Consider the following 51198-nt stretch of genomic DNA (forward strand, 5'->3'; position numbering starts at 1 on the left):
ATCTCGCAGCGGACGGGGCTCGAACCCGCGACCCCCGGCGTGACAGGCCGGTATTCTAACCAACTGAACTACCGCTGCATCGCAAAGGTACTATTTCAAACGTAATGTGCTAAACATAAATGGCGCAGCGGACGGGGCTCGAACCCGCGACCCCCGGCGTGACAGGCCGGTATTCTAACCAACTGAACTACCGCTGCACTTAGGTTTCGCATTAAAGCGTTTGAATCAATACTATGGTGGGCGCTGACGGGATCGATCCGCCGACATTCTGCTTGTAAGGCAGACGCTCTACCAACTGAGCTAAGCGCCCTAAGTGTTTGACTTAGTGAGGTGCATTATAGAGATTCTAGTGAGGGTGTCAAACGCTTTTCATGATTTTTTTAGAATTTGCGTTTGATTGTTTAAAAATAAAACTTATCGGCGAAAATAACGCTTATACCTTGATTTTAAACTTGATCTTTTGCTGATTCGACCATTCATTCAACTGTTGTGCTTTCATTTTTAGGTTCTGGACGAAGCCAAAGCCAAATCGCAACGATAAGCATCGTGAGGTCAGTAAACACTTTTACTGCAAGCGGTGCGTTGGTGAATAACATCAGGACTGCACTGATCGACATCATGATTGTTGCAATCCATTTGGCTTTTCGAGGTACTGTACCGTGTTCTCGCCACGCTCGAAGAGTCGCGCCATATTTTGGATGATTCAACAATCGCTCATACATACTTGGCCAACCTTTTGAAGATGCCCAAAGTGCAAGAATCAAAAAAACTGTGGTTGGCATACCAGGAAGCGCTGCGCCAATCATACCAAGTGCAATAAAAATAATGACTAAACTTCGCCAAAAAAGGATGCGCATACCTATCTATTCTTACAATTCAGTGTTCACGAAAAGTATTATACGCTCGATCAAGTCTTTTGCTGTTGAAATTTATACCGTTGATTAAAACAAGGTTTCTTAAATTGCACGAATCGTAGTTTGTGATTTGCCATGTGCTTTAGACTCATACATCAGCCGATCTGCATAGCGAGTGGCATCATCTAGCTTTTCAGGTAAATTATTGGTATCGAATAAGGTAATACCCATACTGTAATCAATACCAAAATCATTTTTTAATGGACTATTCTGAAAAACCTTTCTCAAGCGCTTATCATATTCCTGTACACCAGATTGATCCGTTTCTAGCAAAATCACTGCAAACTCATCGCCGCCCATTCGTGCAACGATATCATTGCTTCGTGTCGCATCTGTCAGTATCTGAGCAAATTGAACCAAGACCTCATCGCCTTTGCTGTGTCCAAAATTATCATTAACCGCTTTAAACCCATCCAAGTCTACAATACCAACTGCACATTGGGTTTTTTTCTTAAAGCGCATCGCACGGAGTAGCTGATATTTTAGGTCAAATGCACGCGTATTGTTTAATGATGTGAGCGAATCTTTCATTGCCATATTGGTCATTTCTTTGAGGTGTGAACGCACCCTAAACAGTAGAAATGCAACAATACTAAAGAAACCAATACGAACGCAGGCATTCCATAGTGGAATCCAATCACTCGAATAGTTATGTCCTGCAATAAAATCTGCAAAAATCCATGTCACTGCTGAAGCAATAATCATCACAATCGTGAGAAAACGACTTGCATACCACGCTGCCAAAGATACTGGAATCAGATAAAAGACCGAAAATGAGTATTCGTAGCCCGTACTATAATCAATAAAGCCCAATATCAATACGGTCAGAAACAACACAATACAGCGTATGACCTGATTCCTCATAAATATCCGCTCAATACTTGCGATCATCTCGACAACCATCACTTTAATGTACAAAGACACTACTAGACTGGATATAAGCTTCTAGATTGACACAACTGTTCAATCAGTTCCTATATAAAGCATCATACCTTGCAATACTGTCTTCTCATATAACATATCGACTAAAATTTGATATGCTTATTGTCAATTCTCGAAGCCTTACCCTAGCCAGAAAAACAACAATGCACCCACCTCATTTTCAATCATCTGACCATTTCGAAACGCACTATCTTGAACCGCACTATTTCGAACCGTGGTATGGCTACAGCGATCCATTAGTACGTCAACTGTCTTTTGCGATTGCCAGTTTTAACCTTTTAAAAAATTTTCCAACCGAATTAACGCAACGCACAGATATTCAATTCCATAATGATGCTTTTTGGCGAAAAATGTATAACTGCTACCAACCTCGTTTAAAAACGCTCGATGAAAACCCTACCCCGCTTTACACTTTTCTTCAGCAGATTAAAAGCACTCGACTTGGTTTACGCTTTGAGGCATTGATTTGGTTTTGGCTTGCCGATCCACACAATCAATATTTTGAATTATTAGGACATAGCATTCAGCACCATCATGGTGGCAAAACATTGGGAGAAATGGATTTTGTCGTACGTAATCGAGCAGATCAAGCGATTGAACACTGGGAAGTATCTTTAAAATTTTATCTTGCCGAAGCCAATCTGAATATCTATACGTGGATCGGCTTAAATCCTGAAGATACATTTGCACAGAAATTGACGCATTTTGCAGAAAAGCAATTTCAGTTCGATCATGCACTCGGCTTTCGCATAGAGCGACGCATAGCCGTGATGAAAGGACAATTATTCTTACCAACATCCATTGATAATCCGATACAAGACTTACCCGAATGGCTCAATAGGTGTAGACGTTTAGGCATTTGGCAAAGTACAGCCCCAAAGCATCATGGTGAGAATGCTCCAAACTGGAGAAGGCTTGAGCGTGAAGAATGGCTCAGCCCTGCACTCAGAAATAATCAAAAAACACCCCAATATCCAATCAGATTTTGGACGAATGGCATGTATTACTTAGCGTCAACCAATCAATATTTCATGATGCGTTTTAATAAACTTTCGATGCTGAACAATTGTTCTCGTTAACGTTCGCAATGCAGCCTGCTCAAAACTTACACTTAACTCACAATTACTTACGCATTATTAACTGTATTTAAAATCATTTATTTATAAATTAATTATTAGTCGAATGACTAGTTTTTAAAGCATAACAATTTTACTCGGAGAGGAACTATGAAGACTTTGTTAACTACTTTGGCAATCGCTTCAGTTATTGTATTTACTGGATGTAATACCGTCAAAGGTATGGGTAAAGATGTCTCTTCAGCAGGTAATGCTGTATCAAATACCGCTGAAAAAACCCAAGATAAAATCCGCAAGTAGTTAATATTTGCGTCAAAACCTTATCCATTGATAAGGTTTTTTTATTGCTAAGTTTCGCATTCCAGAGATTAATCGCCTATTATAGTGCGGACTGTTTTTTTGACTTTGAAATGCGCATGACCTCTTCTGCTACTCTCGATTTAAGCCTCCAACTTTTACGTCAGCCATCGGTTACCCCCGTGGACCACAACTGTCAAAACATTATGGCTGAACGCTTAGAAAAAATTGGTTTCAACATTGAATCTATGCGCTTTGATGATGTTGATAATCTATGGGCACGTAAAGGGACAGAAGCACCACTATTTTGCTTTGCTGGTCATACTGATGTCGTCCCGACAGGTGATCAAAGCGCATGGGACTCTGCACCATTTGCTCCTGAAATCCGTGACGGCAAACTCTATGGTCGTGGCAGTGCTGACATGAAAACAGCGATTGCAGCAATGGTTGTTGCCACAGAACGCTTTGTAAAGAAATATCCAAATCACAAAGGCTCAATTGCTTTTCTCATCACCTCAGATGAAGAAGGGCCGTCAATTAATGGCACAGTTAAAGTCATCGAAACTTTAGAAGCACGTGAGGAGAAAATTGATTGGTGCTTAGTGGGTGAACCTTCTAGCACAGCAAAGCTTGGCGATATCATCAAAAATGGTCGTCGTGGCTCACTTAATGGTGTGCTAAAAGTACAAGGCAAACAAGGTCACGTTGCTTATCCGCATCTTGCTCAAAACCCAATTCATCTTGCCACACAAGCCATTGATCAATTGTGCAAAACGATTTGGGATCAAGGTAATGAATATTTCCCTGCGACCAGTTTTCAGATTTCGAATATTCAAGCAGGTACAGGTGCGACCAATGTCATTCCTGATATTTTGACAGTGACTTTTAATTTCCGCTTTTCCACAGAAGTCACGGCTGAAGAGTTAAAACAGCGTGTGCAGGCAATTTTAGACCATGAAAATCTAAACTACACAATTGATTGGACGCTGTCGGGTTTACCGTTCTTGACGCCTGTTGGCGAGCTCGTCAATGCCGCAAAAAACAGTATCAAGAAAGTGACAGGTGATGACACAACACTTTCGACCAGTGGTGGCACATCTGATGGTCGTTTCATTGCACCAACTGGTGCTCAGGTGATCGAGCTTGGTGTACTCAATGCAACAATTCACCAAATTAATGAGCATGTGAACGTTGATGATCTTGAGCCACTTGCTGAGATTTATGAGCAAATGCTGATTGAGTTGCTTGCTTAATTCTTCTAGAAGTTTTATGCGATAAACTAAAAACGAGAGCCATAGCTCTCGTTTTTTATAGATCAAAATCTGTTTTTACTTAAAAACTTGCTGTTGAATCGCACGTAAGTTTGGGACTTGATAATCTACACCATTGACTCGCACATATTGATAGGTACGAGCTGGTGTCTTTTTCTCAACATCGACAACTTCTGAAATACGCAAACGCAAGCTTTTTGGCATACTATCGCATAGCAATGCGAAATGTGTAGCTTCCTGCTCACCTTCAACAACCAAAGCCGTCACTTCCGAAAGGTCAGGCTGATGCACGACATAAGTCGGCAGTTGCTTGTCATGCCATTCCACTTGCTTTTCATTGGCTTTGACACTCATCGCTGACAAAATCATATTTTGTGGAATCAGAATCGGCACATCACCATGTACAGGGATTTCATAAACATCTAAAAACCCTGTTGACGTCGTGATTAGACTTTGTATCTGCTCTTGTGACAGATCAATTGTGCTATTTTGTGTGTTATTAGCCATGATTTATTTCCGTCATATATTTACGATTTCGCATTGGCTTTAGTTTTTGCCAACACTTTTTGAATATTCGACACAAGGTCAGCTTCTTGGAATGGTTTACCCATATATTCATTCACACCGAGGCTAAAGGCATGTTCACGATGCTTTTCACCTGTCCGTGAAGTAATCATGATAATCGGTAGTGCTTTGAAGTTTGAGTCATGACGAACATACGTTGCCACCTCAAAACCATCCATACGAGGCATCTCGATATCAAGTAACATCAAGTCAGGTATGCCTTGCGCAAGCTTTTCAATCGCATCCACACCATCATTAGCAGTAATCACTTCATAGCCATGACGCTCAAGCAAACGTGTAGTGACTTTACGTACTGTGACTGAGTCATCTACCACCATGACCGTTTTACGTGCCGTACGCTGTGTACTTGAGGATGTCGCTTTTTCTACCTGGTGTGCGCGTGCCGTCGTCAATACTCGACGTGCAATGGTCTGACCATCAAGAATCAAACTCACTTTACCATTTGCCAAAATCGTGGCACCACCGACATAACCTACCGATGATAGCTGTTGACCGATTGATTTAATCACAACCTGAGCACGAGAACCGATTAGCTGATCGACCTGTAATGCGACCGAACGACCTGAGCTATTAAAAATAATCACAGGAACGGATGAACCCATATTGCTAAACATCGGTTTTGCTTGCCCAGTCACAAACTCACCCACATAGCGCAGGCGGATCTGCTGACGATCAAGTTCAAAGGTTTCCTTCTTGCTATCGTAATACTCAGACAATGCCACAGGCGATATACGAACAATACGTTCGATCTGTGCAAGTGGTAATGCAAACTGTTGATCGCCCACACGTACCATCAAGGCATCACTCACCGCCACAGAGGTTGGTACACGAATCGTAAACTCCGTGCCCTGACCAAGTGTCGATTTCACACTGACGTGACCACCTAGAGATTTAATCTCATTTTGTACAACATCGAGTCCAACTCCACGCCCAGAAATCTGCGTGACTTTTTGCGCTGTACTCAAGCCTGGATGGAAGATGTATTGCATCACATCTTCATCACTGACCTGCATTTCCGCAGTAATCAGACCATTATTCGTTGCTTTTGCTTTTACGGCATCGACATCAATCCCTTTACCATCGTCAGAGAAGATCACAAGAATGTCGTTCCCCTCACGAGCAATATTCAGATTGATACGACCTGTTGCAGATTTACCCGCTTGCGCACGTTGCTCTTGATCTTCAATACCGTGGTCAATCGCATTACGTAACATATGCTCAAGTGGTGAAACTAAACGCTCTAGAATATTACGATCGAGCTCACCCTCAGTATTCTCAATATTAAAATCTACTGGGCGATTTAACTGTGTCGATACCTGACGAACCAAACGCTGAAGACGTGGCACTAGACGAGTGAACGGTACTAGGCGAGTACCCATCAAGTTCTGTTGTAATTCGTTTTGCAAGCGAGATTGTTGAAGTAGCAAACTTTCTGTATCGCGAATCTTATCTGCCAACGTGGTTTTAAAATCAATTAAATCCGATGCAGATTCAGCAAGCGATTTTGACAATTGGTTCAGTGATGAATATTGATCCATCTCCAATGGGTCAAAGTCCGCATAGCGCTGCCCTTCTACTTCATGCTTTGCAATAATCTGTGATTCAAGCTCGCCATCCATACGACGAAGCTGATCGGCAAGACGTAATATCGCCAATTCCATCTCTGAAAGCGTATTGGTCATCTGCCCTAAATCAAGCTCGATACGTGAACGGTTAATTGCACTCTCACCTGACAGGTCAATCATCTTCTCAACAAGATCAGCAGACACCCTTATTTGCTCTTGAGCTGATTGCTCTTGCGTAGTTAAACTCTCGGCATACATTTCAGGTGGTATAGAACCATCACCCTGAACAATTTTACTTTCTTGATATTCCGCAAAATCAATAACTTCCGTTGTACTAGCTTCATCGTCAGACACAGCGCTATCATAGTAGACAACTTTCTGTAGACGAGCATGGAGCTTATCTAATCCAGCAACCTCATTATCATATATCGCCGTGCGTAACCATTGATGCGACTGAATAATTAAATCGTCATAACGATCTGAGGTAAATTGATGGAATGCGAATTGCTCAAATATAACTTCTAACTGGTATGCAATCTTGCCAACTTCTTGCTGATTTACAATACGAGAGTTACCTTTTAAGGTATGGTAAGTACGCTGTAAGCTTAATAACAAGCTTCGGTTACCACGATCACCTTTCCAATGTTCTAACACTTTTTCAGCTTGCTCTAGTAGCTCTTCAGCTTCTTCTAAATATGTTTCAACGATTACAACTTGTGACTCGTCACCAGAAGCAATCGCTTGCGTGAGAAAAGCCGGCTGAACACTACTATCTCTTACTTTTGCTTTAACTAGCTCAGGTTCAGGCGATGTGTGCTTCGCTGTAGTTTTTTGCTCCTCAGAAACAACTTCCGATTCTTCCTGAACTAAGTCTTGAGTATCCTCTGCTGTTGGCTCAAAGGAGATTTCATCAGCTATAGCGGATTCTTCAACTTCGACATCAGAACTTTCAATCTCTACCGTTGAGTCTTCAACAATTACAGATACATTTTGTGTCGAAACAGTACTGCCCTGACCTGTAAGTGATTGCAGTTCCGCAATTAGACTTGGGTTGTGCTCATCGACACCTTGATCACGTAATTTCTGCAATCTTGTTGCAATATCATCCTGCGCATAACGAATTAACTGTAATGCTTGAGTATTCGGAGCAAATGTACCCTTTACAACTCGTTCATAAATTGACTCTAGTTCATGTGCGATTTCACCAAGATGAGTCGCTTGAACCATATTTGCACCACCTTTCAAGGTATGCAAATAACGGAATAAATTATTTAATACTTTCGTATTCTTTAAATCCTTTTCCCAAACCGTAAAGTCTTCATCCATTCCGGCCACAAGCTCATCAGACTCATCCAAGAAAATACTTAATAGATCTGGATCAAAGTCTTGATTTGGACTCTCAACGGTCAAACCACTATTTGCGCTAAACGAATACGTTGCCTCTGTGGAGATTGATGGTTGTTCAATGGCTTCCTCAATATCACGATCAGTACTCTGACTAGCTACACTACTTGTTAGCTCAGCTACATTTTCAACAGCTTCCCCTGAAAGCACTTGCTGCAACTCTGCAATCAGTTGTGGATTTGCCTCATCTATGCCTTCATCACGCAACTTTTGGATTCTGACTGCGATCTCATCTTGAGCATATCGAATGCGCTGCATTGTCTGCGCAGTTGGCGTAAGTTGTCCTGAAACTACACGCTGATAAATACTTTCCAATTCATGTGCAATATCACCCAAATGCGTCGCTTGAACCATATTCGCACCACCTTTCAAAGTGTGCAAATAACGAAATAAATTATTGAGAACTTTGGTATTCTCTGGACTCTTCTCCCAGACATTAAAGTCTTGATCCATGCCAGCCACCAACTCATCAGACTCTTCCAAGAAGATATTTAATAAATCAGGGTCAAAGTCGCAATTTACATTTGAAGTGTGTGTCGTTAAAGGCTCATCAACAGGAGAACTTGCCTGAGATTCTAGATTAGCTAGAGATTCTGCCGCTTGTAATTCAACCGTATTGATCGCTTCGATTGCTTCTTCAAACTCTTCTTCGATCAAATTGGTCAAAGCCATATTTTGACCAGAAGCCAAACCATCGAATGCATCGATTAAATATTGATGTAGCGATTGGATTTGCTCAATTACATTGCTATTTGCAGTTGCCTGCGTGTTATCTAATAACGCTTTGTAAATCCGTTGAAGATATTGAGCAATTTTGCACAATTCATCCGTTTGTTTTACATGACAGTTATCTATTAGGATTGCAGACTGCTGATTAAGTAGACTTAGATATGCTGTCCTAGATTGTTTCACTTGATCTACAAATGAAAACTCTGCATCCAACATATCATTGATATCTAACTCCAGTAACTGCGCAACTAGACCCTGACTTCGTGCCTCTGATGTGACATGTCCATTATTTGCTTTATAAGTTTGCCATGTTAAATCAAACTGAGCGGTAAGCTTGGATAAAAAGTCCTTGTCTTGCTTCGACACTAAAGCAGCAAAATATGCACGAATATATTCATAATAATCCGCCAAAAGTTGCTCTTCTGCTATATGCTCTAAGTAATCTTCAGAGTTTAATATTTTATACTCGTTTTCGACATTACTGCTTGCCGTAAATATTTCGTCAAAGCCCACCATTCCTGAGCTGCCACGTATCGTATGCACCGCACGAATGAGCTGATTAAACTCATCAACTGTAGGCTCTTGATCTAAATGTAAGAAACTTGAAATCGTTTCAAGATGCTCAGTACTTTCTTCAATGAAAATTTCTAAAGTCTGATTTTCTATACTTTGCTCTGTCGATTTATCTAGACTAACTTTGGTATCAATTGCATCTGCTTGGGTATCAGCTTCAGAAACTTGAGACGCAACTTCATCCGTAAATAATTGAGCTTCTTCTGGAATTGTCTTACTTTGGTGATAATCAATGGTATAGCGCAGTTCTGGTTCAACTTCTTGACCATCTCTAAGTCGCTGTGCAGTTGCAATCCAAGTTCTAAGCTCAGTTTGATGTGCCGCTAATTTTTTAAAATCTTCAACCAAAGTATGATATAGCGTTGAAACAGAATAAACCAACTCTTGAATATCTCTTGTCAATACCACTGTACCTGACATTACACGATTCAGCATTTCTTCAATCGACCAAGCCAACTCCCCCGACTGTACAGCACCAGCCATACGACCAGAACCTTTTAAGGTGTGGAATGAGCGACGGATATCGGTTAAAACTTCTTGATCTGATGGATTCTCCAACCAGCTCGGAATTGCCTGCTGTTGGAACTCTAAAATCTCTTCAACTTCTTCAATAAAAATATCACGAATATCAGGATCTTGATCTTTTAAATGATCCTCTGGAAGCTCAATATGACTAATTAATTGTTTTAAAACTTCGTTCATAAGCTTTGCTTCTTTACATTCCAAAGATGCTTGAATTCAACTTTAAATATTTGAGCTTCCAATATTGCTCAACATTTGTCCATATATAAGCTGTATTCTTCAAGCATTTAAGTGTTAGAAAAATATCATCACCAATAGATGCAATCCGAAGATTGCATCCTGTTTTCTTTTATACGTTTTCAGGCAACTTAAAGTCAGTTACAGATTCACGCAAGGCTTCAGCCATATGCGACAACTCGGTCACCGAACGCGCCGCATCCATCGTTGTCGTCGATGTCTGATGGGTAATATCCTGTACGACATTCATCGTTTGCGAGATATTACCTGCAGTAGTTGACTGTTCACGTGCTGCTTCCGAGATACTTTGAATCAATGTTGCCAAGTCACCCGATACGGTTTGAATCTCATCCAGTGCAACACCCGCATCTTTCGCAAGCGTCGTACCACGCACAACCTCTGTCGTCGTCAATTCCATTGATGAAACTGCTTCGTTGGTATCTGCCTGAATGGTTTTTACCAGTGATTCAATCTGCTTGGTCGCTGCCGCAGATCGTTCCGCAAGACGTTGTACCTCATCCGCAACCACGGCGAAGCCTCGACCCGCTTCACCCGCCATCGATGCTTGAATCGCAGCGTTCAATGCAAGAATGTTGGTCTGGTCGGCAATATCATTAATCAGCGATACGATGTTACCAATCTCTTGAGAAGACTCACCCAAACGTTTAATACGTTTAGAGGTTTCTTGAATCTGCTGACGAATGGTATCCATCCCCTGGATTGTACGGTTTACGACCGTTGCACCTTTGGTTGCAATATTTACCGAACGCTTCGCAACTTCTGCTGATTCGGCAGCATTCGCAGATACTTGGTCAATTGAAGCCGCCATTAGACTGATTGCGGTTGATGCACCTGCAATCTCTTGTGCATTATGTTCTGATGCTTCAGACAACTGCATGGTCACTTGCTGTGTTTCTTGGGTATATTTCGCAACTTCCTCAGAAGTACTGTTAATACGAGAAACGAGATCACGTAACTGGTCGATCGCAAAGTTAATCGAGTCGGCAATCGCACCTGTGAAGTCTTCCGATACCGTTGCATATGAACGCAAGTCACCATCTGCCAAATCAGCGATTTCATCAAGAAGTCGTAGAATTGCGTGCTGGTTACGATCGTATTCTTCTTGAAGATTTTCTACACGCGCATGATCGGCACGGTTACGAAGTTGAAGTAGCTTATAAACTGAATACGCCAATGCTAAAACTGACAACAACAGAAATAGTGGTAAAAAGTTATGCCAAATTGGTTTAACACCATCAGACAATTCTTCCAACTGTGTCGATACATTATCTGTTTGCGTAAAAATCGTACTTGTTGCTTGACGTACTGCCAGTAATTTCGCTGAATCACTCAACACTTTAGCTGCCGTCGCTTTCAACACTTCATCATATTCAGTCTTGATACCTTCCAAGATGTCACGCATATCTGGTTCAGCAATACGCACCACGCCATACTCAGCACTGCCATTCAACTGTCCATTGATATATTCACCAAAAGTCAAAGTATCGGCATTGAAGTTATCGGCATACTCAACTGAGTTTGTATCACCAGTTAATACCGCATTGATCGAACGAAGAATACGTTCAGAGAGATATACTTGGTTTTTCGCCAAAGCAACCTGTGATGCTGAATAACCTCCACGTGTCATTTCATCAACAAGCAAGTTGTATTCCGACTGAATCCCTGGTATCGCTTCTGTAATTTGTAATCCCAATCCCTGCAACTGGCTAATCGTTTGTTGTTGACCGACAATGAGTTCAATATTGTTATCAACTTGCGACCACTCGTTGACTAGTTTTTCCACGGTGCCATTATCAGCATGCTTATCAACAACAACATCTAGCTCTTCTTCGAATCGAGTACGACTTTGTTGTAGTTCACTCATGATCTTTTCATCACCACGTACTGAAGCTTCAGCAGATTGACGTGAAATTTGTTGAGATAAGAGTTGTAACTCACCAATACTCCGCGTTAATTGCGTTTCAATACGGTTTGTCCACATCACCCAAATAAAAAATACAATTGTAAATAATAAAGCAATCAAAAGAACTGTCAGATAACGAACAGACTGTTGTCGATCTTCACCAAAGAACCCTGCCACACGATCAAGCTCACTCTTAAATCGCAAAGAAGCTGCATTACTTCCTTTTGAAGGTTTATTTTTCTTTCCTCGCCATAAGCCCATTCAAGCTCTCCCCTATTTTACCCGATAGTCCATCAATTGCTTTTGCTTATAAAGATGGATTCATAAAACGCTGACTATTTAAAAGATCTCTCAACATAAACACATGCCACGGTTTATTTCTATCCATAAAATAACCTTGACAAAATTGTTCAAGCTGACCATTGAGCTCTTTTGACTTTTTAAAATAACTTTGCTTATTAAAATGCTGAATACCAAACACCTGATCCACCATCACACCACAATAGTGTTCAGGGTGAGTAAGGCACATCACTTTACCAGCACGCCCAATATCTGATTGTTTTCCCGAAACAAATGCAGGCAGATCAGTAATGGACAACAAGCGCCCTCGAATATTGGCAATACCACAAGACCATGCTTGCGTATGTGGCACATGCGTCCATTCTGGTGTATAAATCACTTCAGCAACATCACCTAAAGGTGCGACAAAATACTTTCCTAGCATTTCAAACGCCACACCCGACCAGCGTTGATCAGGATCGATTTGACTAACTTGTCTTTTCTTTCCCCGATCCGCCAGCCTTAGCAGTTCGATAAATCCTTTGGTTGCCATAGTTTTTCACTTTATGTATTTAAGTGTTGATGAATCACATCGATCAATTGCTGTTCTTCGACAGGTTTAACCAAATAGTCTTTTGCGCCTTGACGCTTTCCCCATAGACGATCTGTCGCTTGATCTTTGGTACTCACGATTACCACAGGAATATGCTGTGTTTCAGGAGCACGTGTAATCTGACGTGTCGCCTGAAAACCATTGACACCTGGCATGACCACATCCATCAAGATTAAATCAGGCAACTCTGCTTTTGCGACCGTAACACCGTCAGCGCCATTACTCGCCTCAATCGTTTCAAATCCATTCTTTTCTAAAATTTCTTTAAAACGGAACGTTTCGGTTGGTGAATCATCAATAATTAAGATGCGTGCCATTACTCAAATCCTATTCGACAAAAATCGCGAATCTATTAAACTGCGACGTGATTATTAATTGCTTCGAACAATTCTTCTTTACTAAACGGTTTGGTCAAATATTGCTCCGAACCAACAATTTTTCCTTTCGCTTGATCAAACAAACCATCTTTACTTGACAGCATAATCACTGGCACGTTCTGATAATTTTGATTATTTTTAATCAAAGCACATGTCTGATAGCCATCAAGACGAGGCATCATGATATCGACAAAAATAATATCTGGATTGGTGTCTACGATTTTAGAAAGTGCATCAAATCCATCAACAGCACTCACTACCTGACATCCTTCGCGTTGCAATAATGTTTCCGCTGTACGACGAATCGTCTTAGAATCATCAATGATCATCACTTTTAAATTTTGAAGTTTTTCTTCCATTTGACTCAATACCCCAAGTGAATCTAATTTATATTTTGCTGAACAAAATACTGTGTTATTACCATCTTTGTATCATAGTTAATACAAATTTCCAATGTTTCACTCTTCTCACCGCCCTATTATTTTCAAGTGGTCGGTCAGAGCGGATTGAATACTTTGAACTGCTCCTCATTTTTAAGATTAAACGCTACAAGCTCCCCTCCCCACACGCAACCACCATCAACAGCGACAATATTTTGACGAATTGGTTTAGCCTGTAATGCCGCCCAATGACCAAAGATAATTTGATGCGTTTGTTCTACTTGACCATTGAAGTTAAACCACGGTTGATAACCTTCAGGCATCTCATCATCAAGTCCCGCTTTAAATTCAAACTCAAGCGCAGATTGCGCATCACTCAAGCGCATGCGTGTCAAATAATTGGTAATCACACGAAGTCGAATATTTCCCGACAATGTATCAGCCCAAACATTGGGCTGACTGCCGTACATCTCTTTAAGAAAGTCATCGAGCTGTGCAATATCTGCCTGTAATACTTGCTCAACTTCGCTTGCATAACTTGTAACTTGCTGAATCGACCAAATATATGGAATGCCTGCATGAACAATCGCAGAAAGTTTTGGTTCAACCCGTTGTGGAGCATGATCAATCGTTTCAATAAATAATGGCTGATGACGTAACCAATCAATCAAGTCACTGCCATCCATCGCATCAAATATATCTTGAGTACGATCTTTTTCTTTGATTTTTTTAATGCCTCGTGCCGTGGCAATCAAGGTCAAATCATGATTACCCAAAATCGTTGCAGCAGCTTTTTGATCAAATAGTTTTTTCACAAAGCGTAAGCAAGAGAGTGAGTCCTCACCGCGTGCCACCAAATCACCAGTAAAAATAATAAAGTCTTGGCTTGGGTCAAATTGGATTTCTTTAAGTAATGCTTTGAGTGCAGCAAAACAGCCTTGCAAATCACCAATCGCATACACATGGCGATAATGTGTTATATCAATTTTCATTTTACAACTAACCAATTTTTAACAATTCAGGGCAACAACTACTTTCTAAAATGCCCTATCTAGTGACATATTTTAGAATAAAGCTATACACGCATCCGACAGTGCAACAAACTGCGCCAAGCTCAATGTTTCAGGTCGTGCCATCGGATCTACACCTGCTTTGGCAAAACCGTCATCATCCAGCTTTCCTTTTAAGCTATTACGTAAGGTTTTTCGACGCTGAGTAAAGACATGCCCCACCAAAGCCGAAAGATTGGCTTCATTTTGCGCTTTAATCGGCTTATCTGCATATGGCTCAAGGCGAAACACAGCACTGGTCACTTTCGGCGGTGGATTGAATGCACCCGCAGGCACTTCGAACAAATACGTCGCCTTACAATAATACTGCAGCATGACAGAAAGACGACCATAAGTCTTACTATTCGGTGCGGCAGTAATCCGCTCGACCACTTCTTTTTGCAACATAAAATGCATGTCTTGAATAATTTCGCCTTGTTCAACGAGATGAAATAACAATGGCGTAGAGATGTTATAAGGCAAGTTACCCACTACTCGAAGTGGTTTTTCTGATGCCAATTGTGCAAAATCAAACTTGAGTGCATCGGCTTCAATGATATTTAAGCGATCTGGAAAAGGCACACGACTGGGCAAGCCAGCTGCCAAATCTCGATCCAGCTCCACCACAGTCAAGCGATCCACTTCACCAATGAGTGGCGAGGTCAGTGCGGCAAGTCCAGGACCGATTTCCACCACATTATCATCATGGCGCGGATTGACCGCACGCACGATTTTCTCAATGACGCGTTGATCATGTAAAAAATTCTGTCCAAAGCGTTTGCGTGCTTGATGCCCTTCTTGCTTGGGATTGAGGGCATTGATTTGATACATGTCTTGTCCAACTTCGTATTAACTAATTTAAATTGTTCGTATGCTTCTTCATGATAAGCCTTAGGTGACTCACAGCTTCAACCACAATCCGAAGAGCAACTTTGATCACCACTTGCCATTTGCAATGCCAAATCGGTCGCCACCATCAAACTCGAACTACTGGCACGACCCGTGCCTGCCAAATCGAGTGCTGTACCATGATCAACCGAGGTACGAATAAACGGCAAGCCTAACGTGATATTGACCGCTTCACCAAAACCTTGTGATTTTAGCACGGGAAGCCCTTGATCGTGATACATCGCCAGTACCGCATCGGCATTTTTTAAATGTTCAGGATTAAAAAGCGTGTCGGCAGGCATGGCTAAGCTGATATTTACGCCGTTCTGCTGATAACGTTTCAGCACAGGATTAATGATGCGAATTTCCTCATCGCCGAGATAACCATCCTCACCTGCGTGTGGATTCAGTCCACAAACTAATATTCTAGGCTCAGCAATATGAAACTTGTTCTGTAAATCGGCTACCAGAATATCAATCACTTGCTGTAGACGTTCTGTGGTGACAGCATCCGCCACTTGACGAAGTGGTAAATGTGTCGTGACCAATGCTACTCGAAGCGACTTGGTTGCCAGCATCATCACCACACGATCAACACCCGCTTTCTCTTGGAAAAATTCGGTATGACCACTAAATGCAATGCCAGATTCATTAATCACCGACTTTTGCACTGGTGCAGTCACCACACCTGAACTTTTGCCCTGCAATGCCATTTGCGCAGCAAAATCAAGCTGACGAATCACATAATCGGCATTTTTCGGATTGAGTTGCCCTGCGATCACAGGTACATTCACAGGAATATGATGCACAAATAATTGTCCATGCTCTGCCACGTAATCCTGTCCTTGATACTCAATCAGCTCGACATCAATACCGAGTTGCTCGACACGCTTTTGCAATAGCGCTTTATCCGCAAGCACCACGATCGGTCGGACACCTTTGCGCTTTGCTAAGTCCAAACAAATATCTGGACCAATCCCCGCAGGTTCACCACTGGTGACATAAAGCGGAAGAGATACATTGACAATTAAGCTATTCATTATAGATAGATTCACGATAGAATTTTCACCATTGTCGCAAGATTTTCAGCAAAGCAAAAGAATTTCTCCCATGTTTGAACAATTCAAAGAAATTTCTAATCAACACATTGATGATTTTGGCGAAATCCACCTCACTGTGAAACGCCTTGATTTAGTGCACCCGACCATTTCAGGCAATAAATTCTTTAAGCTCAAATACAACCTACTTGAAGCACGCAAACTTGGCTATACGCAATTATTGAGTTTTGGCGGTGGGTATTCCAATCATATATATGCACTTGCACAAGCAGCGCACGCTTTTGGGTTTGACAGCATTGGCATCATTCGAGGTGAAGAATTACAAGATCAAGCTTTAAATCCAATGTTAGCAACTGCAACAACGCTCGGTATGCAATTGCAATTTATCAGTCGTCGAGATTATCGACGGAAACATACATCTGAATTTTTAGCCGAATTACAACAGTGTTATCCGAATGCCTATATTATTCCCGAAGGTGGAACGAATGATTTAGCGATCAAAGGCACGGCGGAGATTTTAACGGACTTTGATCGAGAAAATTTTGATGTGATCTGCTGTGCAGTGGGAACAGGTGGCACCATTGCAGGGCTAATTAACACATCGACACCACAGCAAAAGGTGATTGGATTTTCTGCATTAAAAGGTGATTTTTTAAATGATGAAGTGCGCAAATGGACAACTCAAAATAATTGGCAAATTTATCCTGACGATACATTCGGTGGTTATGCCAAATATGATGAGCGGTTGTTGAACTTTATTGAAGATGTCAGTGAAAAATATCAACTCCCATTAGAACCAATCTATACAGGAAAAGCTTTTTATCAATTGTGGCAGTTGATACAGCAAAATCATTTCACTGCATCAACACGAATTTTATTTATTCACACAGGTGGCTTACACAACAACATCCCACCGCATTGATTGGCAAATATTAAATCCAACCATCGCCGATCGGCTTATTGTCTAATAATAAAATCATACCTTTGATCACACGGTAGATATACCAAACCCCAACAGCCATCAGCACCAAGTATCCAATCAACACGATGAGTAATAGAAAACCAATCACACCACCAATTAACGAATACCAAAAGGTTTTAATCTGCCAATCGAAGTGACTTTCTAGCCAAGTGCCTCGTGCTTCATCACGCTTTAGATAGTTCATGATGACCGCAACAATACTGGTAAAGCCGATCAATAAACTTGCGATATACAGTCCATAAGTAATCGTGGTGTATTGCTTGAGATCAGTCTGATTAAGATTCGATTGTTTGAAATCATGGTTTGTTTGCTCAGTCATTTTTATTCCTTGTTGGTAAAAATTCTCTCTTTGGAATGATTTAGAAATTAAAGGAGAATTATAGGTTAGTGTATTAATACTTTTTGAACTAAATACTATATGCACTTTTTAGCACAAAAAATAGTATTGAAACAAACCGTAATATTTATTTCTTCTCAATCTCCATACTCGTATTTTTATACTTCATATTCCCTAGATACAGCTTATACTACGCCATTCTCAACCGACCGTAATTGATTGTGCGTTATGAACCCAAATCCTCAAAATTTCACCCATACTCATAATCAGTTTTATGATGTCATCGTGATTGGCGCAGGTGCAGCAGGTTTGATGTGCGCAGCGCAAGCAGGCAAGCGAGGACGCAAGGTTTTAGTCTTAGAAAAAGCCAATAAAGTCGGTAAAAAAATCCTCATGTCTGGCGGTGGAAAGTGCAACTTTACCAACTACAGCATCGAACCTGACAACTACATCTGCCACAATCCGCATTTCGTCAAATCTGCACTATCGCAATATACCCAGTGGGATTTTATTGGTTTAGTGCATGATTATGGTATTGCCTATGAGGAACGTGATTTGGGCAAATTATTTACATTAGATGGCGCAAAACACATCCTAAATCTTTTACTTGAAGAATGTGCAAAAACAGAGCATGTCGATATACGTACCTCCGCCGAAGTGACTGATGTTAAAAACTTAAATATAGAAAAGAGCGATGTAGAACTACACGATGCAAAGCCACATCAGTTTTTGGTCAAAAGTAGTATTGGTGATTTTTATTGTCATTCCCTTGTCATTGCAAGTGGTGGTTTATCCATTCCCACTTTAGGTGGTTCAGGTATCGGTTATCACATCGCCAAGCAATTTGGTCATCAGGTTTATCCGACACGTGCAGGACTTGTGCCTTTCACCTTTAGCGATCAATTTAAAGAAAGCACTGAAAAGCTCAGTGGCAATGCGATTGTGTGCACCCTATCTAATGCCAAAGCAAGCTTTACCGAACCACTCCTTTTTACCCATCGTGGACTCAGCGGTCCAAGCAGTTTACAACTTTCAAATTATTGGCACAGCGGTGAAATTTTCCATATCAACTTTTTACCGCAACATGATTTAAAACAAATCTTGATTAGCCAAAAGCAAAAACAAGCCAAAGTGCTCTTACGCACGATTTTGAATGATTATTTCCCAAAAAGTATCGTACTTGAATTGCAAAAGCTGATGTGGGCTGATCACAGTGAATTAGCGATTGGACAATGGTCAGATCAAAAACTTATTCAGCTTGCCGAACTCATTCATCACTATGCAGTCAAACCATCTGGTACAGAGGGATACCGTACTGCTGAAGTCACTCTTGGCGGGGTAAATACTGATGAGGTTTCTTCAAAAACCATGCAAAGTAAATTGGTCGAAGGCTTATATTTTATAGGTGAAGTGGTCGATGTGACTGGACATTTAGGCGGTTATAATTTTCAGTGGGCGTGGTCTTCTGCTTATGTGGCGGGTGCTGTGGTGTAGCATCCATGCTGTATTTTGATGTTGTGCTATTTAAATCAAAAAGAGCTTGAATTAAAAATAGCTTTAAAAAAATCAACAACTTCAAAATGTCCTTTGGGAGAGTTTTCAATTTCAAAATTCAAGAAAACCTAACATCAATAACGATTAGTTATGACGTACTAGATTTGGCTTTCGTTCTGAAACTGTAATGTCTTGGCTTTCGTCTGATTCTTTCTTGTCACGAACAAGATTGATCGCCGTACCAACGACATAGATTGCAGTACCCATCATAAATGCTGGGATAAACATCAAGTTTGTTGGTTGCTTCATATTTTTCAGCATGTCATCAACCTCCTTTAGTTGAACAGATTTTATACTAATCATTTAATGCAAAGCTTTTTCTTAACTTGTCTAACAATTTACCTTTTGTGTGATGAAGATAACAAAAAAGCCACTTAAGTGGCTTCTTTTAATACAATCTAAACAAAAGTTTAAATTGTGAAGAAATTGTGACATTAATAAATCATTATTTATCCGTATCAGGATGCAAATCAATGTCAGCAACATTCGATGGCAAATCTACTTTTGCTTCTGAATCTGTAGATTGAGCGAGCGGATTTGGTTTGTTTGCTTCTGATTCAGCTGTATCCAGTAGCTTTGTTAATAAGCGCTCAGCAGGTGCTCGACCACCAAGACCAAATGCCAATGCAAAGGCAACTGCAACACCACCGAGTGTCAGACCAAATGCAAGATTGACAATCGAATCTGCAATCCCCATCGCACGAAGTCCCATTGCGATGACAAGACCCATGATTAAGATGCGCACCAAGTTACCCAACCAACGAGAGCTATTATACTCGCCACGTTGAATGACATTCGCCACCGTATTTGCAAGCCAAAAACCAATGACAAGGATCACCGCACCGAGCAAGATACTCGCACCGAACTGGATAAACATGCTGATCAGTTCACTCACCTGTGTAAACTCAAGTCGATTCGCCGCTTCAGAAGTTGCAAATAACATGGTGAAAAATACAATCAAGAATCCAACGAAGCTTGATACTTTTTGTTCACCCAAAAAGCGTTGCACGTCAAGTTTTGCAGGGATGTTATCTACACCCGTACCTGCAAGAAGCTCAGCAACCAACTGACCAACAAAACGTGATACCACGTATGCAATGATCAAGATAATCGCAGCACCAAGAATATTGGGAATCGCCGCCATGATTTGATTCAACATCGCAGTCGCAGGTTGAGAAATCGCTTCTACGCCAAGTGCATCAAATGCAATGATTAATGCTGTAATCATCACGATAGTGAATACAAATGAACCGAGTAATTTTGGTAGATTTGAAGATTTAAATACACCCAACTTTTCTGCTTGAGCTTGCAAGCCAATACTGCTTAACAAACCTTCGGTAATCCCACGGATGATTTTTGCCAAGATATAACCCGCAAAAACAATGATACCCGCAATGAAAATATTAGGAATAAATGAAATCGCTTCAGTCACCATCACTTGCACTGGCGCAAGTAGCCCAGTAAGACCAAGAATCGACAACACCATCGGCAAGAACAGTAACAAAATCAACCAATAAGCAATATCAGCGATATTTTTACTTACTGGTGCAACACCGACATCTGTGCTCAATTTGTCATCAAGGTTGGTACTTGCCAATACACGAGTAAGCCCCGCACGAACCAAAGTCGCTAATAACCAACCGATCAGCGCAACAGCAGCAGCAGCAATCAATGTTGGAACAAATGCGAGAACTTGACCAATCATATTCGAGAAAGGCGCACTCACAGACTGAAGATTCAGCACATTTAGTCCAGCAACAATCGCAATGATCATAATGAACCAAAATATAATTCGAGCAAAAAGTTTCTCGATATCAGTTGAATGCTGTGTAGAGCGGCTAAGCTTGTCATTCAGACCCGCAGAACCCAATAATTTTTTTACACCGCCTGAGATCAGTAATGCAACAATCCAACCCACGATCAGAATAGCAATCGCTCCAAGGATTGGATGGAATTGATCCCATAAATAATGAAAGTTTAGACGGTCACCACCGCCCACACCGAAGTAGTCATTCATAAAATGGCTCCCGAATTAAGTTATTGTGATAAAAATCACGCTTTTGCGTAATTTCAATTAGTGCACACAAGCAATATGAAATCGCAAGTAAAGTGCAATGAATATTACAGCTTATTCGCTATTTCCACTGTTACTGTCAATAATGACAGGCTCAGGGGCTTGTTCTTGCACTGTTGTTTGATCTTTTGCTTCCTCTGCAGGTGGCTCATCTTGATCACTAATGAACCCTAATAACATGCCGACAATGACCAAAATCAAAAAACCAACGATAGCGATGGTAATAAATTTTGTACGTTTTTTCTTTTCAGCTGTGCTCATATTGTCAGGATTAGAGCTAGGATGTTGCGATGGCATAAATGTATTCCTTAACGTTTTTGTATATTATTTACCCTAACATATTAATTTTAAGTTAAATGTATAATTTTAATAACAATGTGACTGCATTTTATGATCAATTTATGCCTCAAATTTACATAATCTCCACACATTTTTATTTTAAGCACGCCATTTATCATTCTTTTGATGATCATTTATCAATATACTTGCGTGGATATATGAGCAGTTTATAATGTTGCGTCTTATTTTTACGACGCTTTGACTTATGTCCTTTCGCTTAACGCCGATCAGCCTCTCACTTGCAACTGATGTCAGTCATCGTTGCTGGCTTCACCGTAGTCGTGATGAGCATTTGATTGGCATTATTGAGCTCACCAAACCTGACAGCGAACTGTCGTGGAATGACATTGAATATTGCCGTCGCCGTGTCGAAGAATTCTCTGTAATGCCTTTCCCTGATTGTATTAATGCTTTGGTGATTGATTTGCAGTCATTTATTCCTGAGGTTGATCAGGAGTTTATGCTCTTGGCTTGGCGCCTACAAGAAGAAGATTGCCCAATCCGTTTGGTTGTGACAGCTGAACAATTTGAACATTATGCCAGTATTTTTGACCCAATCTTGCTCTCAACAGATGTCCATGATGCAGTGCGTGAAATCCGTCAATCTTTAGATATGTTTGTGCATTGAGCTCAAAATTACATCATATGGTTTGAATCTACCAATAATTTTCCACCGCAATATTTCCCACACCACGACGATTCATCACCAAACCGATCGACTTCAAAGCCTCTTTGGTATCTTCAACCATCTGCGGATTACCACAAAGCATGACGTGGCTCCGATCGACATCAAATTTTAATTTGGCAACTTGCTCAAGCTCACCTGACAAAATCAATTTCGGTAATCGCTGATTCAACTTTGCAAGCGGGTCACGAGTCACAATTGGCAAGAAGGTAAAACTCGCACCTTCTTCGGCAAACATGCTTTGAACCTCGCCAATCTGATCAACATAAGCAAGCTCTTCAGGTGTTCTGACACTATATGCTAATACGATGTGTTGATAATTCTTCCATGTATCAAAATCTTGAAGCATGGATATAAATGGCGCAAGCCCTGTCCCAGTCGCTAAAAGCCATAAATCTTGTGGCAACGGCTCTTGATAACGTGCTAGGGTCAAAAATCCATACGGAATTTTTTCCAAATAAATTTGGTCGCCTTCTTTTAAATATTGTAGTCGAGAGGTAAATGCACCGTCTGGGACAACGATCGAAAAGAACTCTAATGTTTCCTCGAAAGGTGAAGACACCACCGAGTATGCACGCACCACCATTTCACCATCGACATCAATGCCAATCCGAGCAAACTGCCCTGCGGTAAAGCGGAAATGCGCAGGTCGTGTCATGGTAAAACTAAAGAGATTACTCGCCCATCTTTTGACGGAAAGTACGGTTTCTAAAGTGAATTTATCTTCGGACATGCAAGGTTCAAGACATACTATTTATCGAGCGATCATGTTAGCATGACTGATTGAAGTTCTCACCTGTTTGACCATATAGTTTGTTTTTACGATTTATGCGAACTATTTTCCTGAAAGGATCTGATTATGCGCATGACACTTCGTCAGCTTGCAGTCTTTGTCGCTGTAGCACAAGAAGGTACGGTCACCAAAGCTAGTGAAGCAGTACGTTTGACGCAAAGTGCGGCGAGTATGGCATTGTCAGATTTGGAAGATGGGCTCGGTTCGCCACTGTTTGATCGTCAGGGAAAACGCCTACAACTCAACGATCTTGGGCGTTATCTCTTACCGCAGGCTTTAGAAATTTTGGGTCGCTGTGAAGCCTTTGAACAAGCCGCTAAAGGTGAGCTACAAGGCATTGATTTGCGTCTTGGTGCGACCTTGACCATTAGTGATTATCTCGTACCTGATTTGATGGCAAACTTTTTATTACAACAGCCAAATGCACACCTACAACTGCAAGTCGGCAATACCCGTCAGATCATCGAAGCCGTGAGCCAATTTCAACTTGATTTAGCACTCATCGAAGGTTCATGTCATTTGCCACAACTGCAATGTATTCACTGGCAAGATGACGAACTTGCGGTGTGCTGTGCGCCTAGCCACCCACTTGCACAACTCGATCGCGCATTAACGATTAAAGATTTCGATGCAGTGGAGTGGATTCTACGTGAAGAAGGCTCTGGTACTCGTGAAGTATTTGATCATGCGATTTTGCAAGATTTACCTAATGCCAATATTCGCCTCACACTTGGGCATAATGAAGCCATTTTAAAAATCGTTGCAGGCGGTATGGGTGTGGGATGTGTATCCAAATTGGCGATTCAACCTTTCCAAGATAAAGGTCAATTGGTAATTTTAGACACGGCATTTTGGGAATTGACTCGTCCGCTATTTATGCTCGTACACCGCCAAAAATATCAAGGACCGGGCTTAAAAGCTTTAATGCAGTTCTGTGAATCACAAGCAAAAAAAGAGGCGTAATGTCTCTTTGATAAATTTTAGAAACTGCTTAAATTACCAGCGACTATCACTTTCGCAGGCATCGCTGTCACCATCACCATCCATTTTGGTACCTGGACAATTTGCCACAAACCAATTCGCTTCTGCTTTTGAAGTCATCTCAGAACAATGCACACGACCATCGCATTTAAAGCCGTGCGGATTGCTATCCGCCTGAATATTGGCAATCGCTAAGGTTTCTTCATTCACCGATTGGTTTGCTAGGTCATGACGATGTAATGATTTTTGCACAAAGTTATAAGCAAATAGTCCACCACTTATTACGACTATTATTGAAAGCAACCAAGTAAAAAGAGAGGTAGTTGGTTCTCCTCGAGGTGCTCTTTGTCGAGGTCTAGAATTGATTCTTTCAGGCTGGTGCATGTCTGACGCTTGCTGTACATCAGGATAATCCAACCGAGTGATATTCACTGCTTTGTTTTTATTGGACTTTTTATCCTGAGTAATAGCAAAGGTCAGTCGCTCACCGACTTGCGGTAGAACGCCTTTTGGAAAATCTTTGATGTGAAAAAAGATGTCTTGACCTTGATCATTTTGAATAAAACCAAAGCCACGCGCTTGATGATAATTTTTAATTTTCCCTGATTGAATCATGTCGTTCTCAAAAGCGCTTCACCATGCATCAAAAACATGGTGAAGCGGAAATAATTCTAAGTTGATATAAGATTCTAACTTTTAATCAGTTTATAAAATCACCGAATCGTTATCCTTTCTGCACCGAACCAAAGATCTTATCCCCTGCATCACCAAGACCTGGAATGATATAGCCTTGTTCATTCAGCCCATCATCAATCGAGGCTGTGTAAATTCGAACATCAGGATGCGCATCTTGTACACGTTTGATGCCTTCTGGCGCTGCCACCAAGATCATGACTCGAATATCTTTACAACCACTTTGCTTGAGTACATCAATCGCCGCAACCAATGAACTTCCTGTTGCTAACATCGGGTCAATAATTATGGCAATACGATTGCATACATCAGGTACAAGTTTTTTATAATACGTTCGTGCTTCTAATGTTTCCTCATCACGCTCAAGACCAAGCACACTCACTTTGGCACTTGGGATCAAGTTTAATACTCCCTCAAGCATACCAATACCCGCACGTAAAATCGGGACAATAGTAATTTTCTTACCGACCATACGTTGCGTCGTGACTTTTCCTGCCCAGCCATCAATCTCAAAGTCCTCCACAGGTAAGTCTTTCGTCGCCTCATAGGTCAGCAGCATGGTGACTTCCTGCGCAAGCTCACGAAAGTTTTTGGTGCTGATGTCAGAACGACGTAACAAACCCAGTTTGTGACGAATGAGTGGATGACGAATTTCTTGAATATGCACGAATGCCTACCTTAAATGAACTACGATCAAACAGTGCTTATGATAACAACTTTCTGTTCGCTTGTGTGCCATTGATCTGCAAAACCACTGGTGTCAATCAAGATCAGATACATATAGAAATCTATAAAAAAACCACAAATCGAAATTTGTGGTTTTTTTACATCATTTATCAGTTTATTGAACAACTGCAATTTTTGCCATTTCTGCAAATTTCAATACAGGCTCAGGATAAATACCAAATAATAATACCAGTAATGCAGCACCAAGTACCATGATACCCCCTGCTGTTTGTCCCCAATGCCCTTGTGCATCAATACGTGGTTTAGACGGTGCCGTCATATACATCACCACCATGACACGCAGATAGTAGTACAAACCAATGCCACTACCAATGATGATCATCGCTGCTAAGAACCAGTTGGTTGCCGCCACAGCCGCCAAGATCACAACGAATTTTGCGATAAAGCCCGCAGTCAATGGAATACCTGCCAAAGACAACATCATCACCGTCAACGTCGCCGTCAATACTGGACGACGCCAAAACAGACCACGATAGTCCGCCAAGCTTTCCGCTTCATCCAAATTATTGTATGGGCTCGACATCAGCGATACTGCACCAAATGCACCAATCGTCGTCAACACATACACCGCAATATAGACGGTAATCGTGCTGACACTTGATACATCAGTACTCACCAATGCAATCAAAATATAACCAAAATGTGCAATGGATGAATATGCCAAGATACGTTTGATATTGACTTGAGTCACTGCAAGCAAGTTACCTGCAAGGATTGAAAGTACAGCAATCACCGTCAACACAGTCATCATACCATCAAGTACCAAAGTCCCTGAGGTCAAGAAATAGCGAAGCACTAAACCAAGCATTGCGACTTTTGCCACAGTGGCAAGGAAAGTTGCCATTGGCGTTGGCGCACCTTGATAGACATCAGAAGTCCATTTATGAAATGGCGCAAGTGATAGCTTAAATGCAGAACCAAAGACAATCAGTGCAAGACCAACTACCACCAGTGGCTCATTAATGACTTGCACGACTTTCATTGCCGATGACGTGAATGACATCTCACCTGTATAGGCATAGAGATAGGCAAAGCCCATCAACATCATTGCCGATGCAGTCGCAGACAAAACGAGATATTTCACACCTGATTCTAAAGATTGTGAACGCTGATAAGTATAAGCCAACATGCCATACACAGGGATCGACATCATTTCCAAGCTCATAAAGAACGACGCATAATGGGTACTGGTCACCATCAACATCGCACCAGCAACCGAGCTGAGCAAAAGAATATAAAGCTCTTCTTTGCTGTCTTTAAAGCTGTCGATATACGCATGTGACAAGGTACAACATGCCAATGCAGCGATCAAAATCATGATCATGTAGATCAATGCAAATGGATCGACTGTAAACAGCCCCATGACATTGCTTGGTTGAACACCCTGCCAAAATTGCCAAATAATATAAGCAACCGCAAGGTTTAGACCGATCACACTCACTGTCGCAACCAAAGTATGGTTACGTTTCAACGCCACCAAAAGCATGGCAATAATCGCCGTCACAGCAACGATCAATACAGGTGCGAGTGGCATGAGCTCCGAGATTTGTAATGTGAAGTTCATGTTATTGCACCTCCATCGGCTGAATCTGTGTCATCGGTTCAACCACCGAATTTACTTGAGGTAGATAACTATTGACGATCCATTCAAGGCTAGAGTTCGACACATCCAAGATCGTTTGCGGATACATACCTAGCCACACTAGACCGACCACACAAATCATCAAAATACTGATTTCACGTGCAGATAAATCTTTGAGTGGGCTTTCATAATGCGACGCTTGTTCAGGATTTGGCTCACCAAATAAAGAACGATGAATCAAGATCAAACCGTACAAACCTGCTAAGACCAAACTCGATGCAGCAAGAATCGTAAACACAGGGAAACGATCAAATGAACCCATCAAAATCAAGAACTCACCGATAAAGTTACCGAGTCCAGGTACACCCACCAATGCCGCCACGAAGAACATCAAGAAAAATGGTAAATAGCGGAACTGACCACGCATACCACCCATCAAACGCATATCACGTGTGTGCATACGTTCATAAACTTGACCGCACATGATGAACAATGCCGCAGATGATAAGCCATGTGCCAACATCATGATCATCACACCTTGGAAGCTCACGATATTTCCTGCGTAGATCGCAAGGAGAATAAAGCCCATATGTGAAATAGATGTGTATGCCAAAAGGCGTTTCATATCAGTTTGTTGATACGCTAAGACTGCGCCGTAGAACACACCGAATAAACCTAAAATAATGGCAATATTGGCAAATTCTGCTGAAGCTTCAGGGAAGAATGGAATCACAAAACGAAGCAAACCATAAGCTGCTGTTTTGATCAAAATCCCTGCTAAGTCTACAGAACCTGCTGTTGGTGCTTGCGCATGTGCATCAGGCAACCAACCATGAAATGGGAATACCGGTAGCTTTACTGCAAAACCAATGAAGAAACACAGCATCAAGGCATAATCCAAACCATGTGGAATCTGCGTACCAAGCAACTCCATATAGTTAAAAGTGATGCGTGCTGTTTCAGGGCTGACTTGCAATTGTTGGGTATAGTTGACCAATACCAATGCCAAGATACCCACCAACATGATCAGACCTGACACTTGAGTATAGACAAAGAACTTGGTTGCAGCATAAACACGAGAACGACCGTTCGAGCCTTTGTGTCCCCAAAGTGCAATCAAGAAATAGATCGGCACCAACATCATCTCCCAGAAGAAGAAGAACAGGAACATATCAATGGCAAGGAATACACCGATTACACCGCCTAAACTCCAAAGTAAGTTCAGGAAGAAGAAACCTTCGTTCTTTTGAATCTCAGACCACGAACAACCCACTGCGAGAATACCCAGTAATGCCGTCAATACTACCATCAGCATCGATAAACCATCTGCTGCCAAATGAATGCTGATTCCAAAGGTTGGAATCCATTGCACCATAAACTCAGCAGCCCATTCAGGTGTCGCACCTTGTGCTTCAAACTGAAAATTACCTTGTTGCCATAACATCAGCGATAGGACTAAAGTAATCGTCATACCGATCAATGCGATCCAACGTGTGACATTGGCACCCGCTTTAGCAATGATCCAACAAATAAAACCCGCAATAAAAGGAACTAATATCAGCGCAGGAAGAATCCAATTGTTTTCCATCTTATAACCCCACCTGCTTGACGATTAGGATGATCACTAACACAACAACACCTAAAGCAATACTCGACGCATATTCACGTAAAGACCCTGTTTGTCGCCAACTGGTAAACTTATGACCACCTTTGACCACCGCAGGAATCATCAACCACAATCCATCAACAGGATCACGACCAAGAATACGTGCAAGCAATAAATATGGTTTCACAAACACCAAGTCATACAAAGCATCAAAGCCAAAGGCACTACGCCAAATGTGCGCAACACCTGCACCAAACGACGTATTTGCCAGTTTTTTGACTGAACCATAAGCGAAAGCAAATAGGATAATACCAAGTACTAAACCAGTCAGTGCAATCCCGACTGCATACAATTCAATCGTGTGCTTATAGTGCTCAAGATCAGCCGTCATGTTAAATGCAGGAATATTTGCTTCAGTCAAAATATTCAACACTGGTGTTTGTAATACTGCACCCACCGCAGTTGAAAGTACTGCCAAAATCGCTAGTGGCAACCAATAGCTCACCCCTTTGATCTCGTGATAATGCGTTTTCTCTTCACCGAAGAACACCACCCAAATCAAACGGAAGGTATAAATCGAGGTCAAGAATGCACCTGCAACACCAACCCAGAATAATGTGCCGTAGGTTTCAATTCCTGTGGTATGACCATGCGCCCAAACTTGCCAAAGAATCGCATCTTTAGAGAAGAAGCCGACAGTAATAAATGGTAATGCAGCCAATGCACCACCACCGATGGCAAAGCAAGCAAATAAGAATTTATTGCGCTTAAACAAACCACCCATTTTGAAGATGTTTTGCTCATGATGATAAGCAAGAATCACCGCACCAGAAGACAAGAACAATAATGCTTTAAAGAATGCGTGGGTAAGCATATGGAACAGACCTGCTTGATAAGCTTCTGCGCCCACTGCCATAAACATATAACCGAGCTGACTCATAGTTGAGTAAGCAAGAATACGTTTGATATCGGTTTGTACCAATGCTCCAAAGCCTGCAACTAATAAAGTCACCGCACCAACGATGGAGATAAATTGCAAAATCTCAGGTGCCATTTGGAACACAGTATAAGTACGGCAAGTCAAATACACCCCTGCTGTCACCATCGTTGCCGCATGAATCAACGCAGATACTGGTGTAGGACCTGCCATCGCATCAGCAAGCCAAGTTTGCAGTGGAATCTGAGCTGATTTACCTGCTGCGCCTAAGAACAACATCAACGCTGTCCAAAATGCAATATTGCTATCAGTCAAAATGGTTTTGGCATTTTCAACGATATACACCGTATCTAATGTGCCAAACTGTTGATACAACAAGAACAAGGCAATCAATAAGAAGACATCACCAACACGGGTCACGGTAAATGCTTTGATCGCCGCCCAACCATTGGCAGGATTTGAATAATAAAAACCAATCAACAGGTATGAACACAGACCAACACCTTCCCAACCCAAGAATAACAACGCCAAGTTGTCACCGAGTACCAACACCAACATGCTCGCCACGAACAAGTTGAAGTAGGAGAAGAAGCGTGCATAGCCATCTTCACCACGCATATACCATGAGGCAAAGATGTGAATCAGGAAACCGACACCCGTAATCATGCCCATCATCAACAGTGATAAGCCGTCCAAGTGCAAGCCAAAGGTCGCTGAAAAATCACCGACATTAAACCATGTCCATAAGTATTGATTGTAAGCAGTACCGTCTGCTTGGACGAATTCAATCCCTGCAAACAATGCCACCAACGCTGATAAACCGACTGAACCAACACCGATCAGTGCCGCCACATTTTCAGAAAGTTTATCGCGACCCGCCGCCAATAAGATAAAACCAATCAGCGGAAATAGAATTGTTAAATATAAATAACTCATCCGCGCATCTCACTAGCTGCATCCACATCCAAGTGATGGAAGCGGTGATAAAACTGAAGGACAATCGCAAGTCCGATACATGCCTCGGCTGCTGCCAAAGTCAGAATCAAAATAAACATGATCTGACCATCAGGCTGTGCCCAAACACTGCCCGCCAAAACAAATGCCAACGCTGCAGCATTCATCATCACTTCAAGACTCATCAGAATGAATAATAAATTGCGCCGAACCATGACCCCACAAAAGCCCAATGCAAACAAAATAGTCGCAAGGATTAGTCCGTGTTCGATAGGAATATGACCCATTAACCTTGCTCCTTTTCTTTGCTAGAAATGACATTGCGATTGGTATTGCTTTCGGCAATATCTTGTTGCTCTTGAAAGGGATCACGTTTGCCCAAGTGGTATGCCGCTACCAATGCTGCAAGTAATAACATCGCTGCGACTTCAACCAATAGTAAGTATTGAGTAAATAAAGCAGTTCCGACTGCTTTAGGACCAATGACTTCTTGACCCATTAACGGTAGATTTTCAGTATTGCCTTTGCTAATCATCCACACCAACACCACCGCCATGATCACGCTCATCGCCGTTGGCCAAGCCCACGTTTCAGAAGTGAGCCATGATTTTTCTTGCAAAACTGTATGCGCACCGAGATTAAGCATCATCACCACGAACACGAACAACACCATGATTGCCCCTGCATAGACGATGATTTCTAATGCGCCTGCAAATGGCGCACCGACGATAAAGAAAATCCCTGCCACCGCAAGTAAAGACACAATCAAGCTCAGCAAAGCATGGACAGGATTCGAGTTGGTAATTACTCGAATGGTCGAAATAATGGCTACCAACGCCATCAAATAAAATGGCCACATCATGGTAATAAACTCCGTACATCGACTGGCGCACTCTCACGTTGCGCTTGTCCTTTTTCTTTACCTGTCACTGCCATACCTGTGATGCGGTAGAAGTTATAATCAGGATATTTACCTGGTCCAGAGATCAGTAGATTTTCTTTTTCATAAACCAAATCTTGACGTACATATTCACCAAGCTCAAAGTCTGGTGTTAACTGAATCGCAGTGGTCGGACAGGCTTCTTCACACATCCCACAGAAAATACAACGAGAAAAGTTGATGCGGAAAAATTCAGGATACCAACGTCCATCTTCTTTCTCTGCTTTTTGCAGCGAAATACAGCCCACTGGACAAGCCACTGCACAGAGGTTACATGCCACACAACGCTCTTCACCGTCAGGATCACGGGTCAACACAATACGACCACGATAGCGTGGCGGTACAATGTCCTCGCCTTTGACTTCTGGATAAAGAATCGTGTCACGTGGACGTGTGGCATGGCTAAATACCATAAACAATGAACGAATAATCGTTCCTGCACCGACCACGACTTTCCCTAAGGAAGCTAACATATTAATCATTTTTTCCTGCCTCCTTAGTTACCATAAAATCACAGCACCAGTGACTAATAAATTCACTAGCGCAAGCGGTAAACAGACTTTCCAACCAAAGTTCATCACTTGGTCATAGCGTGGGCGAATCAACGAACCACGTGCCAAGATAAACATCATCATGAAGAATAAGGTTTTGATAATGAACCAAAAGATTGGCGGTACAAATGGAATCTCAAGATTAAACGGCGCAAGCCATCCACCAAAGAATAGCGTCACGATCAATGCTGAAATCAAAATAATATTGACGTATTCTGCAACGAAGAACATGCCCCACTTCATCCCGCCATATTCGACGTGATAACCTTCTGCCAATTCTTGCTCAGCTTCTGGTTGGTCAAATGGATGACGGTGTGTCACCGCCACACCTGCGACCACAAAGATTAGGAAACCTAAGAACTGTGGAATGATAAACCACATATCACGCTGTGCTTCAACGATCTCACGCAAGTTAAATGAACCTGCAATCGCCACCACACCCATCAATGAAATACCCAAGAACACTTCATAAGAAATGGTTTGTGCTGCAGAACGTAGACCACCGAGCAAGGCATATTTGTTATTCGATGACCAACCACCGAACAATACTGCATAGACTGCAATACCTGCCATTGCCATAAAGAACAATAGCCCGATATTCATATCCGCCACACCCAGCGACGGACTCACAGGAATCATCATAAAGGATAAAACCGCAGTCGCCATCGCCACAGCAGGCGCAAGACGGAATGTCAACTTATCGACGAATTTTGGTGTCCAGTCTTCTTTAAACATGATCTTGAGCATGTCAGCAACGATTTGGAACATGCCAAAAGGACCAACACGGTTTGGACCATAACGGTCTTGCCATAAACCCAGCAAACGACGCTCGATAAATGACATCAACGCTGCCATCAGTACCACCACAAGCATAATGACAATAGCTTGAATCACCAAGAAAGCGGTTTCATAGCCGACAGCCCAACTTGGTAGAACGCGTAAAGATTCATTCATGATTTACACTCCTACCGCTTGCGCTTCAACAGACACCGCAACAGGCTCTGCTAAAGAAATGGTTGGCGCAAGTCCAACTGGATAACCGATATACCCTGTCGGTAAATATTCAATCACTTGAATCGGTAAATTGACAGTGCTATCGCCTGCTTTGACGGTAATGCGTTGTCCATCTTGTAGATTCATACGTGCTGCATCTTGCTCACCCACAGCAAACATCGCTTCTGGAATGCGTGATTGCATCGCAGGGGTTTTCACAGTGAATTCACCTGAAGCAAAGATATGGTGCATCGGCACAAGGCGGAACGCATCAGGATTGGCAACCACGGCATTCGGTGCAACATAGCTTCGTGCAGGACGTTTTGCCAAACGGTCGAATAAACGAACCCCTGCATCACCGCCTTTGAGATGCCCACCGACTTGATCTTGGTATTTATTCCAAGATTGTGGTGAGTTCCACCCTGGTGCCCACGCAAAAGGAATCAATGAAGATGCCTTTTGTGGACCCACATAACCTTCCATCGAGAAGGTCAATGCAGAGTCGGCATCTACAGGTTGTTTTGGCTCATGCACATTCAGTGGTGCAATCATGGCCGTGCGACCAGAATAACGACGTGGTTCACGGGCAATTTTCAAACCATGAATACGATATTCGGCATTCGGTGCAACATCACGAATCGCTTCAAGTTGCGGTACATTCTTCGCCACGCTGTCGATCACATGATCAAGTACAGTCCATGAAATCTCTTTTGATTTCAAACCTGTTTCGATGGCATGTAACCAACGCCAAGATTCTTTGATCACATATTCAGGTTTGTAGTAGCTTGGATCATAGACTTGATAGAAACGCTGGGCTCGTCCCTCCTGACTGACCACTGTACCATCTGCTTCTGCAAAGCTCGCCGCTGACAATACATAATCCGCCGCTTTCACCGTTGCAGTTTCACTATGATCGAGCACGATCACGCTGTCTGCTTTATTCAGTGCGGCTTTGACTTGCGCTTCAGGCAATTGACGGAACAAATCATTTTCAACAATGATCAACGCATCATAATCTTGTGCCAAGGCTTGCTCTAAACTCTGACCACCAAATAGCGCCAAGCCCATTGAGTTGACTTCAGGCACGGTCAAACTCAAGCCTGCATTTTCACCCAAAGCCTGCGCCACACTTGCCGCCGCTTCCATGATCGCAGGATCTTGTAGGCTCGTACCTGAAATAATGAGTGGCTTGTTCGCAGTTTTTAAGCTGTTCGCCATGCTTTCAGCGAATGCTTTGGCATCATCATCCAATCCTGTGATCGGCTGACCTTGTAGCGCTGCTGCCACCGCAAAACCTAAACGTGCAATATCATTCGGTGAAGCAACCACTTCAGCTTCTGCAATATCAGAAAGACGCGTTTGAGTTGCCGCCAAGATATACACTGGCGATTTGGCGTGTTGTGCAATACGTTGAACTGGCTCAGCAAGCCAATCTTGGGTTTTGCGTTCCGCTGCCATTTGTTTGGCTTTATTTTTTGCCGACTGACGTACAGACAATGCCATACGTGGTGCAGTTTGAGTTAAATCTTCACCCAAAATTAATACTGCATCGTAGCTTTCAATCTCACGCATACTTGGGTTATAAATACCCTGTGTTTGCATAATATCAGCAGCAAGCTCAACCAAACTTTGCGTTTTTTGGCTCATCCCTGTTGAGTAGTTGTCCTTACCCACCAATTCACGTAGCGCAAAATTTGATTCCAAACTTGCACGTGCCGAACCAATGCCCAAAACCTTTTTCGCTTTAATGGTCGCAATCACTTGGTCTAAAGCATCATCAGTGCTTAAGGTGCTGACATTGCCATTGGCACGAAGCTGTGGTTGACGTGGACGATCGGCACGATTGACATAACCAGTGCCAAAACGACCTTTATCACACAAGAAGTATTGGTTGACGTCACCATTGAAACGATTTTCTACACGGCGAATTTCACCATAACGCTCACCTGGTGAGATATTACAACCACTTGAACAGCCATGACAGACGCTCGGTGCATACTGCATATCCCATTTACGGTTATAGCGTTCCGAATGAGTTTTATCGGTAAATACACCTGTTGGGCAGACTTCAGTCAAGTTGCCTGAAAATTCAGATTCTAAAGTCCCTGATTCTGGACGACCAAAGTAAACACGTGAAGCACTCGCATACACGCCAAAATCTGTACCACCCGCATAATCTTTGTAATAACGTACACAACGATAACAAGCGATACAGCGATTCATCTCATGTGCTATGAACGAGCCGAGTTCTTGGTTGTGATGGGTACGTTTGGTAAAGCGATAACGACGACGATCATGACCAGTCATCACGGTCATATCTTGTAGGTGACAATGTCCACCCTCTTCACAGACTGGACAGTCGTGCGGATGGTTGGTCATCAACAATTCTACAATCGAGGCACGGAAATCCACTGCCTCTTTGTCTTCAATCGAAATATAGGTATTGTCTGAAGCTGGTGTCATACACGACATCACCAAACGACCACGAGTGTCTTCTGGATTTGCATATTGTGTCACTGCACACTGGCGACAAGAGCCGACCGAACCTAAGGATGGATGCCAACAAAAATAAGGAATATCAATCCCCAAAGACAAACATGCTTGCAGCAAGTTCTCTGAGCCATTGACCTCATATTGTTTTCCATCGACATGTATAGTAGCCATCGTCGAATTCCTTATACTTGTTCAACGCGTTGAGCTTCTGCAACAGGACGATTGGTCACTTTTGCCTCAAACTCATGACGGAAATATTTCAGCGCACCCATTAATGGTTCCATCGCACCTGGTGCGTGGGCACAGAAGGTTTTACCGATCCACAACTTTTTGGTCAGTTCAGCCAGATGTTCAACATCTTCCATTTTCCCTTCACCATTTTCGAGTGCTTTTAATGCTTTAACAGCCCAAGGCAAGCCATCACGGCACGGCGTACAGAAGCCACACGACTCACGTGCAAAGAATTCTTCTAAGTTACGCACTGCAGACACCATACACTGGCTTTCATCGACCACCATCAGCAAACACGTGCCGAGACGTGAGCCCGCTTTCATGATGCTTTCAGAATCCATTGGCAGATCAATATGTTCTGCTGCCAAAAAGTCAGTCGAAGCCCCGCCCGGTAGCCATGCTTTGAGGGTTAAGCCATCACGCATACCGCCTGCATGCTCTTCGATCACTTCACGCGCAGTGGTGCCAAAAGGCAGCTCCCATAGCCCTGGGAATTTGACTTTACCTGACGCACCATAAATCTTGGTACCTGGATCCTTCGATTTACCTGCAGATAAACCGACATACCACTCTGCACCACGAAGCATGATTGCAGGGAGGTTGTTAAAGGTTTCTACATTATTGACAATCGTCGGACGACCCCATGCCCCTGCCACTTGTGGGAAAGGTGGTTTGGTACGAGGATTGGCTCGACGACCTTCAAGCGAGTTAATCAATGCCGTTTCTTCACCGCAGATATATCGCCCTGCGCCTGTATGTACGTGTAGATCAAAGCTCCAATCTGTACCGAGAATATTCTCGCCGAGATAACCTTTGGCACGAATTTGCTCAAGTGCTTCATTCAGATACTGCGCTGCTTCGATATATTCGCCACGGATAAAGATATAACCGTGTGTTGCTTCAAGCGTATAGCCTGCAATCAACATCCCTTCGATCAATTGATGGGGTAATTTTTCCATCAACAAGCGATCTTTAAAGGTACCCGGTTCCATCTCATCAGCATTACAAATCAAGTAACGTGGTCCTGAGTTATCATTTGGTGCCATTAGCGACCATTTGATCCCTGCGGGGAAGCCTGCACCACCACGACCTTTTACAGTCGCCGCTTTGATGAGTTCAAGTACTTCATTAGGCGTCATCGATACGGCTTTTTTCAGCCCTTGATAACCTTCCAACGCTTCATAATCATCCGCACTACGCACATGTTCTTGCTTACTCAAACGCCATGTCAATGGGTGAGTTTCAGGATTGCCGTCGCCATAAATTGGTTTTGGTTCGGTATTCATAGATACTTCTCCAAGAGCTGTTTGACCGAAGACACATCGACTAAACCATGGGTATCTTCATCAATCATTAGAGTTGGCCCTTTATCGCAGTTCCCTAAGCAACAAATCGGCAATAAAGTAAAGCGTCCATCCGCCGTCGTCTGACCGTATTGAATGCCAAGCTCACGTTGGAATGCGTCTGCAAGACTTTCTGCACCCATCAAGAAACACGCAATCGAGTCACATAACAAAATCACATGCTTACCAACAGGTTGACGGTAAATACGGTTATAGAATGTCGCCACACCTTCAAGATCAGCCACGCTAATGCTGAGCATCTGTGCAATGGCATTGATCTGCGCATCATCCACCCAACCATTACGGCGTTGTACACATTTCAATGCATCAAGTGACGCCGCACGTGGATCAGGATAATGTCCAATGTGATGCTCAATGTCGTGAATTTCTTCAGGAGTCAAAATCCCTTCCACACTGACACGAGGCTTTTTGTCTGTCAAAATCATCATAATGCTGTACCTCTAGCGATCCACGTCTGCCATAACCACATCAATGGTCGCCAAATAAATAATTAAGTCAGACACTAGACTGCCGTTAATTACCGAAGGAATTTGCTGTAAGTGCGTGAATGTCGGCGTACGAATACGTGTACGATAACTCATTGTCGCTTTATCCGAGGTGAGATAATAGGTACTCGCCCCTTTCACCACTTCCGCCATAAATGACGACTCACCCGCAGGCATCACAGGACCCCAAGACACACTCAAGAAGTGATTAATCAAGGTTTCAATGTCTTGTAGTGTTTTGTCTTTAGGTGGCGGTACAGCCAATGGATGATCGGCTTTGTATGCACCAGATGGCATATTATCCAAACATTGTTTAATGATTTTTAGCGACTCACGAATTTCATGGAAATGCACCATGACACGCGCGTAAGCATCGCCTTCATATTCGACTGGCACTTCAAAGTCGTAATTTTCATAGCCACTATATGGACGATATTTGCGCACATCAAAGTCAATGCCTGTGGCACGCAAACCTGTACCTGTCACACCCCAAGCCAATGCTGATTTTGCATCGTACTGCGCCACATTCTTGGTACGTCCAACAAAGACTGAGTTTTTCAGCGCCGCTGTGTGATATTCATCCAAACGCTTCGGCATCCACTCGAGCAGTTCTTTGACCAACGTATGCCAGCCATTTGGCAAGTCATGCGCTGTACCACCGAGACGGAACCATGCTGGGTGCATACGGAAGCCAGTAATCGCCTCAACGATATCGTAAACTTTTTGACGATCGGCAAACATATAGAATACTGGCGTCATACCACCTGTATCCTGAATCGCTGTACCAATATAGAGCAAGTGGTTATTGATGCGGAATAATTCGCAGAGCATGACACGAATACACTGCGCACGGTCTGGTACAGTAATGCCCGCCATTTGCTCAACTGCCATCACGTACGGCATGTTTTGCGCCACACCACCAAGATAATCGACACGGTCAGTATAGGGAATAAATGAGTGCCATGTCTGACGTTCAGCCATCTTTTCCACACCACGATGGTGATAGCCGATATCAGGCACACAATCCAACACTTCTTCACCATCAAGCTGAAGAATGACACGAAACGCACCATGTGCAGATGGATGATTTGGACCCAAGTTTAAGAACATAAAGTCTTCGTCATCATTACCACGTTTCAAGCCCCAATCTTCAGGCACAAAACGCAAATGCTCTTGCTCAAAATCCTGCTTGGCTTGATCCTGCATGTACGGCGTATATTCCGTCGCACGTGCAGAATATTCTTTACGTAGCGGATGACCTTCCCAGTATGTCGGCAACAAGATACGACGAAGCATCGGGTGACCTTCGAAGTTGATCCCGAACATGTCATAGGCTTCACGTTCGTACCAATTGGCATTTGGCCAAATATTGCTTGCGGTTGGAATATTAAGATCATTATCTCTGAGTGCGACCTTGATACGAATATCGGTATTACGCTCCAAAGATAACAAGTGATAAAACACAGTAAAATCCGAAGCAGGTAATCCATCACGATGATTTCGCAGACGCTCATCCATTGCAGAGAGGTCAAACAGCATCACATAAGGACGTGGTACTGTACGCAAAAACATCAATACATCGAGAACGCGAGAACGCTCAACCCAGACGGTTGGGAAATTATCAAACGTCGCTTGCACATAGAAGTTTTCACCAAATTTATTTTTCAGTTCTTCTACGATTGCAAATGCTGGACGTGAATCATGTTCCACTTCTGGCATAGTAGTTTCAGTTTCAGCCATTGGCTTGGCTTCCTATTTTTAAAAAAATTCGGTTCGCTAAACTGATTTGACTGCGCCGAAACGCAGTACATCAATCATCAAATCAGCCCTATTACTTGATCTCATCCATTGAGCGCAGATTTTTCACTGCAATACGCTCGGCATTTTTTCGATCACGTTCAGGCATCATTTTTGGTTTATAAATCGGTTGTAGATCATCACCAATCACCGCAGATAATGGACGGCGCTCCAGTTGGATTTGATCTTGCAATAGCATCAAAGCTTGAATTAAAGCTTCAGGGCGTGGCGGACAACCCGGTACATAAACATCGACAGGAATAATTTTATCAACACCCTGCACGACTGAGTAAATATCGTACATCCCACCAGAGTTCGCACATGCCCCCATAGAGATGACCCATTTCGGCTCAAGCATTTGCTCATAAAGACGTTGGATTACAGGTGCCATTTTGACAAAGCAAGTTCCCGCAACAATCATCAAATCTGCCTGACGAGGCGACGCACGAATAACCTCAGCACCAAAGCGTGACATGTCATGCACACCTGTCAAAGTTGTCGCATACTCTACATAACAACATGATGTACCAAAGTTAAATGGCCAAACGGAGTTCTTACGTCCCCAGTTCACTGCTGTATGCAAAACGTCTTCAAGTTTGGTCATAAAGACATTTTTATTCACTTCCTCTTCAAGAGGATCACCTACAATCTGACGCTCTTGGAGAGGATACTGATCCGCATTAGGATTGGCACGGGTTAGGGTATATTTCATCCCGCATTACTCCTTATTTACTTTTTGAATTTCGATTTTTGATTGATGCGCTGATGTTTTAATCGCAGATTGTGCAGGAATTTTTCCTGTTGGATCTTGCACCAACTCTTCAATCGAATTAAATCGAGTAATGGATGCAATATCCATATTTGGTGATCCAATTTTTGGCTTGATACCAGCAGCTTTACGGCGATCATGTGGCGCCCAATTCAGCGCACCTGTGCTCATCTCGTAAATCAAACCGATCAACAACACCAAAATAAAAATCGCAGCCGTCGCAAAACCGACCCAACCAACTTCACGTACGGAAGTCGCCCAAGCGTAGAGATACAGAGCCTCTAGATCAAAGACAACAAAGAAAATCGCAACAAGATAAAATTTGGCTGATAAGCGAATACGTGCGCCACCAGCGCTAACAACACCAGACTCGAACTGTTCTTGCTTTGCACGCCCCCAAGCTTTGCCACCAAGTAGTAGCGGGACAGTCAACATAAAGGCGCATAAAAATGTTACGCCAATCACAAAAGCAATAATTGCCCAATCATATGGAGTAATGGCACTCATGCGGGGTGAACTCCTAGCAGGCCTTACAAAATAAAAAAAGTTTGTTGTATTTGATAAAATCTTTCATCAAACACAGACATAATATCCTTTTTATTGTACCTGATTTTTGAATTATGTTTCTAGACGTTAAACTCATACTTTCGCAGTAAAAATCCATTTTAACAGTCTGATCATTAATAAATAAGAAGCATTTTCATTTTGATAATAATATCAAAATCATCTCCACGTCTTAATATACAAAAGTCTATTTTGCTCAAAAAATAGATACTTTCACAATTTTTTCAGTATAATCACAAACTCACCACCATACAACTTTGCACACTGATGTTTAAACCTGTATTTAACACAATGCGCAATATGCACTTATCAACTCGTGTAGGGATTTTTGCGCTTATTAGCGGGGTTGTTTTTTGTGCAGCTTTAGCAGGAATTTTTTCACGCCCTCTATTCTTTTGGCGTCTTTTTGGCCAGCAAATGCACTTTTACTTGGCTTAATTCTGCGCTATCCACAATTACGTGGCATCGAAACATGGCTTGGTGCGTTTGTTGGTTTTATGCTCGCCGACTTCATTACTGGCAATTATTTTCTACTTGCTTTTGCGCTGACTTTTGCAAATCTGTTTGAAGTTTTAACCGCAATCGTATTATTTCAGCTCTTCCAACTTAGTTATCGCAAATACAATCATGGTTTAACATTCTTCTATATGCTCATTATCGTCACATTTAGCTCGGCGATGAGTGCACTTGTTGCGGTGAGCACAGTCCCAAATCATCCGAATAGCTTTATGGATAAGCAACACCTCATCCAAGAATTTTGTTTGTGGTGGACAGCAGAGATTCAAAATCACGTGCTTATTCTTCCATTAATTTTAAGCTTCCCAACTTGGAATAAGCTAAGAGATTTTCAACATCGGTTTAATCTGATTGAGATCCAGTGGCATGATTTCCTCCCTTTGATCGCTATTGTGATTGCCACATTTGTCGCTATAACTTTTGGTGGCCCAGGAGCTCTCACGTTCCCTATTGCTGCACTCATTTGGGCAGCCTTGCGGTATGATTTTTTTAGCCTTGCGATTATTAATTTTGTGGTATGCACAGTGCTTTTCTACAGCACAACTTTAAGTATCTTGGACGTACATTCAGCCGACTACTTATATACGACTACATCAACGCGTGTTGGCTTATTCATGCTTGCCATATCTGCAATGACGGTGTGCTTAATTAGCTCGAACCGCAAGCACTTATTTGAGGAAATTTTATTTCATGTGCAGTACGACTCATTAACCAAAAGCCTATCCCGACATCATTTTATGCAATCCGCTTCTACTGCCATTCAACATGCGCAAAAAAGTCAGCGTGATACCACCCTGATGATGGTCGATATTGATTATTTTAAAAGAATTAATGATGAGTTTGGACATCAGGCAGGCGATGAGGCTCTGCAACACTTCGTTAAGATTACGCAAAGTATTTTGCGACAACACGATTTATACGGGCGCTTGGGTGGTGAAGAGTTTGCAATCTTGCTACAAAATACAGATTTGGAATCAGCTAAACAGATTGCTGAACGGATTCAAAGTACACTAAAACAACACCCTTTAAACCTTTCTTTTAATCAAAGTATTTTAATTAATATTAGTATTGGCGTATCTAGCATTACCTACAAACAAGCATTTCGCCCACTCGACTATTGGATTTCACAAGCTGATAAAGCTTTGTATCAAGCAAAATCAGCGGGTAGAGATCAGATTCAAATTGCAATGAACACTTAATATTCAACCACAATAAATATCGTTAATAAAATAACACAGTCTTATTTAGTCGATTTATGCAAAGGCGTTTTAGTTACACTTTGTTTTACTGGCCATGTCATGGTAAATCGAGCACCACCTAGCACTGGACTTTGATCAACCTCAACCTTCCCACCAAACCAATAAGCAATACGGCTCACGATCGACAAGCCCAACCCATAACCACCAGATGCACGCGTCCGACTATCATCTAGACGAGTAAAAGCCTCAAAGACTTTTTCACGATCTTTTTCATCAATGCCCTGCCCATCATCTTCAACGCAGACAAAAGCATAGCCATCTTGTACACCGCCACTCACCCGCACCATTGAGTTGCTATAACGAAGTGCATTACCAACAAAATTCTGTACGACACGATGCAGATAGCGATACTCCGCTTCCACCTCTAGATCCTGAGCAGGTAGTAGACTGGTGATATTTTTATCTTTCTTAATGACAGCCGTTTCATCTATCACTTGTTGAAGTAGATTTTTCAAAACTACTTTTTCAAAGTGCAATGACGGTGTCCCTTGCTCAAGCTTGGCATAGGTCATGATCTCGTCAATGAGCTTATTCAACTCTTCGATGTCTTTGTCGATCATTTCCATCTGCGAGATACGTGCATCATAATCATCAGTATCTGTCAGCATTTCCATGCCAAAGCGTACTCGGGCAACTGGTGTTCTGAGCTCATGAGAAACTGCACGAGTCAATTCTTGCTGTGCTTCAATCAGACGTTGGATGTGCTCAGTCATCATATTGAAGCTTAAGCCAAGATTCGCCATCTCATCGTTACCCTCAACAGTAACTCGAGTATCAAGATCGCCTTTGCGCACACGGTTTAAGGCCTGACGCACTTTGCCAATTTTTCGCTCGAGTGGCAGAATGAGGAAATACACACCCATAATTAACAGGAATAAGCTAAATAAAACAATTCCCGCAAAGACAGTAAAAGGTAACCAATTAAAAATTGGTACAGGTCCTAAGACCAAAACCTGATTAGGTACATTGGTATAGGCAGAAATAACAGAAATTGTCGTGCCTTGCATCGTCGCACTATCACGATACAGCATCAAGGTCTGCGTCTTATCTGTACGCAAGCGGCTAATTTGATCCATATCTAGATTCATATCAGATAATTTTTTGAATGCGATCGGATATGCAAAATAAGGTTGTAGCTCTTCTAAACGCTGCTGTTCCGCACCTGGATAATAACTCAGATCCTCTAACACCAAAATTGCGATCATTTTAATTTGCACTTCTGAAAGTTTATCCACCTTCATATGCAAATAGACATTTGGCTGACCATCAACTTGGGTATAAATATCACCAATAATTTTACTGGCATCATAACGCACAATAGCACGCCCATCGCTGAGGCGACGACGTTCTGTGCGGGATAAATCGAGCTGGTCACGTGGTACAAAATCGAGTTGCAGTTCGAGCACTCTAGATACATCAGCGAGCCAATCTTCTTGACTTTGTGGTGTCGGCTGTCTTGCCACCACTTCAGAGATCACATGTGCTACACCGTCTGCCATTTGCTCACGGTAATCTTGCGCACGTTGATAATTGATGACTTGAACGATGATATACGCCAAGATTGCAACCAATGCCACCAAACATACCAGTCCAGCATAGATACGAAGGAAAACACTATGTTTAAATGATGACACGGATGCCTCTTGAACTTATAAAATAATAACTATCGTCAAATAATGCACTTAGGCATTATTTGACTCTTTGACGAATAGATAACCTTTACTACGTACGGTCTTAATACGTTTTGGATTTTCAGGATCATCACCGATTTTTGGACGGATGCGAGAGATACGCACGTCAATTGAACGATCTTGACCGTCATATTCGATACCACGTAGACGCTCGAAAATATCTTCACGAGATAAGATGCGACCTGCATTCGATGCAAGTAACCACAACAAATCATACTCTGCACTAGTGAAGTCAACTAACTCACCACCAAGCGTAACCGAGCGACCACCGTTGTCGATCACGAGATCATCAAACTCAACACGTTGTGATACTTCTTCTTCTACAGAGTTATCTGTACGACGAAGCAATGCACGAATACGAGCAAGCAATACACGTGGTTGAACTGGTTTTGGTACATAATCGTCCGCACCCATCTCTAAACCAAGTACCTGATCCATATCTTCGGTACGAGCTGTAAGCATCAAAATTGGATGATGATATTGTGAACGCACTTCACGACAAACTGTCAAACCGTCCGCACCCGGCAACATTACATCGAGTACCACCAAATCTGGTTGCTCGCTAATAATACGGCGAATCGCACGATTACCATCTGTTTCCACCCCTACTTCCAAACCATTGCGAATCAGATATTCTTGCGTCAAATTCGCAAGACGCTCATCATCTTCTACAATTAAAATTTTCGGCAATTTTTCTTCTTGCGACATTTCCATTCCTCTAAATTAATGACGCATCTTATTCAAATTAAATAAAAAATTAGAATAACAACGCATCTTCTGATGTACCCAATATACACGCGTTTACAATGTAAACAAGCCCCCTTTCACCAAAAATTACACTCTCTATAAAATTGTATTGCTTATCATAGTTACATTGTAAACTTAAGTAAAAATAGCCAAAGAAATTTACACTCCGCTTACATTTTAACCTGATGATTTTGTGATGAGTGAATTGTAAAAAATTATATCAACAGCTTATCCACAGACTTATCTATACGAGAAATCAAGCTTTCTTGTTAGTCTATTTCTGCACAAAAATATGCACAATTTTTAGCGGAAAAATAATTTCTATTGCTAAGTGTAGGAAACTAAATCAATTGCATCAAAAAAAGGATCTGATGCGAAAAGTCAAGATTGAATCACAAGAAAAATTACCGTATCTTGTGTCTCATAGATTAAATCAACACAACTTATAGTGGTTTCGTTTTAGAAAACGGTCTTTAATATAAAGCACTTTTAAAAATGGAAGCCCTCGACTAAATACATGGAGCAGTGCCGTCATGAGCGTACTCGACACAACCCCAGGCGAATTACGTGTGATCAAACGCACAGGTGATGTTGCCGACTTTAATGCAGAAAAGATTTCTGTTGCCATTGGCAAAGCATTCTTGGCTGTAGAGGGCGAACATAGCCATGATTCGAGCCGTATTCACGATCGTATCTCTGAGCTGACGCAAATGGTGATGAATACCTTTAAACGTCGCTTGCCTTCTGGTGGCACCATTCATATCGAAGAAATCCAAGATCAAGTCGAGCTAGCATTGATGCGTACAGGGGAGCAAAAAGTTGCCCGTGCTTATGTGATCTACCGTGATAAACGTCATTCTGAACGTCAAGGTCAGGGTGCAAGCCATCACCCGACACTACAAGTCACGGATGCAGATGGTATGCTCAAGCCACTTGATTTATCAGCACTTGCCAATAGCGCAGAACGTGCCAGCCAAGATCTTGAAGGCATCGACACACAAGCGATCATCGACGAAACGGTGAAGAATCTTTATAACGGCGTAAAAGAATCTGAAATTGCCACCACCATGATGATGGCAACACGTACTCGTATCGAGCATGAGCCAAACTATACCTATGTCACTGCTCGCCTGCTACGTGATGAATTGGTTAAAGTCGGTCTGACCTTCTTAGGACTTGATACAGACACCAATGAAAATGATGCACTCGAAGCATATTTGAATAAAGGCGTGAGCTTAGAGCTTCTTGATCCTGAACTACTCAACTTTGATTTGAAAAAGCTTGCTACGGCGATCAAACCTGAGCGCAGTAATCAGTTTACTTATTTAGGTCTACAGACTTTGTTTGATCGTTATTTCATTCATAAAGATGGTGTGCGTTTTGAATTACCACAACTCTTCTTTATGCGTGTGGCGATGGGTCTGGCGATCCAAGAAGATGATCGTGAAGCACGTGCGATTGAGTTCTACGACTTATTATCAAGCTTTGACTATATGGCTTCTACGCCGACCTTGTTTAATGCAGGGACACTTCGTCCACAGCTTTCGAGCTGTTATTTGACTACTGTGCCTGACAATTTGTTCGGTATCTATGGCGCAATTCGTGACAATGCGATGTTATCAAAGTGGGCAGGTGGTCTAGGCAATGACTGGACACCTGTACGTGCTTTGAACTCGTACATCAAAGGCACCAATGGTAAATCACAAGGTGTCGTGCCATTCCTCAAAGTCGTGAATGACACAGCAGTTGCAGTCAACCAAGGTGGTAAGCGTAAAGGTGCGGTCTGTGCTTATCTCGAAACGTGGCACTTAGACGTTGAAGAGTTCCTTGAACTGCGTAAAAACACAGGTGATGACCGTCGTCGTACCCATGACATGAACACAGCAAACTGGGTACCTGATCTATTTATGCAACGTGTTCTGGAAAATGCGGAATGGACGTTATTTAGCCCATCAGATGCACCTGATCTACACGATTTGACAGGGACAGCATTTGCAGAGCGTTATGCACACTACGAAGATTTAGCTGCGAAAAAAGAAATCTTGCATAAGAAAGTCAAAGCACAAGACTTGTGGCGCAAGATGCTTTCAATGCTATTTGAAACTGGTCATCCGTGGATCACGTTCAAAGATGTCTGTAACTTACGTTCTCCGCAACAACACGTTGGCGTCGTACATTCATCGAATCTGTGTACTGAGATTACCCTCAATACAGATCAAGACGAAATCGCTGTATGTAACTTAGGTTCGATCAACCTTGTACGCCACATTACTGACGGTCAACTTGACCATGCAAAACTTGAAAGCACAGTAAAAACTGCAGTACGTATGCTGGATAACGTGGTTGATATTAACTACTACGCTGTTGAGCAAGCACGTAATTCAAACCTCAAGCACCGCCCTGTCGGTATGGGCATCATGGGCTTCCAAGATGCGTTGTATGAATTAAATCTTGCTTATGGTTCTGATGAAGCAGTGGATTTTGCCGACCGCTCAATGGAAGCGATTAGCTACTTTGCGATTCAAACCTCAAGTGATCTTGCGATTGAACGTGGTGCGTACACCACATTCAAAGGCTCGCTATGGGATCAAGGCATCTTGCCAATCGACTCATTGAACAAAGTCGCCGCAACTCGCCCTGAAGGCATGTTTGAAGTTGACCGCTCAATGACTTTGGATTGGGATAGTTTACGTGCCAAAGTACAAAAAGACGGTATGCGTAACTCGAATGTGATGGCGATTGCGCCGACGGCAACCATCTCGAACATCTGTGGTGTATCGCAATCGATCGAGCCAACCTTCCAAAACTTGTATGTCAAATCGAACTTGTCAGGTGAATTCACCGTGATCAACCCGTATCTTGTTCGTGCATTGAAAGATCGTGGACTTTGGGATGTGGTGATGGTTAACGACTTGAAACACTATGAAGGTTCGGTACAAAAGATCGCACGTATTCCACAAGATTTGAAAGACGTGTTTGCAACGGCATTCGAAGTTGAGCCTCGTTGGATCGTTGATGCGGCAAGTCGTCGTCAAAAATGGATCGACCAAGCGCAATCATTGAACCTATATATCTCAGGTGCAAACGGTAAGAAACTCGACATCACTTATAAAATGGCATGGCTACGTGGCTTGAAAACCACCTATTACCTCCGTGCTTTGGGTGCGACTTCTGCGGAGAAATCAACCATTAATACAGGTGCACTCAATGCAGTAAAACCTGCAACGATGGCAGCAGCAGTTGAGCCTGAGCCAGCAGTTGCTCAAGAAGTTGCGCAACAAGATGATGGTTTCACCAATGCAGCGCCAGTGCCACAAGCTTGTAGCATTGACAATCCTGACTGTGAAGCGTGTCAATAATAGGCGAATCAATAGATAAATCGTCGCAAAGATCAATCATGGCTCAGCGTGTTTGTCCAATTCAAAACACGCTGACTGTCTGATAAAAAACGATTTTAAGTATTTTGAAATATAGCGAGATTATAATATGTCAATCCTAAGCTGGGACGACTTTGAAGATGATGCACAAAAGCATGCTCCTGCGACATCCCCATCTGCGCCCGTCGCACCGAAAGAAGCGCCTGTACAGAAAGTGGTATCTGATGGACAGCCACAAGCGCAGAGCGTGGCTCCTGCAAAATCCCCTGCACCAACAGCAAATGGAAATGCAACTAATCAAGCCGATACGATGGCTCGAGCATCTGAATCCTTAAAACATTTAGATGTTGCACCAGGTCTTGAAGAGTTGGAAATGGGCGCAGGTCGTGTAGAAGTTGAAGACAAACGCATGATCAACTGTCGTGCCGATCTCAACCAACTTGTACCTTTCCGCTATGAGTGGGCGTGGCAAAAATATCTTGATGGTTGTGCTAACCACTGGATGCCTCAAGAAGTCAACATGAACCACGACATCGCATTGTGGAAGTCTGACAATGGCTTGACCGATGACGAACGTGTGATCGTGAAACGCTCATTAGGTTTCTTCTCTACTGCAGATTCATTGGTTGCGAATAACTTGGTTTTGGCGATCTATCGTCTGATTACCAATCCAGAATGTCGCCAATATATCTTGCGTCAAGCGTTTGAAGAAGCGATTCACACCCATGCGTATCAATACTGTATTGAATCCTTGAGTATGGACGAAGGCGAAATCTTCAATATGTATCGTGAAGTCCCGAGTGTGGCACGTAAAGCTGCTTGGGGATTGAAATACACCCAGTCGCTTGGTGATCCAAGCTTTAAAACAGGTACGACCGAGGATGATCAACAATTACTCCGCAACTTGATCGCATTCTACTGTGTGCTTGAAGGCATCTTCTTCTACTGTGGTTTTACGCAAATCTTGAGTATGGGTCGTCGTAACAAGATGACTGGTGTTGCGGAGCAATTCCAATATATCTTGCGTGATGAGTCGATGCACGTGAACTTCGGTATCGACATGATTAACCAAATCAAGATCGAAAATCCACAGCTTTGGACGAAAGACTTCCAACAAGAAGTGATCCAAATGATCTTGGAAGGCACGATGCTTGAGATCGAATATGCACGTGACACCATGCCACGTGGCGTACTCGGTATGAACGCTGCGATGATGGAAGAATATTTGAAATTCATCTCTAACCGTCGCTTGACACAACTTGGCTTGCCTGAGCAATTCAAGGGTGTAAACAATCCATTCCAATGGATGTCTGAGATGATGGACTTGCGTAAAGAGAAGAACTTCTTTGAAACACGTGTAACGGACTATCAGACTGGTGGTGCGTTGAGTTGGTAATTTAAAAGATTAAATGCACTCTGTGTAGTGCATTTAATCCCAAGATATCTCACTTTAGAGTCAATAAAATAAAAGAGATAATTTAAGAAGGAAGAACTCGATAATAAAATTGATGAACTCACCCAAAAATTAAGTAATCAAATAAACGACAACTTGACTGAAAACTTATTCTTTGAAATAGAAGAAGCTTCTAATTTAAATGGTTCCGAAATAGAAAATACAATCAGACTTACAAAGCTATTTCAAAATGAAAGTGATTCGTACCAATTAAGCTCTAGTGGAAATGAGGTAATCTTTAATAACAACCTTTATATTACTACTATTGGGTTTCATCCAGAAAACTCGAATGGAACATTTGAGTTAACCTATAAGAATATTCTTGGTTTTGAAAAAAAGTTAAATTGCTCACAAACCAACCAACATGATAGGATTGTTTTCGCAATTAATGATGGAGTTAAATCATTTAAGATTAAATTTGAAAAAGCTTCTCTCTCCTTTAAAAAGAAATCAAACATTGATACATTAAGAGTAATTGGACATTCCTTAAAAACTATAACCAATCAATTAATTCAGTTTAATAAAGTAAATAATGATCGTGAAAATTATGCAGAAAAAATTAATACCCTGAAAGCAGAGCTCCAAGAAACTCTAAATGAAGTTCAAAATAAAAGAATTGATTTTGAAACTTTGTTAAAAAACAAGGCTGAAACGGAATCCGAACTAAATGATGAAATCACTAGACTAAGCGCTGAAAAAAAAATCTTTGCAAGATAACATTAATCATTTGAATTCTGACGTTGAATCTAGAAACTCACAACTTAAAGCAAAAGTTAACGAATTAACAAAACTGAAAGAAGAGTTTGATACACTAAAAAACCAATCCAAACTCTTACAGCAAGGAAATCTAAGACTTGAAAATCAACGAAAAGATTTAGAAAAATCCGTCAACTTATTTCCTGATGAGTGTGTAAATAATTCTGTGTAAATGCAGATTTAAAAATACTTGGTTACACGCTCTTCAAAAATGATACTAAAGCGATTCATGGCAGCTTTCCAATTCTGAATAGGCATCGTCCAT

The 51198-nt window shown here is 42.2% G+C and carries 43 protein-coding genes, 3 tRNA genes and 1 pseudogene; 11 read left to right on the plus strand and 36 right to left on the minus strand.

What is annotated here, in order from left to right:
• Positions 1–4: 4 nt before the first annotated feature.
• The 5 genes from ACE3PQ_RS01910 to ACE3PQ_RS01930 form a co-directional block, all read right to left on the minus strand.
• Positions 5–78: transfer RNA gene (locus ACE3PQ_RS01910), tRNA-Asp, on the minus strand.
• A gap of 42 nt (positions 79–120) precedes the next feature.
• Positions 121–197: transfer RNA gene (locus tag ACE3PQ_RS01915), tRNA-Asp, on the minus strand.
• A gap of 37 nt (positions 198–234) precedes the next feature.
• Positions 235–310 (minus strand) — tRNA-Val (locus tag ACE3PQ_RS01920).
• A gap of 166 nt (positions 311–476) precedes the next feature.
• Positions 477–857 (minus strand): YbaN family protein, encoded by a 381-nt coding sequence (locus tag ACE3PQ_RS01925; protein WP_374294722.1) that lies wholly within the window; start codon positions 855–857, stop codon positions 477–479.
• A 99-nt stretch (positions 858–956) separates the two neighbouring features.
• Positions 957–1805 (minus strand): GGDEF domain-containing protein, encoded by an 849-nt coding sequence (locus ACE3PQ_RS01930; protein ID WP_374294724.1) that lies wholly within the window; start codon positions 1803–1805, stop codon positions 957–959.
• A 194-nt stretch (positions 1806–1999) separates the two neighbouring features.
• Here ACE3PQ_RS01930 and ACE3PQ_RS01935 point away from each other — a divergent pair, with 194 nt between their 5' ends.
• The 3 genes from ACE3PQ_RS01935 to dapE all read left to right on the plus strand — a co-directional run bounded on the left by ACE3PQ_RS01935 (position 2000) and on the right by dapE (position 4482).
• Complete coding sequence (locus ACE3PQ_RS01935) at positions 2000–2935, plus strand: DUF1853 family protein (protein ID WP_374294726.1); 936 nt, start codon at positions 2000–2002, stop codon at positions 2933–2935.
• A gap of 147 nt (positions 2936–3082) precedes the next feature.
• Entirely contained in the window at positions 3083–3232 is a 150-nt protein-coding gene (locus ACE3PQ_RS01940; RefSeq protein ID WP_374294729.1) for an entericidin A/B family lipoprotein, read from the plus strand.
• Positions 3233–3348: 116 nt separating this feature from the next.
• Positions 3349–4482 (plus strand): succinyl-diaminopimelate desuccinylase, encoded by a 1134-nt coding sequence (gene dapE / locus ACE3PQ_RS01945; protein WP_374294731.1) that lies wholly within the window; start codon positions 3349–3351, stop codon positions 4480–4482.
• 75 nt (positions 4483–4557) lie between these two features.
• Here dapE and ACE3PQ_RS01950 read toward each other — a convergent pair whose 3' ends face one another.
• The 9 genes from ACE3PQ_RS01950 to pdxA form a co-directional block, all read right to left on the minus strand.
• A complete protein-coding gene (locus tag ACE3PQ_RS01950) occupies positions 4558–5007 on the minus strand; it encodes a hypothetical protein (protein WP_374294733.1) in 450 nt (149 codons plus the stop codon).
• Positions 5008–5027: 20 nt separating this feature from the next.
• Entirely contained in the window at positions 5028–10058 is a 5031-nt protein-coding gene (locus tag ACE3PQ_RS01955) for an Hpt domain-containing protein (RefSeq protein WP_374294735.1), read from the minus strand.
• A 169-nt stretch (positions 10059–10227) separates the two neighbouring features.
• Positions 10228–12300 (minus strand): methyl-accepting chemotaxis protein, encoded by a 2073-nt coding sequence (locus tag ACE3PQ_RS01960; RefSeq protein ID WP_374294737.1) that lies wholly within the window; start codon positions 12298–12300, stop codon positions 10228–10230.
• Between the two features lie 46 nt (positions 12301–12346).
• Complete coding sequence (locus ACE3PQ_RS01965; RefSeq protein WP_374294739.1) at positions 12347–12871, minus strand: chemotaxis protein CheW; 525 nt, start codon at positions 12869–12871, stop codon at positions 12347–12349.
• A gap of 11 nt (positions 12872–12882) precedes the next feature.
• Positions 12883–13248 (minus strand): response regulator, encoded by a 366-nt coding sequence (locus ACE3PQ_RS01970; protein WP_374294741.1) that lies wholly within the window; start codon positions 13246–13248, stop codon positions 12883–12885.
• A gap of 35 nt (positions 13249–13283) precedes the next feature.
• On the minus strand, positions 13284–13667 hold the full coding sequence (gene pilG, locus ACE3PQ_RS01975) for a twitching motility response regulator PilG (RefSeq protein ID WP_374294743.1): 384 nt from the start codon (positions 13665–13667) through the stop codon (positions 13284–13286).
• A 137-nt stretch (positions 13668–13804) separates the two neighbouring features.
• Positions 13805–14680: a symmetrical bis(5'-nucleosyl)-tetraphosphatase gene (locus ACE3PQ_RS01980; RefSeq protein WP_374294745.1), complete on the minus strand. Its 876-nt coding sequence runs from the start codon at positions 14678–14680 to the stop codon at positions 13805–13807.
• A gap of 72 nt (positions 14681–14752) precedes the next feature.
• Positions 14753–15568, minus strand: a complete 816-nt coding sequence (gene rsmA / locus ACE3PQ_RS01985; protein WP_374294747.1) for a 16S rRNA (adenine(1518)-N(6)/adenine(1519)-N(6))-dimethyltransferase RsmA — start codon at positions 15566–15568, stop codon at positions 14753–14755.
• Positions 15569–15645: 77 nt separating this feature from the next.
• Positions 15646–16665 carry a 4-hydroxythreonine-4-phosphate dehydrogenase PdxA gene (gene pdxA, locus ACE3PQ_RS01990; RefSeq protein WP_374294749.1) on the minus strand — a complete coding sequence of 340 codons (1020 nt, stop codon included), beginning with the start codon at positions 16663–16665 and terminating at the stop codon, positions 15646–15648.
• A 70-nt stretch (positions 16666–16735) separates the two neighbouring features.
• Between pdxA and ACE3PQ_RS01995 the strand changes: the two genes are divergently transcribed.
• Complete coding sequence (locus tag ACE3PQ_RS01995; protein WP_374294750.1) at positions 16736–17605, plus strand: 1-aminocyclopropane-1-carboxylate deaminase/D-cysteine desulfhydrase; 870 nt, start codon at positions 16736–16738, stop codon at positions 17603–17605.
• A gap of 10 nt (positions 17606–17615) precedes the next feature.
• Here the strand turns inward: ACE3PQ_RS01995 and ACE3PQ_RS02000 are convergent, their stop codons facing one another.
• A complete protein-coding gene (locus ACE3PQ_RS02000; RefSeq protein ID WP_374294752.1) occupies positions 17616–17984 on the minus strand; it encodes a DUF4870 family protein in 369 nt (122 codons plus the stop codon).
• Positions 17985–18230: 246 nt separating this feature from the next.
• Between ACE3PQ_RS02000 and ACE3PQ_RS02005 the strand changes: the two genes are divergently transcribed.
• The gene (locus tag ACE3PQ_RS02005; RefSeq protein WP_374294754.1) at positions 18231–19496 is read left to right on the plus strand and encodes an NAD(P)/FAD-dependent oxidoreductase; all 1266 of its coding nucleotides are present in this window, start codon (positions 18231–18233) and stop codon (positions 19494–19496) included.
• A gap of 144 nt (positions 19497–19640) precedes the next feature.
• Here the strand turns inward: ACE3PQ_RS02005 and ACE3PQ_RS02010 are convergent, their stop codons facing one another.
• From ACE3PQ_RS02010 to ACE3PQ_RS02020, 3 genes and pseudogenes are all read right to left on the minus strand, one after another.
• On the minus strand, positions 19641–19817 hold the full coding sequence (locus ACE3PQ_RS02010; protein ID WP_374294756.1) for a hypothetical protein: 177 nt from the start codon (positions 19815–19817) through the stop codon (positions 19641–19643).
• Positions 19818–20043: 226 nt separating this feature from the next.
• Positions 20044–21573: pseudogene (locus ACE3PQ_RS02015) on the minus strand (mechanosensitive ion channel); the annotation flags it as partial.
• Between the two features lie 111 nt (positions 21574–21684).
• Positions 21685–21927, minus strand: coding sequence for a hypothetical protein (locus tag ACE3PQ_RS02020; RefSeq protein WP_374294757.1), 243 nt, complete (start codon positions 21925–21927; stop codon positions 21685–21687).
• A 247-nt stretch (positions 21928–22174) separates the two neighbouring features.
• Between ACE3PQ_RS02020 and ACE3PQ_RS02025 the strand changes: the two genes are divergently transcribed.
• Positions 22175–22597, plus strand: a complete 423-nt coding sequence (locus ACE3PQ_RS02025) for a hypothetical protein (protein ID WP_241570977.1) — start codon at positions 22175–22177, stop codon at positions 22595–22597.
• Positions 22598–22625: 28 nt separating this feature from the next.
• Here ACE3PQ_RS02025 and ACE3PQ_RS02030 read toward each other — a convergent pair whose 3' ends face one another.
• Positions 22626–23387, minus strand: coding sequence for a ferredoxin--NADP reductase (locus tag ACE3PQ_RS02030; RefSeq protein ID WP_374294759.1), 762 nt, complete (start codon positions 23385–23387; stop codon positions 22626–22628).
• A gap of 126 nt (positions 23388–23513) precedes the next feature.
• Between ACE3PQ_RS02030 and gigC the strand changes: the two genes are divergently transcribed.
• Complete coding sequence (gigC, locus tag ACE3PQ_RS02035) at positions 23514–24410, plus strand: LysR family transcriptional regulator GigC (protein WP_374294761.1); 897 nt, start codon at positions 23514–23516, stop codon at positions 24408–24410.
• A gap of 33 nt (positions 24411–24443) precedes the next feature.
• On the opposite strand, the gene ACE3PQ_RS02040 is transcribed toward gigC, so the two are convergent.
• The 15 genes from ACE3PQ_RS02040 to ACE3PQ_RS02110 all read right to left on the minus strand — a co-directional run bounded on the left by ACE3PQ_RS02040 (position 24444) and on the right by ACE3PQ_RS02110 (position 41077).
• The gene (locus ACE3PQ_RS02040) at positions 24444–25043 is read right to left on the minus strand and encodes a cold shock domain-containing protein (protein ID WP_374294763.1); all 600 of its coding nucleotides are present in this window, start codon (positions 25041–25043) and stop codon (positions 24444–24446) included.
• Positions 25044–25152: 109 nt separating this feature from the next.
• Positions 25153–25788: a uracil phosphoribosyltransferase gene (gene upp / locus ACE3PQ_RS02045; RefSeq protein ID WP_374294765.1), complete on the minus strand. Its 636-nt coding sequence runs from the start codon at positions 25786–25788 to the stop codon at positions 25153–25155.
• A 174-nt stretch (positions 25789–25962) separates the two neighbouring features.
• A complete protein-coding gene (gene nuoN, locus ACE3PQ_RS02050; RefSeq protein WP_298892700.1) occupies positions 25963–27432 on the minus strand; it encodes an NADH-quinone oxidoreductase subunit NuoN in 1470 nt (489 codons plus the stop codon).
• Position 27433: 1 nt separating this feature from the next.
• Entirely contained in the window at positions 27434–29038 is a 1605-nt protein-coding gene (gene nuoM / locus ACE3PQ_RS02055; RefSeq protein WP_374294769.1) for an NADH-quinone oxidoreductase subunit M, read from the minus strand.
• A gap of 1 nt (position 29039) precedes the next feature.
• The gene (gene nuoL / locus ACE3PQ_RS02060; RefSeq protein WP_374294771.1) at positions 29040–30929 is read right to left on the minus strand and encodes an NADH-quinone oxidoreductase subunit L; all 1890 of its coding nucleotides are present in this window, start codon (positions 30927–30929) and stop codon (positions 29040–29042) included.
• Entirely contained in the window at positions 30926–31234 is a 309-nt protein-coding gene (nuoK, locus tag ACE3PQ_RS02065) for an NADH-quinone oxidoreductase subunit NuoK (RefSeq protein ID WP_092620345.1), read from the minus strand. Before nuoK ends, nuoL begins: the two co-directional genes overlap by 4 nt.
• The gene (nuoJ, locus tag ACE3PQ_RS02070) at positions 31234–31809 is read right to left on the minus strand and encodes an NADH-quinone oxidoreductase subunit J (protein ID WP_374294773.1); all 576 of its coding nucleotides are present in this window, start codon (positions 31807–31809) and stop codon (positions 31234–31236) included. The genes nuoK and nuoJ overlap by 1 nt, the downstream gene beginning before the upstream one ends.
• On the minus strand, positions 31806–32360 hold the full coding sequence (nuoI, locus tag ACE3PQ_RS02075) for an NADH-quinone oxidoreductase subunit NuoI (protein WP_298892743.1): 555 nt from the start codon (positions 32358–32360) through the stop codon (positions 31806–31808). Before nuoI ends, nuoJ begins: the two co-directional genes overlap by 4 nt.
• Before the next feature lie 27 nt (positions 32361–32387).
• On the minus strand, positions 32388–33392 hold the full coding sequence (nuoH, locus tag ACE3PQ_RS02080; protein ID WP_374294775.1) for an NADH-quinone oxidoreductase subunit NuoH: 1005 nt from the start codon (positions 33390–33392) through the stop codon (positions 32388–32390).
• A gap of 3 nt (positions 33393–33395) precedes the next feature.
• Positions 33396–36095: an NADH-quinone oxidoreductase subunit NuoG gene (nuoG, locus tag ACE3PQ_RS02085; RefSeq protein WP_374294777.1), complete on the minus strand. Its 2700-nt coding sequence runs from the start codon at positions 36093–36095 to the stop codon at positions 33396–33398.
• Positions 36096–36106: 11 nt separating this feature from the next.
• Positions 36107–37441 carry an NADH-quinone oxidoreductase subunit NuoF gene (gene nuoF, locus ACE3PQ_RS02090; protein ID WP_374294779.1) on the minus strand — a complete coding sequence of 445 codons (1335 nt, stop codon included), beginning with the start codon at positions 37439–37441 and terminating at the stop codon, positions 36107–36109.
• Positions 37438–37947 (minus strand): NADH-quinone oxidoreductase subunit NuoE, encoded by a 510-nt coding sequence (nuoE, locus tag ACE3PQ_RS02095; protein WP_298892682.1) that lies wholly within the window; start codon positions 37945–37947, stop codon positions 37438–37440. Before nuoE ends, nuoF begins: the two co-directional genes overlap by 4 nt.
• Positions 37948–37959: 12 nt before the next feature.
• On the minus strand, positions 37960–39744 hold the full coding sequence (gene nuoC, locus ACE3PQ_RS02100) for an NADH-quinone oxidoreductase subunit C/D (protein ID WP_374294782.1): 1785 nt from the start codon (positions 39742–39744) through the stop codon (positions 37960–37962).
• Positions 39745–39835: 91 nt separating this feature from the next.
• Positions 39836–40513, minus strand: a complete 678-nt coding sequence (locus ACE3PQ_RS02105) for an NADH-quinone oxidoreductase subunit B family protein (protein WP_241570993.1) — start codon at positions 40511–40513, stop codon at positions 39836–39838.
• Positions 40514–40519: 6 nt separating this feature from the next.
• On the minus strand, positions 40520–41077 hold the full coding sequence (locus tag ACE3PQ_RS02110) for an NADH-quinone oxidoreductase subunit A (RefSeq protein ID WP_374294783.1): 558 nt from the start codon (positions 41075–41077) through the stop codon (positions 40520–40522).
• Between the two features lie 452 nt (positions 41078–41529).
• On the opposite strand from ACE3PQ_RS02110, the gene ACE3PQ_RS02115 reads away from it, so the two are divergent.
• Positions 41530–42849, plus strand: coding sequence for a diguanylate cyclase (locus ACE3PQ_RS02115; RefSeq protein ID WP_374294785.1), 1320 nt, complete (start codon positions 41530–41532; stop codon positions 42847–42849).
• Between the two features lie 41 nt (positions 42850–42890).
• Here the strand turns inward: ACE3PQ_RS02115 and ACE3PQ_RS02120 are convergent, their stop codons facing one another.
• A complete protein-coding gene (locus ACE3PQ_RS02120; RefSeq protein WP_374294787.1) occupies positions 42891–44543 on the minus strand; it encodes an ATP-binding protein in 1653 nt (550 codons plus the stop codon).
• 48 nt (positions 44544–44591) lie between these two features.
• Entirely contained in the window at positions 44592–45308 is a 717-nt protein-coding gene (locus tag ACE3PQ_RS02125; protein ID WP_374294788.1) for a response regulator, read from the minus strand.
• A 572-nt stretch (positions 45309–45880) separates the two neighbouring features.
• Here ACE3PQ_RS02125 and ACE3PQ_RS02130 point away from each other — a divergent pair.
• The 3 genes from ACE3PQ_RS02130 to ACE3PQ_RS02140 all read left to right on the plus strand — a co-directional run bounded on the left by ACE3PQ_RS02130 (position 45881) and on the right by ACE3PQ_RS02140 (position 50894).
• Positions 45881–48706, plus strand: coding sequence for a ribonucleoside-diphosphate reductase subunit alpha (locus tag ACE3PQ_RS02130; protein WP_374294790.1), 2826 nt, complete (start codon positions 45881–45883; stop codon positions 48704–48706).
• Between the two features lie 127 nt (positions 48707–48833).
• The gene (locus ACE3PQ_RS02135) at positions 48834–50120 is read left to right on the plus strand and encodes a ribonucleotide-diphosphate reductase subunit beta (RefSeq protein ID WP_298892932.1); all 1287 of its coding nucleotides are present in this window, start codon (positions 48834–48836) and stop codon (positions 50118–50120) included.
• A gap of 153 nt (positions 50121–50273) precedes the next feature.
• The gene (locus tag ACE3PQ_RS02140; RefSeq protein WP_374294792.1) at positions 50274–50894 is read left to right on the plus strand and encodes a hypothetical protein; all 621 of its coding nucleotides are present in this window, start codon (positions 50274–50276) and stop codon (positions 50892–50894) included.
• Positions 50895–51198 lie beyond the last annotated feature (304 nt).

Source organism: Acinetobacter sp., assembly GCF_041911495.1.
GTDB lineage: Bacteria > Pseudomonadota > Gammaproteobacteria > Pseudomonadales > Moraxellaceae > Acinetobacter.

Excerpts from the sequence above, each read along its gene's own strand:
- ACE3PQ_RS01925 (WP_374294722.1), bottom strand. The coding sequence starts at position 857 with ATGCGCATCCTTTTTTGGCGAAGTTTAGTCATTATTTTTATTGCACTT.
- ACE3PQ_RS01930 (WP_374294724.1), bottom strand. The coding sequence starts at position 1,805 with ATGATCGCAAGTATTGAGCGGATATTTATGAGGAATCAGGTCATACGC.
- ACE3PQ_RS01935 (WP_374294726.1), top strand. The coding sequence starts at position 2,000 with ATGCACCCACCTCATTTTCAATCATCTGACCATTTCGAAACGCACTAT.
- ACE3PQ_RS01940 (WP_374294729.1), top strand. The coding sequence starts at position 3,083 with ATGAAGACTTTGTTAACTACTTTGGCAATCGCTTCAGTTATTGTATTT.
- dapE (WP_374294731.1), top strand. The coding sequence starts at position 3,349 with ATGACCTCTTCTGCTACTCTCGATTTAAGCCTCCAACTTTTACGTCAG.
- ACE3PQ_RS01950 (WP_374294733.1), bottom strand. The coding sequence starts at position 5,007 with ATGGCTAATAACACACAAAATAGCACAATTGATCTGTCACAAGAGCAG.
- ACE3PQ_RS01955 (WP_374294735.1), bottom strand. The coding sequence starts at position 10,058 with ATGAACGAAGTTTTAAAACAATTAATTAGTCATATTGAGCTTCCAGAG.
- ACE3PQ_RS01960 (WP_374294737.1), bottom strand. The coding sequence starts at position 12,300 with ATGGGCTTATGGCGAGGAAAGAAAAATAAACCTTCAAAAGGAAGTAAT.
- ACE3PQ_RS01965 (WP_374294739.1), bottom strand. The coding sequence starts at position 12,871 with ATGGCAACCAAAGGATTTATCGAACTGCTAAGGCTGGCGGATCGGGGA.
- ACE3PQ_RS01970 (WP_374294741.1), bottom strand. The coding sequence starts at position 13,248 with ATGGCACGCATCTTAATTATTGATGATTCACCAACCGAAACGTTCCGT.
- pilG (WP_374294743.1), bottom strand. The coding sequence starts at position 13,667 with ATGGAAGAAAAACTTCAAAATTTAAAAGTGATGATCATTGATGATTCT.
- ACE3PQ_RS01980 (WP_374294745.1), bottom strand. The coding sequence starts at position 14,680 with ATGAAAATTGATATAACACATTATCGCCATGTGTATGCGATTGGTGAT.
- rsmA (WP_374294747.1), bottom strand. The coding sequence starts at position 15,568 with ATGTATCAAATCAATGCCCTCAATCCCAAGCAAGAAGGGCATCAAGCA.
- pdxA (WP_374294749.1), bottom strand. The coding sequence starts at position 16,665 with ATGAATAGCTTAATTGTCAATGTATCTCTTCCGCTTTATGTCACCAGT.
- ACE3PQ_RS01995 (WP_374294750.1), top strand. The coding sequence starts at position 16,736 with ATGTTTGAACAATTCAAAGAAATTTCTAATCAACACATTGATGATTTT.
- ACE3PQ_RS02000 (WP_374294752.1), bottom strand. The coding sequence starts at position 17,984 with ATGACTGAGCAAACAAACCATGATTTCAAACAATCGAATCTTAATCAG.
- ACE3PQ_RS02005 (WP_374294754.1), top strand. The coding sequence starts at position 18,231 with ATGAACCCAAATCCTCAAAATTTCACCCATACTCATAATCAGTTTTAT.
- ACE3PQ_RS02010 (WP_374294756.1), bottom strand. The coding sequence starts at position 19,817 with ATGCTGAAAAATATGAAGCAACCAACAAACTTGATGTTTATCCCAGCA.
- ACE3PQ_RS02020 (WP_374294757.1), bottom strand. The coding sequence starts at position 21,927 with ATGCCATCGCAACATCCTAGCTCTAATCCTGACAATATGAGCACAGCT.
- ACE3PQ_RS02025 (WP_241570977.1), top strand. The coding sequence starts at position 22,175 with ATGTCCTTTCGCTTAACGCCGATCAGCCTCTCACTTGCAACTGATGTC.
- ACE3PQ_RS02030 (WP_374294759.1), bottom strand. The coding sequence starts at position 23,387 with ATGTCCGAAGATAAATTCACTTTAGAAACCGTACTTTCCGTCAAAAGA.
- gigC (WP_374294761.1), top strand. The coding sequence starts at position 23,514 with ATGCGCATGACACTTCGTCAGCTTGCAGTCTTTGTCGCTGTAGCACAA.
- ACE3PQ_RS02040 (WP_374294763.1), bottom strand. The coding sequence starts at position 25,043 with ATGATTCAATCAGGGAAAATTAAAAATTATCATCAAGCGCGTGGCTTT.
- nuoN (WP_298892700.1), bottom strand. The coding sequence starts at position 27,432 with ATGAACTTCACATTACAAATCTCGGAGCTCATGCCACTCGCACCTGTA.
- nuoM (WP_374294769.1), bottom strand. The coding sequence starts at position 29,038 with ATGGAAAACAATTGGATTCTTCCTGCGCTGATATTAGTTCCTTTTATT.
- nuoL (WP_374294771.1), bottom strand. The coding sequence starts at position 30,929 with ATGAGTTATTTATATTTAACAATTCTATTTCCGCTGATTGGTTTTATC.
- nuoK (WP_092620345.1), bottom strand. The coding sequence starts at position 31,234 with ATGGGTCATATTCCTATCGAACACGGACTAATCCTTGCGACTATTTTG.
- nuoJ (WP_374294773.1), bottom strand. The coding sequence starts at position 31,809 with ATGATGTGGCCATTTTATTTGATGGCGTTGGTAGCCATTATTTCGACC.
- nuoI (WP_298892743.1), bottom strand. The coding sequence starts at position 32,360 with ATGTTAGCTTCCTTAGGGAAAGTCGTGGTCGGTGCAGGAACGATTATT.
- nuoH (WP_374294775.1), bottom strand. The coding sequence starts at position 33,392 with ATGAATGAATCTTTACGCGTTCTACCAAGTTGGGCTGTCGGCTATGAA.
- nuoG (WP_374294777.1), bottom strand. The coding sequence starts at position 36,095 with ATGGCTACTATACATGTCGATGGAAAACAATATGAGGTCAATGGCTCA.
- nuoF (WP_374294779.1), bottom strand. The coding sequence starts at position 37,441 with ATGAATACCGAACCAAAACCAATTTATGGCGACGGCAATCCTGAAACT.
- nuoE (WP_298892682.1), bottom strand. The coding sequence starts at position 37,947 with ATGATGATTTTGACAGACAAAAAGCCTCGTGTCAGTGTGGAAGGGATT.
- nuoC (WP_374294782.1), bottom strand. The coding sequence starts at position 39,744 with ATGGCTGAAACTGAAACTACTATGCCAGAAGTGGAACATGATTCACGT.
- ACE3PQ_RS02105 (WP_241570993.1), bottom strand. The coding sequence starts at position 40,513 with ATGAAATATACCCTAACCCGTGCCAATCCTAATGCGGATCAGTATCCT.
- ACE3PQ_RS02110 (WP_374294783.1), bottom strand. The coding sequence starts at position 41,077 with ATGAGTGCCATTACTCCATATGATTGGGCAATTATTGCTTTTGTGATT.
- ACE3PQ_RS02125 (WP_374294788.1), bottom strand. The coding sequence starts at position 45,308 with ATGTCGCAAGAAGAAAAATTGCCGAAAATTTTAATTGTAGAAGATGAT.
- ACE3PQ_RS02130 (WP_374294790.1), top strand. The coding sequence starts at position 45,881 with ATGAGCGTACTCGACACAACCCCAGGCGAATTACGTGTGATCAAACGC.
- ACE3PQ_RS02135 (WP_298892932.1), top strand. The coding sequence starts at position 48,834 with ATGTCAATCCTAAGCTGGGACGACTTTGAAGATGATGCACAAAAGCAT.